At 39.7% G+C, this 43,432-nt stretch carries 31 protein-coding genes, 1 pseudogene and 1 riboswitch; of the genes and pseudogenes, 1 reads left to right on the top strand and 31 read right to left on the bottom strand.

The window, feature by feature from the left end:
* Window positions 1-316 precede the first annotated feature (316 nt).
* Together AC4BHP_RS18170 and AC4BHP_RS18165 are read right to left on the bottom strand one after the other, a co-directional pair.
* On the bottom strand, window positions 317-1,726 hold the full coding sequence (locus AC4BHP_RS18170) for an MDR family MFS transporter (protein ID WP_490553652.1): 1,410 nt from the start codon (window positions 1,724-1,726) through the stop codon (window positions 317-319).
* An 871-nt stretch (window positions 1,727-2,597) separates the two neighbouring features.
* A pseudogene (locus AC4BHP_RS18165) lies at window positions 2,598-3,389 on the bottom strand (tyrosine-type recombinase/integrase).
* Window positions 3,390-4,365: 976 nt separating this feature from the next.
* Between AC4BHP_RS18165 and AC4BHP_RS18160 the strand changes: the two are divergent.
* Entirely contained in the window at window positions 4,366-5,052 is a 687-nt protein-coding gene (locus tag AC4BHP_RS18160; protein WP_066108446.1) for a hypothetical protein, read from the top strand.
* 74 nt (window positions 5,053-5,126) lie between these two features.
* Here AC4BHP_RS18160 and rlmD read toward each other — a convergent pair whose 3' ends face one another.
* From rlmD to AC4BHP_RS18015, 29 genes are all read right to left on the bottom strand, one after another.
* A complete protein-coding gene (gene rlmD / locus AC4BHP_RS18155) occupies window positions 5,127-6,503 on the bottom strand; it encodes a 23S rRNA (uracil(1939)-C(5))-methyltransferase RlmD (protein ID WP_066108449.1) in 1,377 nt (458 codons plus the stop codon).
* 240 nt (window positions 6,504-6,743) lie between these two features.
* Complete coding sequence (locus tag AC4BHP_RS18150; RefSeq protein WP_490553650.1) at window positions 6,744-7,724, bottom strand: diacylglycerol kinase; 981 nt, start codon at window positions 7,722-7,724, stop codon at window positions 6,744-6,746.
* Window positions 7,725-7,820: 96 nt separating this feature from the next.
* The gene (locus tag AC4BHP_RS18145) at window positions 7,821-9,983 is read right to left on the bottom strand and encodes a GDYXXLXY domain-containing protein (protein WP_490553649.1); all 2,163 of its coding nucleotides are present in this window, start codon (window positions 9,981-9,983) and stop codon (window positions 7,821-7,823) included.
* A gap of 229 nt (window positions 9,984-10,212) precedes the next feature.
* Window positions 10,213-11,643: an Asp-tRNA(Asn)/Glu-tRNA(Gln) amidotransferase subunit GatB gene (gatB, locus tag AC4BHP_RS18140; protein ID WP_490553648.1), complete on the bottom strand. Its 1,431-nt coding sequence runs from the start codon at window positions 11,641-11,643 to the stop codon at window positions 10,213-10,215.
* Window positions 11,644-13,113, bottom strand: coding sequence for an Asp-tRNA(Asn)/Glu-tRNA(Gln) amidotransferase subunit GatA (gene gatA / locus AC4BHP_RS18135; protein WP_490553646.1), 1,470 nt, complete (start codon window positions 13,111-13,113; stop codon window positions 11,644-11,646).
* Window positions 13,114-13,129: 16 nt separating this feature from the next.
* The gene (gatC, locus tag AC4BHP_RS18130; RefSeq protein ID WP_490553644.1) at window positions 13,130-13,420 is read right to left on the bottom strand and encodes an Asp-tRNA(Asn)/Glu-tRNA(Gln) amidotransferase subunit GatC; all 291 of its coding nucleotides are present in this window, start codon (window positions 13,418-13,420) and stop codon (window positions 13,130-13,132) included.
* 433 nt (window positions 13,421-13,853) lie between these two features.
* Window positions 13,854-15,131: an isocitrate lyase gene (gene aceA / locus AC4BHP_RS18125; protein ID WP_490553643.1), complete on the bottom strand. Its 1,278-nt coding sequence runs from the start codon at window positions 15,129-15,131 to the stop codon at window positions 13,854-13,856.
* Window positions 15,132-15,173: 42 nt separating this feature from the next.
* Window positions 15,174-16,763 carry a malate synthase A gene (gene aceB / locus AC4BHP_RS18120; protein WP_066108474.1) on the bottom strand — a complete coding sequence of 530 codons (1,590 nt, stop codon included), beginning with the start codon at window positions 16,761-16,763 and terminating at the stop codon, window positions 15,174-15,176.
* A gap of 598 nt (window positions 16,764-17,361) precedes the next feature.
* Window positions 17,362-18,909, bottom strand: a complete 1,548-nt coding sequence (gene pruA / locus AC4BHP_RS18115; protein ID WP_490553641.1) for an L-glutamate gamma-semialdehyde dehydrogenase — start codon at window positions 18,907-18,909, stop codon at window positions 17,362-17,364.
* 155 nt (window positions 18,910-19,064) lie between these two features.
* Window positions 19,065-20,243, bottom strand: a complete 1,179-nt coding sequence (locus AC4BHP_RS18110; RefSeq protein ID WP_066108482.1) for a CamS family sex pheromone protein — start codon at window positions 20,241-20,243, stop codon at window positions 19,065-19,067.
* Window positions 20,244-20,253: 10 nt separating this feature from the next.
* Window positions 20,254-22,269, bottom strand: a complete 2,016-nt coding sequence (gene ligA / locus AC4BHP_RS18105; RefSeq protein ID WP_490553639.1) for an NAD-dependent DNA ligase LigA — start codon at window positions 22,267-22,269, stop codon at window positions 20,254-20,256.
* Window positions 22,270-22,306: 37 nt separating this feature from the next.
* Window positions 22,307-24,580 carry a DNA helicase PcrA gene (gene pcrA / locus AC4BHP_RS18100; protein WP_490553637.1) on the bottom strand — a complete coding sequence of 758 codons (2,274 nt, stop codon included), beginning with the start codon at window positions 24,578-24,580 and terminating at the stop codon, window positions 22,307-22,309.
* 64 nt (window positions 24,581-24,644) lie between these two features.
* On the bottom strand, window positions 24,645-25,337 hold the full coding sequence (pcrB, locus tag AC4BHP_RS18095; protein WP_066108493.1) for a heptaprenylglyceryl phosphate synthase: 693 nt from the start codon (window positions 25,335-25,337) through the stop codon (window positions 24,645-24,647).
* Window positions 25,338-25,576: 239 nt separating this feature from the next.
* Entirely contained in the window at window positions 25,577-25,876 is a 300-nt protein-coding gene (locus AC4BHP_RS18090; RefSeq protein ID WP_066108496.1) for a YerC/YecD family TrpR-related protein, read from the bottom strand.
* Window positions 25,877-25,891: 15 nt separating this feature from the next.
* Window positions 25,892-26,923 carry a DUF3048 domain-containing protein gene (locus AC4BHP_RS18085; RefSeq protein WP_148631360.1) on the bottom strand — a complete coding sequence of 344 codons (1,032 nt, stop codon included), beginning with the start codon at window positions 26,921-26,923 and terminating at the stop codon, window positions 25,892-25,894.
* 70 nt (window positions 26,924-26,993) lie between these two features.
* Window positions 26,994-28,739 carry an adenine deaminase C-terminal domain-containing protein gene (locus AC4BHP_RS18080; RefSeq protein ID WP_066108501.1) on the bottom strand — a complete coding sequence of 582 codons (1,746 nt, stop codon included), beginning with the start codon at window positions 28,737-28,739 and terminating at the stop codon, window positions 26,994-26,996.
* 851 nt (window positions 28,740-29,590) lie between these two features.
* Window positions 29,591-30,862, bottom strand: coding sequence for a phosphoribosylamine--glycine ligase (gene purD / locus AC4BHP_RS18075; protein ID WP_139892772.1), 1,272 nt, complete (start codon window positions 30,860-30,862; stop codon window positions 29,591-29,593).
* A 19-nt stretch (window positions 30,863-30,881) separates the two neighbouring features.
* Window positions 30,882-32,414 carry a bifunctional phosphoribosylaminoimidazolecarboxamide formyltransferase/IMP cyclohydrolase gene (gene purH / locus AC4BHP_RS18070; protein WP_066108505.1) on the bottom strand — a complete coding sequence of 511 codons (1,533 nt, stop codon included), beginning with the start codon at window positions 32,412-32,414 and terminating at the stop codon, window positions 30,882-30,884.
* Window positions 32,411-32,992 (bottom strand): phosphoribosylglycinamide formyltransferase, encoded by a 582-nt coding sequence (gene purN, locus AC4BHP_RS18065; RefSeq protein ID WP_066108508.1) that lies wholly within the window; start codon window positions 32,990-32,992, stop codon window positions 32,411-32,413. Before purN ends, purH begins: the two co-directional genes overlap by 4 nt.
* 68 nt (window positions 32,993-33,060) lie before the next feature.
* Window positions 33,061-34,086, bottom strand: coding sequence for a phosphoribosylformylglycinamidine cyclo-ligase (gene purM / locus AC4BHP_RS18060; protein WP_148631358.1), 1,026 nt, complete (start codon window positions 34,084-34,086; stop codon window positions 33,061-33,063).
* A gap of 42 nt (window positions 34,087-34,128) precedes the next feature.
* Window positions 34,129-35,547 (bottom strand): amidophosphoribosyltransferase, encoded by a 1,419-nt coding sequence (gene purF, locus AC4BHP_RS18055; RefSeq protein WP_490553633.1) that lies wholly within the window; start codon window positions 35,545-35,547, stop codon window positions 34,129-34,131.
* Window positions 35,523-37,757: a phosphoribosylformylglycinamidine synthase subunit PurL gene (purL, locus tag AC4BHP_RS18050; protein WP_140462127.1), complete on the bottom strand. Its 2,235-nt coding sequence runs from the start codon at window positions 37,755-37,757 to the stop codon at window positions 35,523-35,525. Before purL ends, purF begins: the two co-directional genes overlap by 25 nt.
* On the bottom strand, window positions 37,741-38,424 hold the full coding sequence (gene purQ / locus AC4BHP_RS18045; protein ID WP_066108516.1) for a phosphoribosylformylglycinamidine synthase subunit PurQ: 684 nt from the start codon (window positions 38,422-38,424) through the stop codon (window positions 37,741-37,743). The genes purL and purQ overlap by 17 nt, the downstream gene beginning before the upstream one ends.
* A complete protein-coding gene (gene purS / locus AC4BHP_RS18040) occupies window positions 38,421-38,675 on the bottom strand; it encodes a phosphoribosylformylglycinamidine synthase subunit PurS (RefSeq protein WP_066108519.1) in 255 nt (84 codons plus the stop codon). The genes purQ and purS overlap by 4 nt, the downstream gene beginning before the upstream one ends.
* Window positions 38,668-39,393: a phosphoribosylaminoimidazolesuccinocarboxamide synthase gene (gene purC, locus AC4BHP_RS18035; RefSeq protein WP_306821563.1), complete on the bottom strand. Its 726-nt coding sequence runs from the start codon at window positions 39,391-39,393 to the stop codon at window positions 38,668-38,670. Before purC ends, purS begins: the two co-directional genes overlap by 8 nt.
* 100 nt (window positions 39,394-39,493) lie before the next feature.
* Window positions 39,494-40,786 (bottom strand): adenylosuccinate lyase, encoded by a 1,293-nt coding sequence (purB, locus tag AC4BHP_RS18030; RefSeq protein ID WP_066108525.1) that lies wholly within the window; start codon window positions 40,784-40,786, stop codon window positions 39,494-39,496.
* Window positions 40,786-41,961, bottom strand: coding sequence for a 5-(carboxyamino)imidazole ribonucleotide synthase (gene purK, locus AC4BHP_RS18025; RefSeq protein ID WP_490553630.1), 1,176 nt, complete (start codon window positions 41,959-41,961; stop codon window positions 40,786-40,788). The genes purB and purK overlap by 1 nt, the downstream gene beginning before the upstream one ends.
* Window positions 41,948-42,439 (bottom strand): 5-(carboxyamino)imidazole ribonucleotide mutase, encoded by a 492-nt coding sequence (gene purE, locus AC4BHP_RS18020; RefSeq protein WP_490553628.1) that lies wholly within the window; start codon window positions 42,437-42,439, stop codon window positions 41,948-41,950. Before purE ends, purK begins: the two co-directional genes overlap by 14 nt.
* Before the next feature lie 124 nt (window positions 42,440-42,563).
* A riboswitch (purine riboswitch) is annotated at window positions 42,564-42,667 on the bottom strand.
* A gap of 92 nt (window positions 42,668-42,759) precedes the next feature.
* Complete coding sequence (locus tag AC4BHP_RS18015; RefSeq protein ID WP_490553627.1) at window positions 42,760-42,960, bottom strand: NETI motif-containing protein; 201 nt, start codon at window positions 42,958-42,960, stop codon at window positions 42,760-42,762.
* Window positions 42,961-43,432: the final 472 nt, after the last annotated feature.

Genomic DNA, 43,432 nt, shown 5'->3' with positions numbered 1-43,432 from the left:
TACCCTGGCTACTGATAGATTAAATTCATATGAAAAAAGTTCAACCAGAAAGTTCTGGCTGAACTATATAATACGAACCTGCCCCTTTTGTACAATAAGAAATTCAACACAAAAAGGCATTAATCCTTTTAAGATCAACGCCCCATATAGTTTAAGTGTATTTTTTCACAAAGATAATTATTTATGAGTTATATCTAACTGTATATGAAACAATGTATAAATCAAAGATTTGTTCGTTCTAAAATGTAATAAGAAATCAAAAACGTTCATAAAGTGATTGGATACCTTTACGAACGTTTTTTCTGTTGTTTATTATTTAATTTGTTGGTCGGCTATTTTTAATAAATAGTGATCCGATTAAGCCAATCAAACCAGTCACTAATACAGCGTAAAATGCATAGTTAATACCATTTGCTAAAAATTCCGCAGGATTAGCTGCACCAAATTCTGCAATATAGTTATTCTGACCAGCAGTAAATAATGTAATGGCAAGAGCTGTACCAGCAGCACCTGCAACTTGAGTTAATGTATTCATTGCAGCTGAACCATCTGCATATAAATGTTTTGGTAGCTGATTCATCGCATTTGTTTGTGCTGGCATAATTGTCATTGAAATACCTAAGAAAAGAATACATAGTGCAGCAATCACTTGCCATACTGGTGTCGTTGCTGAAAGAATTACAATAAACATAATTGCACCAATTGTAATCAGTGTAAATCCAATACGTGTGAAAACACGAGCACCAACTTTATCGAAATTTGATCCAACGATAGGTGCCATAATAATATTTAAAACGTTAGCAGGTAACATTAATAACCCAGCAGCAATAGCTGTATAAGCTAATACACTCTTTAAGTAAAGTGGAATTAAGATCGCAACCGATAAAATTACGAATAATGTCGTGAACATTAATACTGAACCTAATGCGAACATTGGATATTTAAATACACGTAAATTAATCATTGGCTCTTCCATTTTAAATTGGCGAACTGTAAATAAAATCAATGCCAACACACCTGCTACTAATGGTGCCCATACTTTCACGTCCGATAATGGTAATTCTGCTAGTGTTGCTAATGCATACACGATACCTCCAAAGGCGATTGTAGATAATAATAACGATAGTATATCAATTTTCGGCTTAGAAATATCTGAAACGTTCTCCATCCTTGGTGCCACTATTACTAATAAAATGATATTTAACGTCATCATAATCCAGAAGATATAATTCCAGCTAGCAGCACTAATAATTAAACCACTTAGTGTTGGTCCTAATGCTGGTCCTGCTGTAATTACTAAACCAACGATTCCCATCACTGCTCCTCGTTTTTGAATTGGGAAAATTATTAGCACAACGCTAAACATTAATGGCAGGAAAATCCCTGTCCCCATTGCTTGAATTAAACGACCGATTAATAAAATTGAAAAACTTTGGGCAATCGCTGCAAGCAAAGCACCCATTGTAGAAATAATTAATGCCCCTACAATTAGTTGACGTGTTGTAAACCAACGTACTAAATACGCCGATAACGGTACCAAAATTGCTAAAACTAATAAATAACCTGTAGTAAGCCACTGTGCTGTACCTGCACTAATCGAGAAATCTTCCATAATATTTGTCAATGCCATATTTAATGCTGTTTCACCAAATAAACCGATGAAAGAACCAATCATTAAAACAGCAGCCATCAATTTCGGATTTTTCACTTGTAAATGTGATTCCATAAAAAAAAAACTCCCTATTCTATATAGTTTTGACGTAATGACTTTGTAAAAATACATAAAAATCAGGTAGATATAATACCAATAATTACGGTACTTTCGATAAAACCGTTTAGTCTAGTTACAACTATAGCAAAATTTTTTTGAAAAATTCAATTCTAATGTTTCTGATACAACCAACGAAAGTCACATTTTAGACACATTTTTTCAAAATAAACCCAGTGAAAGGTGGATTGAAAGATATGATTTTATATTTCAACTAATATGTAAACGTTCTCTTTTATTAATCTATCTAAATTCCCTACCTATAAGTCCAGTTAAAATGCGATTATATCAAGGTTTATTGGGGCTATAAAAATCAGCGTTACGTAATTCTTTTAAATTTCAACAGTTGAGTTGACAAATCTACGGAATTAAGGGAAAAAATATATTTAGAATAATTAGACTTTATATAGAAAAGAGCTTCGATTAAATCTAAAATGAAAAATTATTGAAGGAAACACCGAAGTACAATGAAATTGACAGCTATAATGTTAACGAATTACATAAAATTTCTATACGGGTGGACAGATGAGACTAAATATGTGTGGGAACATAATTAGATGAATATGACTTAAAGGTAAGCACAAAATATAAAAATAAGCACACCTTCTCGGTACGCATTACAAAAAGGGATTAATCCTTTAAGATCAGCCCCGTTTGATTTAGTACAATTTTCACAAATAAAGCTTGAAATTTAGTTAATATAACCACTTCCATACACTATCTCCTTCCTCTTTTCTTACTCCTCTATATGAAAAAACATTCGGAATATATCGATATTCAACTAATAAGGCTTATAGAACTAACCTGCCCCGTTTCTACAATAAAGAATTCAACAAAAAAGAGCATTAATCCTTCCTGGAGCAATGCCCTTGATCGTATCAGAAAAACTTTTTATATAACCCCTTCGCAATGCCCCACTTAAATAAGCGTAAATTTTAGTCGTTTCGCTCTTTTCGTGTCCCATCAAATTTTGAATGACTTCTAAAGGTGCCCCATTATTCAATAAAGTAGTGGCATAACTATGTCTCAACTGATGGGGGTGAATACTTTTATTGATGCCAAATCTTTTCGATATCTGTTTTATGATATATCTCATTTGAGCTATGCTCATACGATGAGGAGCACGTACGGTTACAAATAAAGCTTCTTGATCATCTGTTCTCTCATCCAGGTACCTCTTCAATCAGATATCACACCTAGTATTAAAGTAAACTTCTCTTTCTTTATTTCCCTTACCTAAGACAATTACGGACTGGTTAGAAAAATTAATAGATTGTCGATTCAAATTAACGGCTTCCCCAATTCGACAACCGGTTGAATACATAAACTCGAACAATGCATTTTCTAATGTTGTATCACAAGCTTCTCTTAAATGCTCAATTTCTACTTCAGTTAAAAACTTTGGTATGCGGACATCTAATTTCGGTTCCTTAATTTTCGCGGCTGGATTACCATTCAGGACATTTTCATCTTGAGCCCATCTAAACAACGACTTTATAAAACGTATCCTATGACTCAGGCTAGCAGCCTTTAATTGATCAGCAACATTTCCAAGATAAAGCTTTAATGAATCGGTGGTTATTTCATCAAGGGATCGATCACCGAGATTCCGGATTAACAAGTTTAATTGGACATTAGGCTTTTAAAGTATGAAATGAATATCCTTGGATCTGTTTATCAGCTTTATATAAATCCCACGCTTCAGATAGTATCATCCTATTACTCTCCTAATCTATTTTTATCAGTATAGACAAATAGAAAGGAAGTAATACTCCAATTTTATTAAATGATTTCTTATGAAACTTTTTTTATAAAAGATAAGATTTATAAGGTTTTATTTAAAAACCACGAGGACATTTCTATTACTTAACTCCACAGGTACTACAAATTTTTGTAGAAAAAATTACTTGTAAATCTAGTGAGGAAATTAGGATTATGTATCACTTCGTAATTCCTTTGTAAGAAACGAAAAAAGGCAGTGCCCCCTATTTAGAGGGCTTACTGCCTTATTTTAAAATAAGTTGCGAGACACACTCTACGTGTGTGGAATGTATGTGGCAACACAATGGGATGTTGGTGGGTTTATGTTCAACAGCTTCTCTCTGCAGACATTAATAGTTAAAAATTAAATTACAGAGATCTGCACTTATAGTTGAGTAAGGAAAGGTACAATAACAATCGTTACAGAAGAATTTAAATATAATTAACGAAATATATTAAATATAAAAATATTTTTATCTATTTATTCACATAAGCTTGAAATTATATTATTCTAATATAGTAAAGGTGATTAGGTTTTTTCTTTTGTTGTTCTCAATACTTCCTACTATCACTTTAATAAAGTTACTAGCTCTTCTTTTGTTCAAACATATCCATTTAATCAGAATGGCCATTAGCAGGAACCTTACAAGTAATATATAGAAATCCCTACAGTTTGAATCTACTACTTAAGTAGATAGGAAATATTTCCCTTTTTATTCTAGCTTTCATTTCTTTTTTTCATTGTTATTTATTTTCTTCCCTTTAAGAATAAATATTTCACAACAAAATAACACCGCTCACTATAATTTAAAAACATCTATGAAAGGAAGAACATCGTGCCTAAAGTTAAATTATTTATTATTGGAGCAGCTTCTACAGCAATTCTTGTAGGATTATTTTTAGTGTTTTTCGGAGACTCTGAAGCAAAAGAAACGATTATAGCCCCACTAGGGAAAGACATCTATAAAATTACTGAATTAGAGGTTGGAGCTATACAAGATATCGTTAAAGAGACTTACATAGCAGGTAACCCAGTGACAACTACTATTAAACCTGTTGATAAACAAGGGAACTTTTTCTATAACGAGGTTATGGGAATGCAAAAGGTAGTTGAATTGAAATATAAGGCCATAGTTAGATGGGGGTATAAAGGTGAGTTTGATGAAAAAACAGTAGAATACAATGAGAAAGAGAAGATACTAACAATTAAAGAGCCTCAACTAACTGCATTTTACGCAAAAGAATTAGTTGAATCTGATGAAAATTTAGGCTGGGTACAATCCATACTCTCTCCGACTTCCTATGATGAAGCAAAAATATATGATGAACAAGCTAACACAGTTATCGAGCAGACAATTAGAGATAATATTCAAACAGGTAGAGAAAAAGTGCAAGGTCATTTAAAAGACGAAATAAACAAATTAATTGAAAATGAAACAATCAAAGTTCCTATCAGAGATATCAAGTTCGAAGAATCGGAAGAAGAGCTAGATTTAGTTAACAAAGAACTAGAAGATCTTTAAATCATTAACAAGAATCTGGATAAAAAACTGAATGAAAATAAGGATAATAAGGCAGTGCCCTGTGGGGCACTGCCTTATTTCAATACTAATTTTGCTACACACTCCACGTGCATCGTCTGTGGGAACATATCCACAGGCTGCACTTCCACCGTTTGATATCCATGCTCCTCCAAATACATTAAGTCACGCGCTAATGTTGCTGGGTTGCAGGAAACATAGACGACTTTTTTCGGCTTCATTTCTGCGATGGTGTTTAAGAGATTTTCGTCACAGCCTTTACGTGGTGGATCGACAACTAATACGTCTGCTGTGATTCCTTCTTCGTACCAGGCCGGGATGACGGTTTCAGCACTGCCTACCGAAAAGTCGACATTGGTGATGCCGTTTAGTTCTGCGTTCTTTTTGGCGTCTTCGATTGCTTCTGGGACGATTTCGACTCCATATACCTTTTTGGCTTTTTGTGCTAAAAATAAGGAAATTGTACCGATTCCGCAATAAGCATCAATAACCGTTTCGTTACCTGATAGATTCGCATACTCCAGCGTCTTATCATAGAGAACCTTCGTCTGAGTAGGATTCACTTGATAGAAGGAACGCGGAGAGATGGCAAATTTAACATCACCGATATAATCATAGATCACTTCTGCTCCCCATAATACTGTTGTTTTCGACCCAAGAATAACATTTGTCTTCAAGGAATTCACATTCTGAATAATGGATTTAACCCCAGGAACTGCATCAATAATCTCTTTGATGATTTCTCTCGCATGCGGGAGCTCAGGTGTTCTTGTTACAAGGACAACCATAATTTCACCAGTCACTTGTCCATGACGTACCATAATATGACGAAGCAATCCTTTATGATTCCGTTCATCATAGGCACGGACACGGTACTTTTCGCAAATATTCTTCACTGTGCGGATCGTATCGTCGTTTTCTGAAACCTGAATCAGACATTCATCCATATTAATAATTTCATGTGAACGTTTAGCATAAAAGCCGGCAACTAAGCCGCCTTCCATTTCTCCAACAGGTACCTGGGCTTTATTACGATAGTTCCATGGCTGTTCCATACCAAGTACTGGATGGACCGGTACATCAGGCAGTTTTCCGATTCTCGCCATAATTTCCCGAACCATTTTTTCCTTTGCTTTCAGCTGGCCTTCATAGGATAAATGCTGAAGCTGGCAGCCTCCGCACTGACGATAAATTGGACAGGGAGGCTCTACTCGATCAGGACTTTCTTCCAATAGCTCCATCAAGCGGCCAAAGGCATAGCCTTTATTAATTTTGGTCACTTTAATGCGGGCTTTTTCTCCCGGTAAACCAAACGGAACAAAAATAGGATACCCTTCCACTTTTGCAACTCCGGAGCCTTCATGAGTCAGATCTTCAAATACAACATCTATATAATCATTTTTTTGAATTGGCGCTTTTTTCTTTTCAGTCATTCTTTGCTAACCTCGATTTTTTATTGAGTACTCATGATTGTATCATAAAACAGGACAGACAGATAATCCATGGATTTTACCATAAAGTGAAACTTTGCTCAAACGGGTTTTCATTCATCTCCCATTGAGGAGTAATTGACTACTCGGGTTCTGCTGGCGCTTATCTTCCAATTTAACTTCTGCTTACGTTTAATATAGAGGTGTCTATGCCAGTTTGAACGGGATAAAAAAACCAACCTCTTAAAGAAGTTGGTCTAAATCTGGCTTCTCAAATACGGCATCGTCTGAAACAAGTATATGCCGATCTGTTATTTTCTGCTTTTCGTGTACGCTTTCCGGCACGAATACATCCAAATGACGATAGAGGTTAACAAATTCAGCAGGTGCCAAACCGCCAAACTCTCCATCTAAATTTAACTGCAGCTTTTCGGATGAATGTACTTTAATGCGGTTCGCCTTCACATATATCACAGACGGATCATGAATATGCTCTCCGCGTAAAGCTAACGCTGCGATCCGTACAAAATCTGGCAGGTTAATTTTCTTGAGAATTAAAAGTGTAAACATACCATCATTGAGGGAAGCATCTGGTGCTAAGCGTTCAAAACCAGCAACTGAGTTCGTGTTAGCAACAAGGAAAAGCATTGCATCACCTTCAAACAGTTTACCGTCATATTCTATTGACACCGGAGTCGCCTTAAGAGACGGCAGCAACATTTCCAATCCTTTCATATAATATGCCAGCTGTCCCAGTCTGGTTTTCAGCTTGCTTGGGACTTCATATGAAAGCTCGGTTAAGCGGCCACCAGCTGCTATATTGATGAAATAACGATTATCCATTTTTCCAATATCAATTGGAATCGTAAGCCCTTCTGCGATAGTTTCAGCAGCTTCAAGTATCGATTTCGTTGATATACGTAAGGCGCGAGCAAAATCATTTGTGGTCCCTACTGGGATAATTCCCAATTTAGGTCGGTATTCCTGTTCGGCCAACCCATTTACCACTTCGTATATCGTTCCATCTCCACCCGCTGCAATAACCACGTCATAGCGCCTTTCCACAGCAATTTGTGCCGCTCTTGTCGCATCGCCCGCTCCAATAGTTGCATGACAGGAAGCTTCATATCCAGCCTTCTCTAAAATTTCCAAAACCTCAGGTAACTGTCTTTTAAATGCTTCTTTCCCGGAGGTAGGATTGTATATTATCCTTGCCTTTTTCATAATTAATCATCATCCTATATTACAAATTCGGAGTTAATATATCTGTTAAAAAAATACCTCTACTATTATACATCCGTGATAAAACAATTGCTAATTTTACTTATCTTCGGGCAGATTTGATGACACACTGATCAAAATGGCATCCCCATTACTGCCGACTTTTATATTTGCATATTTAGCATTCTGTTCTACTTCTATCCCCGTGCCTTCTTCAATGAAAAAATTCTCAATGCCATAGGTAATCGTATTTCCATTTGCTTTTCCTGTAACAATCACTTGATGGTCATCTGTTCTTTCTTTTTTCGCTTCTTCTATAGTATCATATATCCCTTTCATTTGATAAATCCCTTTTGAATCCTTTTCCACAAGCACATATACACGATCATAATGCTCATCGGAATCTATCTGGCTAATATTATAGGATAATTGAACATAATCCCCCTGTAAAATAGAACGCGGGTCAACCGGCTCTACTTTTAGGATAATATCTGTCCCATTCCGTAAGATCGTTTCCTTCTGAAAAATTATCACGAACAGGATAATTAGCTGAACGAATACGATTGGTGCCCATTTACGCACACTCCTCAGGACAAATTCGAATCGCCCCGTGCTATTGTTTCTTTCTGTTTTCTTATCCAGATAAATTGCTATAGAGAAGAATATTGCTCCTACAATCGCAAAGGTAATCGACTTATGGAGCAGTGTCCAAAATAAATCATAGTATTTATAACCGAGGTATCCGATCAGATAAAGAATAGCAGCATACTCTAACCAGTGATTTCTTTTATGTACAACACGGTATGTAAAATAAACCAGGAAGAAAAGATAACTGAAATTGTAAAGGTAGTAAAGCACACTGTTTTCCGAGAAAAATGTAAGAATGAGCCAAAGTGTCAGAATCGCAACCAGGTTCCATCCTTTTGTATATGGATTTTTTAGCCAAAAGTAAAGTCCAAAGGCTAATGCAATCAGTAGTATGACGACCAACTCACCTGATATTCCTGAGAATAATTCATAGAGCAGAAGTACCACTGCATAAATCGTCCCACCTAAACCCAATGGGTATATGATTCTCTCTCTTTCACGCCAGGTTGTATAGCCAATCAGGAGTAAATAGATGATTAGAACAACGCTTGAGTGATACCACAGAATCGAAGATGAAATAAGCCAGCCCGTCAACATCACTGTGTATCGAAGAATGGAATGCTCCCTGCCAATATGACTGCCAATTGGAACGAGAATGACCATACTCACCATTAACCATGCGATATCCTCACCTAATCCAATCAAATAAAGCATACCGATTAAAGAGGAGGATAAAAGTAAAACTGCCAGGAAAACAAAGACTAGCTTAATAAGTGTTGGGAGAAAGTTATTTTCATCATTTGTTTTGGAAGCAGTGAATTTAGCCAGCCATTTAGAGCCCAAAATAATGAGGGTGATTGCAATAAGTAACCCAACAAAATATGCTAAGAATCCATTTATCCATGATGAAACCATGATAAACTGCGCTATGAGATTAATTGAAATTCCTAAAGAAACAATGACAATAACTACTTTATTCTGTCTGTTATTCATATAGTCATAGAAAATCCAGCCCGAAATGAGGGCAACTGCCAGATAGACAAAGATCCCGATATAAGAAAAAGCATGCTCCTCATTAAATAAATAGATAGATGTCCACCGGATAGTCAGTTCAATAGATAATAACTGAATCCAGGCGCTGGATAAATAAGAAATAAGCCTTGGTCCTCTTTTTGAGAAGCCATACAGACAAGCAATGTTTAACATAATGACTCCCAGAAGAATTATTGTGTGCTCTGTATCACTTCTATCAATCCAGCTATTTAAAGGAAAGAAATACGTGTATACCGTTATATTCAAAAGTATGTAGGATTGAACAAAAAATATCGGATATTGGGTAAACACAGCTAACAGGACAGAGGGAATCAGCCACACTAAAAATAATGTATAGCTATCAGCGTGTGAATTATATACCTGCCCCAAAAGTGCTACCGCTACTCCAAATGCGATTGATCCTCCCCAAAATATCCAGGCTCCCACGTCCTGCTGATGCTGCTTCCATTTTGAAAAGCCATAGCTTACTCCGTAAAATAAAAGCATTAAAATTACGATTAATGCTATTTTCACATAGCGGTCCATTCCTCCCCAGTTGGCCGCAAAAAAATAAATGATCGCGCTCAACCCAAAGAGCAGCCCAATCAGGTAACTTGTTTTCGTCATCTTTTCATGCTTCAATCCTTTCACCCCTTTTCACTATCACGTATATTCTTTCTACTCATCAAAAAAACCTCCCCTTACCAAAGTTGTCAATACCTATATAACTGACTAATCTGAAAATATTTATATATCTACCATAACAAACTTTCCGACAGAGAGGAACCTAAAAAAAGCAGACAAAGACTGTTGGCTTTCCAGCGATACTTAAAAAGCCTCCCATACATATAGGGAGGCTGTCAGTTACCATTTATCTTTTTTGAAGCTCTTCCATGATCAATTTATTGACCATTTGCGGATTGGCTTGCCCTTTTGTTGCTTTCATCATTTGCCCAACAAGGAATCCAACCGCTTTTTGCTTACCATTTTTAAAGTCCTCAATTGATTGAGGATTCTTATCCAATATTTCTGTGACGATTGTACGTAAGGCTCCCTCATCAGAAATCTGTACAAGACCTTTTTCCTTTACAATCGTTTCAGGATTTCCACCATGCTCCACTAATTCTTTAAATACAGTTTTAGCAATTTTCGAAGAGATTGTACCGTCCGTAATCAATTTGATTAAGCCAGCTAATCCTTCTGGAGTAAGAGCCGTGTCATGCAGTTCTTTTTGAGACGTTTTTAAGTAAGCTGAAAGCTCACCCATAATCCAGTTGGAAGCCTGCTTAGGTTCTGCCCCAGCAGCTGTGGTTGCTTCAAAGAAATCGGCTGTTTCTCTTGTTACAGTTAGCACACCCGCATCATAGGCCGGCAGTCCGAATTCTTCTGTATAACGCTTGATTCGTGCATCCGGCAATTCAGGAATTTCTGCACGCACTCGTTTTTTCCACTCATCATCGATATATAATTCGACTAAATCCGGTTCAGGGAAATAACGATAATCATCAGAACCTTCTTTAACACGCATTAAAAGAGTTGCCCCAGTTGCTTCATCAAATCTGCGAGTTTCCTGCTGAATTTCCCCGCCTTCATTCAATACTTCGGCTTGTCTTTGTTGTTCAAACTCAAGTCCTTTACGAACAAAGTTGAAGGAGTTTAAGTTCTTCAATTCCGTCTTCGTACCGAACTCTTCCTGACCATATGGGCGTAAGGAAATATTTGCATCACAGCGTAAGCTTCCTTCTTCCATCTTACAATCGGACACACCTGTGTACTGAATAATCGTTTTTAGTTTATCAAGGTATGCATATGCTTCCTCCGGTGTACGGATATCCGGCTCAGAAACAATCTCGATAAGCGGTGTTCCCTGCCTGTTATAATCACACAAGGAATAGCCATCAGCAGTATGTGTCAATTTCCCTGCATCTTCTTCTAAATGAAGACGTGTGATTCCGATTCTTTTCTTCTCACCATTTACCTCAATTTCAATCCAGCCATTCTCTCCAATCGGTTTATCAAACTGCGAAATTTGATAAGCTTTCGGATTATCCGGATAGAAATAGTTTTTACGGTCAAATTTTGTATCAGTCGCCACTTCACAGTTCAGTGCCATTGCTGCTTTCATCGCAAATTCGACTGCTTTTTTGTTTAATACAGGCAATACACCTGGGTATCCAAGATCAATGACAGATGTATTCGTATTAGGTTCCGCTCCAAATTGGTTCGGAGAGGATGAGAATATTTTGGACTCTGTTTTTAATTCAACATGGACCTCAAGTCCAATGACTGTTTCGTATTTCAATTACTCCACCCCCTGTAGAGACGGTTTTTGTTTATGAAAATCTGTCGCCTGTTCAAAAGCATGAGCAACTTTATAAACCGTGCTTTCGTCAAAATGCTTCCCAATAATTTGTAAACCAAGCGGTAGACCTTTACTGAATCCATTAGGAACAGAAATTCCCGGCACTCCGGCAAGATTAACAGGAATGGTTAAAATATCATTCATGTACATTGTCATCGGATCACTTGTGTTTTCACCCAATTTAAATGCAGGAGTTGGTGTAGTAGGTCCTACAATGACATCATACTGATCAAATACGTTTTCGAAATCCTGTTTAATTAATGTACGGACTTTTTGTGCTTTTTTGTAGTATGCATCATAGTAACCGGAGCTTAATGCAAAGGTACCAAGCATAATCCGTCTTTTCACTTCATCCCCAAAGCCCTCAGCTCTCGATTGCTTATACATTTCGAGTAAGTTCTGTGGGTTTTCCGTTCTGTGTCCATAACGAACACCGTCAAAACGAGAAAGGTTTGCAGATGCTTCAGAAGAAGACAATAAATAATACGCTGATAGAGCATATTTAGAATGCGGCAGAGATACCTCTTCATATGTAGCGCCCAATTTCTCCAGAACCGCCAATGAATTGAGGACTGACTGACGCACTTCCTCAGTCACGCCTTCGCCAAGATATTCTTTCGGTACAGCAATCCTAAGCCCCTTTACATCACCAGTTAATGCCTTTGTAAAATCTGGCACCTCAATATGCGCTGAAGTTCCGTCCATTGGATCCAGTCCAGCTATGGCATTCAATAAATATGCATTATCCTCTACATTACGCGTGATTGGCCCAATTTGGTCCAATGAAGAAGCAAATGCCACTAAACCATAACGGGATACACGTCCGTATGTCGGCTTCATCCCTACAACCCCACAGAAAGAAGCTGGTTGACGGATGGAACCGCCTGTATCTGATCCCAAGCTAAATGGGACTTCACCAGCCGCAACCGCAGCCGCTGATCCACCTGAAGAACCTCCAGGTACTCGTTCTAAATCCCATGGATTAACTGTTTTTTTGTAACCTGAATTTTCTGTGGAAGAACCCATTGCGAATTCATCCATGTTCAACTTACCAATTGTGATGGTTTGCTCTTGTTTTAACTTTTCCACAACTGTTGCATCATAAATTGGGTTAAAGTTGTCTAAGATTTTGCTGGCACAGGTCGTGCGCAGATTCTTAGTCACAATATTATCTTTAATCCCAATTGGCATTCCAAATAAAGGACCGCCGATTTCTCCAGAAACTAGCTGTTCATCCAGTTTTCCAGCTTCTTTATAGGCATTTTCCTCATTTAATGTTAGAAATGCATTAACATTGTCTTCAACTTTTTTAATTTTAGAAAAGGATTCTGAAACTAAATCTGTTACTGATAATTCCTTTTTACGAAGCGACTCATGCAAGTCCGCTATTTTACGATCAAATAAAGACATGATTTCCCCTCCCTGACTACTCCATTATTCCCGGTACACGTATTTGTCCATCTTGATGGTCAGGAGCATTTTTCAGTACTTCTTCCCTAGGCAATCCTTTAGACGCCTTGTCTTCTCTCAAGACATTCTTCATATGTAAAACATGTGTAGTAGGTTCGATATTTTCAGTATCTAACTCATTCAATTTTTCAGCAAACGTAATAATTGAATCCAACTGTTTTTGTAACTTTTCAGTTTCTTCTTCTGTAATAGCTAATCTTGCCAAATTAGCAACATGCTTTACTTCTTCTTTTGAAATGCGAGTCATTTCATACACCTCCATTTTGCTACGTGCTCCAAATACAATTATTATGATAATACCAAACTTTCGCGCGTTAAAGCAATCGGAATTAACCGCAGAAATCAGCATATAGTCAATTAAATAAAGAAAGATGGAATTATTCCCCTGAACACCGAATTATTGCCCGGGAAAAGTTTGTCGTGATTTGAAAAATCCATTAATCTCAAATGTTGATAAAATACGACATACAACCCTTTTTATGAATCAATCTACCTTCTTTGACCAGCAACTTATACATTTTCTTTCAAAGGTCCGAAATATAACTTAACCTTTTTTCACCTATGGTCTGTTTTTTTCAGCAGAATATCCCGAAAATAATACGAAGTTTCATTCTCCAGATAAACTAAAAAAGGAATCTGAATAAGTTTCAGATTCCTTTTTTCCATTGTTTATTTGTATATTAGGCTTTCTGGAATTGCTCTTCTTCCGTAGAGCCTTTTAGGGCTGTTGTAGAAGAAGTTCCGCCAGTAATAACCTGTGCCACTTCATCAAAATAGCCAGTTCCTACTTCACGTTGGTGTCTTGTTGCTGTGTAGCCATATTGTTCGCTTGCAAATTCATTCTGTTGCAGCTCAGAATAGGCAGCCATTCCGCGCTCTTTGTATCCTCTTGCTAATTCAAACATGCTATGATTCAAGGCATGGAATCCGGCAAGTGTAACGAATTGGAATTTGTAGCCCATTTTCGCGATTTCCTTTTGGAAGTTTGCAATGGTATCATCATCCAATTTTTTCTTCCAGTTGAAGGATGGTGAACAGTTATAGGCTAACATTTTATTTGGATATTTCTCATGGATGGCATCGGCAAATTTCTTCGCATCCTCAAGATTAGGCTCAGATGTTTCACACCAGATTAAATCTGCATATGGTGCATAAGAAAGTCCCCGTGCGATTGCTTGATCAATGCCTGCTTTCGTACGATAGAATCCTTCAGGAGTTCTTTCACCCGTGATAAATTCCTTATCAGTAGGATCAATATCACTTGTGATTAAGTCAGCTGCATCCGCATCCGTACGGGCAATCAGAATAGTTGGAACGCCCATTACATCTGCAGCAAGACGAGCTGCAATTAGGTTTTTCACTGCTGTTTGTGTTGGAAGAAGTACTTTACCGCCCAAATGGCCGCATTTCTTTTCAGAAGATAGCTGATCTTCAAAGTGAACACCTGCTGCACCTGCTTCAATCATGCCTTTCATCAGTTCAAAACAATTCAACTGACCGCCAAAGCCTGCTTCAGCATCAGCAACAATCGGTTGGAACCAATCGATATCTTCTTTACCTTCTGAGTAGTGGATTTGATCCGCACGTTGAAGCGCCTGGTTTATACGTTTTACGACAGCCGGTACGCTATTGGCTGGGTATAAAGATTGGTCAGGATACATATTTCCGGAAAGGTTCGCATCTGCAGCAACTTGCCATCCGCTTAAGTAAATCGCTTTTAATCCTGCTTTTACCTGTTGGACAGCCTGATTACCTGTTAATGCACCTAGCGCATTAATATAATCCTCTGTTTTAAGGTAATTCCAAAGCTTTTCGGAACCTCTTCTTGCTAAAGTGTGTTCAATTTGCATGGAACCACGCAGTTTTAATACATCTTCTGCTGTATAAGAACGTTCAATTCCTTCCCATCTTTCATCTTTCCACTCAGCCTCTATTTGTTTAATCAGTTCTTCTCTCATCTTTTGTACTTCCTCCTTTTATATGAAACCTAATGATTTGTTTTATAGAATTTCGTAGGCAGGTAAAGTCAAGAAGTCATAATACTCATCACTGATAATCAATTTATCAAAAAGCTCTGCTGCTTCGGTGAAACGCCCATTCTCAAAACGTTCTTCACCAAGATCCTGTTTAATCTTTTGCAGCTCTTCTTCTTTTAATGTTTTGTACATCTCCATATCAATCTTGCGTCCATCATCCAATACACCTTTAGGATGACGTAACCATTGCCACACTTGAGCTCGGGAGATTTCAGCAGTAGCTGCATCCTCCATCAGATTATTAATCGGTGCTGCACCTCTTCCATTAAGCCAGGATTCTATATATTGAATTCCAACATTAATATTAGTCCGAACACCTTGCTCTGTGATGGAGCCCTCTGGCACCTCGAGGAGATCAGTTGCTGTAACCTGAACATCGTCACGCTTTTTATCGATTTGATTCGGCTTCGGCATATAGTGGTCAAATACTTCCTTTGCCACTGGTACAAGAGCAGGATGGGCGACCCATGTTCCATCATGGCCATTTTTCGCTTCGCGTTCCTTATCAGCCTTTACCTTGGCAAAGGCCTCTTCATTTGCTTTTTCATCATTTTTAACCGGGATTTGTGCAGCCATGCCGCCAATAGCTGGTGCATTCCGTTTATGGCAGGTTTTAATGGCCAACTGGGAATAGGCAGACATGAATGGCACAGCCATTGTGACAACAGATCGATCCGGTAGAATGATAGAATCATGGTTTCTGAATTTCTTCAGATAGCTGAAAATATAATCCCATCTTCCACAGTTTAAACCGGCTGAATGATCCTTCAATTCATACAGAATTTCATCCATTTCAAATGCTGCAAGGATGGTTTCAATGAGGACAGTTGCTTTAATGGAACCTTGTGGAATACCTAGGTGATTTTGTGCATAAACGAAGACGTCATTCCATAAGCGTGCTTCCAGATGACTCTCTATTTTAGGCAAGTAAAAGTAGGGACCGCTTCCATTTTCGAGTAAGGTCTTTGCATTATGGAAGAAGTAAAGTCCAAAGTCAAAAAGTCCACCGGAGATCGGCTGTCCTTCCAACGTGACATTTTTTTCTTCCAAATGAAAACCTCTTGGTCGAATGATGGGAACAGCAGTTTCTTCATTTAATTTATATTTTTTACCGTTTGGATTTTCAAAAGTAATTGTACGGTTTACAGCATCGCGGAGATTAATATGGCCTTCAATATTGTTTTTCCATGTTGGGGAGTTGGCGTCTTCAAAATCAGCCATAAAGCATTTAGCGCCTGAATTTAAAGCATTAATCACCATTTTCCGATCTACAGGTCCTGTAATTTCAACTCTTCTATCCTGCAGGTCCTGTGGTAAAGGTGCAATTGTCCAATCACCTTCACGAACACTTTTTGTCTCCGGCAAAAAGTCTGGAAGTTTACCATTATCAATTTCTTCTTGGCGCTTGGTACGCTGCTCAAGCAATTCCTTTCGCCTTGATCCAAAGTGCCTTTCCAGATTCTCAATGAATTCAAGAGCTTCCGGAGTCAATATCTCATCAAAACCATTCTCCATTTTTCCAAGAATATTGATTCCATTCGTTTGTACTGCCATGTAAGACATTCACTTCCTTTACCTGTATGTTTTGTTATAAAACAGAAAAATTATTATATTTTGTATTATATAACAGTTTGTGGTTTTTGCAAACTATTTTGCAGTAAAATTTTGCATATTTTATAAAATAGGGTAAAACATCTCACAAACTAAGGAGAAATGTAATATTTAGAGATTACAGGTATAGTATGAATTTCATAGACAATAACCATTTTGATATTCTTAACTTTATCTTGAACACAAGACGACTGATTGATAATCTCGCTCAATCAAAGTAACAATCGCTAAAAAACTATGATTATCACTCATTAGGATCTATTTCCGCTCAATAAAAACCTATTCGCTCATAAATTTCTGTTTCCGCTCAATTCCTACCAAAATCCGCCCAATAAAGTGCTCTTTCGCTCATTTCTCCATTAAAAGTCTTAGTTTTCTTACCCAAGAAACTCAAAAGCTTATTATTTTTGATAGTTTGCTTAAAAAATTTGATTTCCCCCTCAATCAAATTTTTTATGTTAATAGACTCTTATTCCCCCTGTTAATAAAAAAGCTCCCCACCGAAAACAATCGGAGAGGAGCTTTAATATAGCCATATATATTAATAGGTTTCAGATGTAGTTTTAGCTTGCATATGCAATGTTAAGTAGTCAGGACCGCCTGCTTTTGAATCTGTACCGGACATATTGAAGCCGCCAAATGGTTGGTAGCCGACTATCGCACCTGTACAGCCTCTATTAAAGTATAGGTTTCCAACATGGAAATCTTCACGGGCTTTTTCTTGGTGTGCACGATTTCTAGTAATTACAGCGCCTGTCAATCCGTAATCTGTATTATTAGCTATTTCAATTGCTTCATCAAAGTTACGGGCTTTGCTGAATGCTACAACAGGACCGAAGATTTCTTCTTTCATAATTCGAGCATCAGATGCCAAATCGGCTATAATGGTCGGTTGAACAAAGAATCCTTTGGAATCATCCGATTCTCCGCCTGTCATGAGGCGACCCTCATTTTTGCCAATCTCAATGTACTCGGTTATTTTCTTGAATGCAGAAGCATCCACGACTGGTCCCATAAATGTAGCAGAATCGGTCGGATCTCCTACAGTCAATTCTTTTGTCAATTCAATCGCTCTGTCCAGTACTCTATCATACACATCTTCTACAATAACAGCTCTTGAACAAGCAGAGCATTTTTGTCCGGCAAATCCAAACGCTGACGCAACGATTGACTTGGCAGCCAATTCAAGATCAGCATCTGAATCTACGACAATTGTATCTTTACCGCCCATTTCAGCGATAACACGCTTCAGCCAAATTTGGCCTTCCTGTACCTTAGAAGCCCTCTCGTAAATCCTGGTTCCAACTTCACGGGAACCTGTGAAGCTGACAAAACGAGTTTGCGGATGATCAACAAGATAGTCTCCCACTTCACTTCCATTTCCAGGTACAAAGTTAATAACGCCTGCAGGAAGACCGGCCTCTTCCATAACCTCTACGAACTTAGCAGCCACGACCGGTGTTGTGGAAGCTGGTTTTAGCAATACTGTATTACCCGTAACAACAGCTGCTACGCATGTACCGGCCATAATCGCAAATGGGAAGTTCCATGGGGAAATAATAATTCCCACTCCCAGTGGTATGTAGTCATATCTATTATATTCATTAGGACGGCTTTGTACCGGCTGCCCATTCTTTAATTTCAACATTTGTCTAGCATAGTACTCAAGGAAATCAATTGCTTCAGCTGTATCCGCATCCGCTTCAACCCATGGTTTTCCCGCTTCTCTTACCATAATGGCAGAAAATTCATGCTTTCTGCGGCGAATAATGGCAGCTGCTTTAAATAAAACATCTGCACGCACTTCAGGTTTCGTTTTACTCCAAGTCTTGTAAGCTTTTAGTGCCTCCTGCATTGCCTTTTCTGCTAAATCTTTATTTGCCTTGGAAACGCGGCCTACTACTACTTTTTTATCTGATGGGCTAATGGAAACAATTTTATCATCTGTAGATACTCTTTCTCCACCGATAATCAAATCATAGTCCTTGCCAAGATAGCTATCTACTAATCCCAAAGCATCCTCAAACGCTTTTTTGTTTTCGCTTACAGAAAAATCAGTAAGTGGTTCGTGCTTATATGCTTGTACCATTTGATTCCCTCCCTATATTTCTGTAGTAACCCCTTTTTATTCTACTCTATTGGAAGCTTGTAAGTCATCTAATATAGTTTATATTCAAAATCTTCACAAGAAACTAACTACATATCTATATCCACAAAAAAAGCTACCACAATGGGTAGCTCTGTTTATTCATTATATATATACACATCTGGTTCTTTGGAATTTGCCTTTTTCACAATGAGTGATTCCTGTCCATTGGAAGATGCTATTTTTGTCTCCACCGATAAATATTCAGGGAAACTCGATTTCACCAATCCAGCCACATATTGTGTAAATCCAATAACCTCTGTTTTTCCGTAAAACTGCATATCTATGGAGATGGTCAGCTTTTGCAATTCTTTATTCACATAAAAGGCTTTTCCAATTACTCCATTAAAATTAGGGAAGTATTCTTCAACATCCTGCTTAAAATTAGCAAAGGTCGTTGCATCATCACGGAAATCCTTTGTTGCTTTATTGGATGGGAACAAATAATACTCTTCTTGTACGTTTGTCCATTTGGAAATCTTATTACTTTTCTCTCCTACTTTTGTATAAGAAATAAAATTCCCAGGCACAACCGCATCCTTGCTTCCTTGTTCAAATAAAGCAACCATAATCGGAACGGTTTCTCCGCCTTCCATTGTTCTAATTCGTTTCACAACTTCAGCTGCAATTTTTTGACCTTCTTCAAGCAGTTTATCTTCTTCAATTTTTATTTCGTACGTTTCCCCATACTTTTCCTTTTGATAATAAAATACTGAATTCAAGGCAAGCCCTATCGAAATGCCGCCCAACTCAACTTTATTATCATCTGTTTTGATCAGATAATCATGCTCTAAAATATGGGCAAGATATTCTGGATTTTTCTCATATCTTTCCTCAATATCACCCTTCCCATCATCTAAAGGGTTTAAGCCGACGTTGTCCTCAGCAGTCAGTTTGTTCTCTTTCAACTGCCCTTTTGTATATTTACGATTCAGCCAGCTTTTAATCGTTTTCGTGTCCAATAACTGACCTTCTCTAAAAATATATTCCTCCGTTGAGAATGGGTCATGAGACAATCTCATCAGCCCTGTTTCAAACTCTTCCAAATCAAGTCGCGTATTAATGTTTGAAACCACAAGACCTCTGGAACTGCTTATCTGATAAGGCAGCATCGTTTGATAATAATTGTCGGAGATTTGATATTCGGGAATAATGGAAGACTCTTTCTTGGAATCTTTCTCGGTATTATCCTCTACTACCTCATCCTTATCAAATTGTGGTGCGCAGCCTACAAGCATAAGTGCCAGTACCATGGTTATTGCTATCAAACGCTTCATCCCTACACCTCTATCCCTGCTTGCCCAGTTCTTCCAGTAAATTGCTTTCATCCCATATTTCAATTCCTAAATCCTGGGCTTTTTTTAATTTTGATCCGGCATCTTCTCCGGCTATTACTAAATCTGTCTTTTTACTTACGCTACCCGTTACAGTTCCACCTAAAGCTTCAATCAACTCTTTTGCTTCAGTTCGTCCGTACTTTTCCATCTTTCCTGTAAGTACAATGGTTTTTCCAGAAAAATAACTATCTGTAGCTTCAGCGATATTTTTCTTTTTACCTTTATAGAGCATATTAACCCCAGCATTTTTTAATTCATCGATCAATTGCTGGCATTCTTCCTGATTAAAATAAGTCACAACCGCATCAGCCATTTTGTCCCCAATTTCATTAATAGCTGTCAATTCAGCTACATTTGCCGACATTAGACGATCCATGTCTTCAAATTCTTCCGCGAGGATTCTTGCAGCCTTAGCACCAACATGGCGGATTCCCAGTCCAAATAAAAGGCGCTCCAATGAGTTGCTCTTAGATGCTTCAATAGCGTTCAAAAGATTGTTCGCTGATTTATCCCCCATACGCTCCAAATTAATCAGCTGGTCATATGTCAATTTATAAATATCCGCTACATCCTTAATTAACGATTCATCGAATAATTGAATGATGACTTTTTCACCCAGACCATCAATATTCATGGCATTTCGTGAAACAAAGTGAATCATCCCCTCTTTAATCTGAGCTGGACACTTTGGATTGATGCAGCGCAAAGCTACCTCTCCTTCCAAACGAACAAGCTCACTATCGCAGTCAGGGCAATGCGTTGGCATATGGAATTCCTTTTCTTCCCCTGTCCGCTTATCAAACAGAACATTGACAACCTCCGGAATAATATCACCGGCTTTTTTGACGACAACATGGTCTCCAAGCCGAATATCTTTTTCACGGATTAGGTCCTCATTATGAAGGGAAGCCCGTTTAACTGTTGTACCTGCTACTCTTACCGGGTCCAATAAGGCGGTTGGCGTAATAACGCCTGTACGACCGACAGTCAATTCAATATCGCGAAGAATAGTGATGACTTCCTCTGCAGGGAATTTATATGCAATCGCCCATCTTGGACTTTTTGCAGTATATCCTAATTCCTCTTGTTGAGAAAGTGAATCGACTTTGATGACGATTCCATCAATATCATAATCAAGCTCAGGCCTTTTGGCTGACCATTCCCCAATATACTCTAATACATCTTCAATCGTAGCACATCTTCTGCGATGCGGATTGGTTTTCAATCCTAATTTTTGAAGAAAGTCAAGTCCTTCACCATGGGATTCAACACCTGTTTCTCCTGTTTCACCAATCCCATAAAGGAAAATATCCAAATTCCGCGAAGCAGCTATGCGTGGATCAAGCTGACGCAAGGATCCTGCTGCTGCATTTCGTGGATTGGCAAATGGCTCTTCCCCATTTTCTTCCTTCTTTGCATTTAAGGAAACAAACGATTTCTTTGGCATATATGCCTCACCGCGTACCTCAAATGTAACTGGTTCATTCAATCGGAGTGGGATGGAACGAATGGTTTTAAGATTAGCAGTAATATCCTCACCAATTGTTCCATTTCCTCTTGTAGCCCCTTTAACAAATAGCCCTTCTTCATAACGCAGGGAAACTGCCAGTCCATCTATTTTCAATTCACATATATAAGAATATCGGTCTGTACCAAGCCCTGAATTTACTCGGCGGTCAAAATCGCGCAAATCACTTTCGTTAAAGGCGTTACCAAGACTTAGCATCGGTGTAATATGTTCTACTTTTGCAAACGTATCAAGCACTTGTCCACCAACTCTTTGAGTAGGTGAATCTGGGGTTTGCAGCTCCGGATATTGACTCTCCAATTCCACCAACTCTTTATACGTCTGATCATATACAGAATCAGGAACTGATGGCTGGTCGAGAACATAGTATTCATATCCATATTGGTTTAATAGTGATTGAAGCTCAGCCACTCGTTTTTGCGCTTCTTTTATATCCATATTTCCAGCCCTCTCTACTCAATGTTTCTCTTGCGGACTATTGTTTTGTGATTGGTGCAAATTTGGCAAGGAGTCGTTTGATACCCATAGATGGGAATGCAATATCCAGCTCCAGACCGTCTCCGCTTCCTTTTACGCTGACAACTGTACCTACGCCCCATTTACCATGGGCCGCTTTATCGCCAACCTGCCAGTCGAGTTTTTCTCCGCCGGACTCATTCATCATCGATCTTCCGACAGTTTTAGGTCTTGCTGCACCATTGATTCCTGAATTGTTAAGACCGGCACCATTTATACCCGTTCTAGTTCTTGTACCTGAACCTGACTGCATAAAGGAAGGTCTTGACTGCCTTTGCTCTTCAGGCGGATTTAACAGTTCAATTAAATCCTGTGGAATTTCTTTAATAAAGCGAGATACAGGGTTCAGATTAGTACGTCCATATAATGTACGCATCTGTGCATTCGTAATAAATAATTCACGTTCAGCCCGTGTGATCCCAACATAAGCAAGCCGTCGTTCTTCTTCCATTTCCGCTTCTTCCATTAAGGCACGGCTATGCGGGAAGACACCTTCTTCAAGTCCAATCAGGAATACAGCAGGGAATTCCAGCCCTTTTGCCGAGTGAAGTGTCATTAATACAACGCCATCTGTCACGGCTTCATCCTCATCCATACGGTCAATGTCCGCAACAAGAGCAAGGTCTGTTAAGAAGGCAACCAGGCTCTTATCATCACTGCCCTTTTCAAAGTTTTTCGTAACAGATAAGAACTCATCAATATTCTCTAGGCGTGTTTCTGCTTCAATCGTCTTCTCAATTTCCAACGACTTTCGATACCCTGATTTTTCAATGACTTCTTCTATTAATTCTGTAACAGACAGGAATTCCTGCATTTGCGTATAGTTTTTAATTAGGTCCCTGAATTCAGCAGCCCCATTATAAGCTTTACCGCTAAGTCCAATAAATTCAAGCTCCATCATAGCCTGATACATAGAAATATCATGATCGGCAGCATAATTAGCAATTTTATCAACTGAGCTTGCTCCAACTCCACGCTTTGGAACATTGATGACCCTGCGCAAGCTAATATCATCGTCCGGATTGGCAATGAGTCGCAGATAAGCAAGAATATCTTTAATCTCTTTACGATCATAGAACTTAATACCGCCAACAATCGTATATGGAATATTGGATTTAAGCAGAACTTCCTCCATTACCCTTGACTGAGCATTCGTACGGTACAAAATGGCAATATCAGATAGCTTCTTCCCTTGCTGTTCTGTCAGCTCTTTAATCTTTCCAGCAACGAACTGTGCTTCACCCTGTTCACTGTCCGCACGGTAATATGCCAACTTATTCCCTTCCAGGTTTTCTGTCCACAAATTCTTTTCCTTACGATTCAGGTTGTTGTTAATTACTCCATTGGCAGCCGCTAAAATCCGTTTTGAAGAGCGATAATTCTGCTCAAGCAAAATAACATTGGCATCAGGATAATCCTTTTCAAAGGAGAGAATGTTGGCAATATCAGCACCACGCCAGCGATAGATGGACTGATCGGAATCACCAACTACACATAGGTTTTTAAAACGCTGTGCCAATTTCTTTACAAGCATATATTGTGCACGGTTCGTATCCTGATACTCATCCACGTGAATATATTGAAACTTTCTTTGATAGAATTCCAGTACTTCCGGAACCTTATCAAAAAGTTCAAATGTCTTCATAATCAAATCATCAAAGTCCAATGCCTGATTTTTACGGAGTCGCTTCTGATACTCTGTATAAAGATCAGCTACTGTTTGCTCATAGTAATTGCCTGCACTGTTCGCAAATTCCTCATAGTTGATCAATTCATTTTTGGCAGAGGAAATGGACCCAAGAATCGTCTTAGGATCGAATTTCTTCGTATCAATATTCTTCTCTTTCATTATTTGCTTAATAACCGTTTGCTGATCACCTGGGTCAAGAATTGAGAAATTGCGATTCATACCAATTCGGTCAATATCACGGCGCAGGATTCGCACGCACATTGAGTGGAAAGTAGAAATCCAAATATCCTCTGCAGCGCCGCCTAGGATTCCCTGAATTCTTTCCTTCATTTCTCTTGCTGCCTTATTGGTAAACGTAATGGCAAGAATATTCCACGGTGCTACTTCTTTTTCTACAATTAGAAAGGCAATGCGGTGGGTAAGTACCTTTGTCTTCCCACTGCCCGCTCCGGCCATAATTAGCAAAGGTCCATCCGTAGCTTGTACAGCCTCTTTTTGTTTATTATTTAATCCCGTTAACAGTCGATCTGTTAAGAATTGCATTATGACACCACCCTAACGAACATTTGTTCTTATTATACTTCATCCAATGGCTTTAACGACAATTTTATTTATTCTTTTTGGCAGAATCTACTGTCAAGAGAGCCGTTTTTAAATCCTCATAGACGAGGTTTCCGACTACAATTACATCTGACAAGCTGGACATTTCCTCAGCTTTTTCGATGCTTGTAATCCCTCCGCCGTAGAATAGCGTTGTATTCATCAATGTATTTTTAACGGTCTTGACAAGTGCTGGATCCCCATACTTTCCGCTGTATTCCAAATAAAAAATAGGCAAATTTAATACTTTTTCTGCCACAAGAGCATAGGCTGCCGCATCTTCTTCCGTCAAATCGGTATTGGCATCCGTTAAATCTGCTGCCTTACAATCAGCATTCATGATGCAATATCCTTCCACATGCATTTCGTCCCAATTAATCATGTGGCCAAATTCTTTAATTGCTTCTTTATGCAAACCAAGAATCCAATCCGGATTCCTGCTATTTAAAACAGATGGTATAAAATACAAATCAAATCCCGGGGTTATGGATTCTATATTTGATACTTCAAGCACACAAGGCAATGTATAACGCCTAACGCGGGCCATTAAGTCCAGAACATTTTCTAGTGTAACACCATCTGTTCCTCCGACAATAATAGCATCCGTACCCGATTCACAAACCTTTTCGAGTGCTTCATCTGAAATTTCCTTATTAGGATCGAGTTTAAACACATGTTTCCACTCGCGAAAATCGTACATGCAAAACAGCCCCCATTCTAATTTCCATTTAACCATTATAGCATTCCTTTTAGAGTTCCCAAAGAGTTAGAAAATTCATATGCACAACTGTTATCTAACTGGTTATAAATATGTGTTCTACTCTGGTGCGCGCCTACTTAATTGAAAATTAGAGGATACGTTCATAGACAAAGGTGTACATATAAAAAAGCAAGCAACCGATGTGCATATTCCACGCGGTCTGCTTGCTTTTATTTATTTCAGGCATTATCTTCCTTTAATCTTCCAAGTGCCATTGAGTACGCATCATTCCCGTAATTCAAACAACGTTTAACCCTTGAAATAGTTGCAGTGCTTGCTCCGGTTTCAGTTTCAATCATATGATACGTTTTACCTTCTTCAAGCATTCGGGCAACCTCGAGGCGTTGGGCAAGAGATTGTATTTCATTCACCGTACATAAATCATCAAAGAAACGATAACATTCATCGAGATCTTTCAAGGATAATATCGCGTTGAATAATTGATCCAACTCTTTCCCTTTTAGTTTGTTAATTTGCATATATCCAGGTTCCTCCTAATCATTTGAGAGTTTGACACTATTATTTAAGCCCGGTTGATCCGGAATAATATTAATCCATGTTTTTCCCTGCACCAATTTTACTTCCGTTTCACCGGATACAGGTACAATTCGACCATCTTTACTTACCCATTGAATCTCCAGGCGTTTACCTTTTTGCAGTAAGTATGCATCTCCGCCCGCAGTTAAATCAATACTCCTGCGGCCTTTATCATCAATCACCTTATGAATAGCTTCCACAATAAGGATATTATCCAGTAGAACGGGATCTTTCGTATCTTGATCTTCCGTGCGTACTCCCGCTGTATGGCGTGTATACTTTTCACTCGCCGAATCATACTTATAGGTCACATCATAATCTAGAGATCCATAAGATAGAGCAGCAACTTTATAGTCATCACCGGAAATTAATCCTGTTTCATCGTCGGAAAAAAAGCTATACGGCGGGGTATTCTCTTCCATTGAATAACCTTCTTTTTGTGCACCCTCTAAGATATTTTCATAGGTGATATAGGAATTATGCGGCGCTTTTCGATCAGAAGATCGTTTGAAGAGTGTCCCGTCATGGTTAAGTCCGTTCAAGTGGTCTATATAATCAGATTGAATCAGCTTTTTCGCATCAGGACTCCAGCCATGAAAAATATACAGGCTTTCATATCCTTTGGCAAGCTCTATATAATAATCTCTCGCACTTCTAATTGGCCCAATGTTTTCGGGAAATTCGCTTTGGTAGATAGCCAAAAACCTAGTTATATTACTTTCAGCTAAAACCTCATATACGACATCTGCTTTAGATAGGCCAGACTGTGGTCTTGCTTTGGGATGATTATTGACCATAACCGATACAGCCCTGTGGTTGACCTCTTCGTCCGTTCCCACACCCGTTAACGGATACGTATTCACCGGCTTAGCAGCTACCTCTTCTTTATCAGTTTGAGGTTTATCAATAATGGTTTCTTCCTTATTCCCTGAACACCCTGCCAGAAGGACAAAAACTAAAGCCACCATGAACCCAGCTTTCCTCAACATGCCCTACACCCCTTAAAGTGAAATTAACCCACCATGATCTACCTTTTATTTTTCTCTATTCTTTATTATTTTAACGCATTATAGTCGGAAAGAGTACAGATTTATTCATAACGTCATATAATCCTGCCTGTGTTACCCTTATATAAGGTAAATGAGTAGAGGAAAAGAACAGTAAAGAATAAATCGGATCCTCGAATGGGTATCCCTTTTCAGTCAATATTTCTCGCAATCTAGTTTCTTCTTCTATTAAAATCGGAAGTTCTTGATTAGACATCATTCCTTGCAGCTCCAGAGGCATTTCGAACAATATTTCACCTTTCTCTGCAATCACAATTCCCCCACCGATTTCTTTCATTCGGTTAAAAGCCAGTCTCATATCTTTCTTACTTTTTCCAATCAACAATATATCCCCAGAGTTAGAAAAGGATGAAGCAAATCCATACAAACGGTTGGCAAACCCCTTTAATATCGTATTGATTCTGAATTTACCATCTCTTGTTAGGTACGTAAAAAAGCTCTCATCATGGTCTTCATCCAAAACTTCTCTTGAAATATCAATATGAATCGAATATGGCTTAGTGATGACGCTATTTTCCATATTGATGCCAAATGGCATTGAGTATTGGAAGTCGTAATCTGTAAGCTCCCAATCAAGCTCCAGAGGGCTAAGGCCAAAGTCTTTCCAGGCGATCGATGTTCGATTCGTTTCAACCTGTCTTCCATCCCTTTTCACCCACTGCCCTTTTGATAAAACAGAGTGAGGAGTAGGCTGATCCTTGGCAGACAGGAAGTTAATATTGGCTACTCGTCCTGTCGCAATATTTCCGTGTAAATAATCGATATTATAATAGCGGGCTATATTTAAGGAAGCCATATTATACGCATCAATAATAGGCACACCTTTTTCAATTGCTATCGAGATTAATTGATCCGTAAATCCATCTTTATAAAATCCAGGTGTTGAACCATCTGTATTAAAAAATAATCGATCATAGGAGTTCAATTCGTATTCTTTTAAATCATCCAAAATACGGGGTAAATCCGGACGAATGGACGAATGCCTCAAGGACACATCATATCCCTGCATCAGTCTGCGAATGACTTCTTCTCCTGTCATAGCCTCATGATCACAATCCGCACCAAGCAGCATTAATTTAGATAATGTTTTTTCAGAAGCGCCCGGGAAATGTCCTTCAATTTTCTTTCTCATTCTTTTTGCTTCCTGTATCCAGTGAAGCATCATGTCATCTCCATCAAGAAGACGCGGCCATCCTGTTAGCTCTCCAGCCTGCAGGACTCCATCGTGCTCAAGCCAGCTCTTTACATTAGAATGCGAGAATACCATCTCTTCATTTCTCAGCTCAGTTTGAGAATCCAATCTGGCCCACCAATACATGCTGATTGGAAGATGACGTAATTCCTTCAGCAGTGCAAACGCTTGTCTATTGTCCAAAAGAGTAAACAAAAGCATGTTATCATTGATTAAGGTGGTTGTTCCATATTGAGCAGCATGCATGCCAAGAGTAGCCGGATTATATAATTGATATGGATGGGCATGCGGTTCAATATAACCTGGTACCAGGTATTGATCCGTACAGTCTACAATCTCATACCCGTCCTGTATAACAGGCATGTTATCCCCGACATATACAATACGATCTTCATAGATCCATATATTCGCCTTCATCCACTTTTTAAACACCTGATTCAAATACACGGCATTCGTTAAAACAAGAGTTGGCGCTACTTTACCATCTATCACATGAACATGCTCGCGCAGTTGTTTATTTTTCCATCTATATCGTTGTCCAAGCATAAAAATACCCCCTTCGCAAAACATCATTTCTTATATTTAAAAAAACGGAAGCATCGCCCTTCCATTTTTAAAATTAAAATGTAAGCCTTTTCAATATACTAACATATTTTTATTATTTAGAGCATTAAAGAATGAAATTAATTTGTAATTCTTTACATTTCAGCATTATTAAATAACTATAAGTATTTTTGGATATATGACTTTTACGTATAATCACATTAAAAAGTTCCCTTTAATAAAGGAAAAAGATTAGACAACCCCCAAATAGACTCTTCCCTTGCCCCTTTAAACTAAACCTGTAAAGCCGCATTATTTATTTTATCGCTCTCAAGATGCAGGGATACAAAAATGTATATGGATAGGAAGTATCCTATACTTCTTCAAAAAACATCATTTCTCTTTAAAAAATGATATCTTTTTAGTAATTTTTGTCGCAAAAAACAAGTTAATGATTTTTCTAGTCTAATATTTAAGAATATTATTGTTTTTTAAAGGTATATGAGCGAATTTATTAAACTATTGAGCGATTTTAAAAATAAATGAGCGAAAACAAAGATTATTGAGCGATTTTAGAGGATTTATGAGCGAATTTCATAGAATAGAGCGAATTATACTGTGATTGAGCGATATTAATAGATTTTACGCGAATTCCCTTCTGATTTGTTGAAGTTTGTTTGAAGCGATTTAAAATTTATCTTATTACTAAACATAAAGTGATTGGATCACTTTTTGCCAACGTTAACCATGCTCCTCTGCATACCTTTTTGGCATATGAAAAAGGCCGACCTCTTCAGGTCGACCAGTAGCCAATTTAATGTTCCTTGCATTACTAACTAGCTAATAAACAGCCTCTAACCGTTATATTTTTCAATAGCACGCTCTCCAATATCATGGCGATAATAGAGACCATTACATTGAATTCCCTCTAGCTCCCGATAAGCCTTTTTCTGGGCAATCTCCAGTGTTTTACCGAGTGCAGTTAGTAAGAGGACTCTTCCTCCATTTGTCAAAAACTCACCCAGTTCATTTTTATTTGTCCCTGCGTGATAAATATGTGTATCGATATCAACATACTTTAAGCCTTTTATAATACTGCCATTTTCATACTCACCTGGGTAGCCATTAGCTGCCATGACGACTCCAAGGGCGCTTTCTTCAGACCATTCCAAATCCATATCGACAGAATTCAGAACGTTTTCAACCACATCCATAAAATCTGACTTTAACCTTGGTAGGATGACCTGTGTTTCCGGGTCACCAAATCGGGCATTAAACTCAATCACCTTTGGACCCTCAGCAGTAGCGATTAATCCGGCATAAAGGACCCCGGTGAATGATTTACCCTCTTTCACCATTGCCTTTGCTGTCGGTATCAGAATTTTCGCTAACGCCTGGCTAACCATGTCTTGACTGATGTGCGGAACAGGAGAGTAAGCTCCCATTCCACCTGTGTTCGGACCTTTATCACCATCAAAAGCACGTTTATGATCCTGAGCAATTTCCATCGGATAGACCTTTTCCCCATTTACAAAAGCCATAAAGGAGAACTCCTCCCCAATCAAAAATTCCTCAATCACAACTTTTTTAGAAGACTCTCCAAACCTTTGATTGAGCAGCATTTCTTTCAAGGCACTGAGCGCATCCCCTTCCGTCATTGCGACGACTACACCCTTGCCTGCTGCAAGACCATCCGCCTTAATAACAATTGGTGCACCCTTTTTCTTTACATATTGGACTGCCTTTTCATAATCCGTAAATGTTTCATATTCTGCTGTAGGAATATCATATTTTTTCAGTAAATCCTTCGTAAAAGACTTACTTCCTTCTATTATGGCGGCAGCTTTGGTGGGTCCGAATACGATTAGGTCATGGTCCAGAAATTCATCTACAATTCCGTTCACTAAAGGAGTTTCCGGACCTATAAATGTTAGTTCTATTTCATTTTCTTTCGCAAAATCAACTAATCTGGTATGATCTATCTCCTGGATATCCACAATCTCAGCAACATCTGCCATTCCGGGATTGCCTGGTGCTACAAATACTTTTGTAACGCGCTTGCTCTCAGCAAATTTTCTGGCCAATGCATGTTCGCGACCTCCACGCCCTATAACAAGTACTTTCATCATCTCGTGTCTCTCCCTCTTAATGTTTGAAATGCCGTACTCCGGTAGTAACCATCGCAATACCATACTCATCTGCTTTTTTTATAGAGTCCTCATCTCGCTTTGATCCGCCTGGCTGAATGATAGCGGTAATCCCGGCTCTGGCCGCGGCTTCCACTGTGTCATCCATTGGAAAGAATGCATCTGATGCGATAATGGCGCCTCTCGCTTTTTCACCAGCCTGTTCTAAGGCAATCTTCGCAGCGCCGATACGATTCATTTGACCAGCACCTACTCCCAGTGTCATTTGCTCATCTGTTACGATGATTGCATTTGATTTAACATGCTTTACGAGTTTCCATCCAAATTGAAGAGCTTTCCATTCAGCTTCAGTAGGTTCTCTTTTTGTAACAACCTGAAGCTCTGCATCCTGTATAGTTGCCTCATCTGACTCTTGGACAAGTAAACCGCCTGTAATGGAAGATAGTTTTTTCTCCCTTTTCTCTCTTCCCTCAAATTGAATAGTAAGTAAGCGAATATTTTTCTTAGATGTTAAGACCTCTAATGCCTCGTCAGTAAATGATGGGGCAATCACAATTTCCAAGAAAATTTCATGAAGCAGTTTCGCCGTTTCAGCATCTACTTCCCGATTTAACGCAACAATACCGCCAAAGATAGATGTAGGATCCGCTTCATATGCCTTTTGGAATGCTTCATAAATAGTGTCTCCAGTTCCTGCGCCGCAAGGATTCATATGCTTCACAGCAACAGCAGCCGGCTGTTCAAATTCCTTCACGATTTGCAGGGCAGCATCTGCATCATTGATATTGTTATAGGATAATTCCTTACCATGCAGCTGCCTGGCTGCTGCAATTGAAAAAGTAGAGCCAAGTGGTTTTGCATAAAACGCAGCTTTTTGATGAGGGTTTTCACCGTAGCGAAGTGGTTGCTTTAACGTGTATGTAACAGTATAGTTTTCAGGCTGATCCTCTTCTGCCAAATTTGTCATGTATTCAGCAATCAGGGCATCATAAGCCGCTGTATGGCGAAAAACCTTTGCCGCCAGCTTTCTTCTATCCAATAAGGAAAGTTCTCCATTACGGAAACCATTAAGTACTTTTCCATAGTCAGCAGGATCCACCACAACTGCTACAGACTCATGGTTTTTAGCAGAGGCCCTCAGCATTGCAGGACCGCCAATATCAATATTCTCGATTGCCTCTTCAACTGTCACGCCTGGTTTAGCAATCGTTTCTTGGAATGGATAAAGGTTCACACAAACCAGCTGAATAGGAGCAATCCCTTGTTCTTCAAGCTGAGCCATATGGGATTCATCGTTTTGTTTTCCAAGGAGACCCCCATGAATATAGGGATGTAAAGTTTTTACGCGCCCATCCATTATTTCCGGAAAACCTGTCACGTCACTGACGCTGATAACTGGAATACCATGATCCGACAATGTTTTTTTGGTTCCACCTGTGGAAATAATCTCAAAGCCCAGCTCCGTAACTCCTTTGGCGAATTCTACAATCCCCTCTTTGTTTGATACACTGATCAATGCCCGCTTTTTCATACTTTCTCCTCCTGTTCGTTGCTTAACTGCTCTATAATGCGTGGATATAGGTTATGCTCTACCTGCTGAATTTTCCTGTGGATCTCCTCCACGCTCTCCCCTTTATGTATCGAGACGGCTCTCTGTGCAATAATCGGTCCCGTATCCATGCCTTCATCTACATAATGAACCGTAACCCCCGTCACTTCGACGCCTGCTTCTATCGCCTGCAAAACGGCATTTTTTCCTGGAAAGGCTGGCAATAAAGAAGGATGAATATTAATAATGTGATTAGGATAGGCCCTTAACAGCACTGAGCCAATTAATCGCATATAGCCTGCCAAAATAATCATCTCGACTTCTTTCGCCTGCAACTCCTGTAAAATTTGCTGTTCATAATCCTCTTTCAAAGGAAAATCCTTTGGAGAAAAGGATAATACCGGAATATTTAACTTTTCCGCCCTATCTATACAGTAAGCACCTGGATGATCACAAATCAGCAATTCTATCGAGGCATACAATTTTCCTTTTTCCACCGCTTCTGCTATCGCTTGAAAGTTACTGCCATTACCTGATGCAAATATAGCAATTTTTTTCATAGCTTCTCCCTTAGTCTTATATGATTTCAACTTAATAAGCTACTAAATTGTCTTTGCCTTTTTGTAAATCAACGGAAATGCACGCCTTCTTTTTGAATCACCCGACCGATTCTTTTTGCGTCTTCCCCCAATTGATTCAGGGTACCAATTAGCTCACTCGCTTTTTCAGCCTGTACAGCTAGAACCATGCCAATCCCCATATTAAAAATCGAATACATGTCATCCTCTTCAAGTGATCCTTTATCCTTTATAAGGTTGAAAATCGGATTAATTTCCCATGTTCCTTTTTTAATTTCCGCCCCAAATCCATCCGGAAGCATGCGCGGTATATTTTCGATAAATCCTCCTCCGGTAATGTGGGCGATTCCATGAACTGAGCCGGACTTCAAAACTTCAAGGATGGGTTTTACATAAATCTTAGTTGGACGCAGTAATTCTTCTCCAAGCATACAATCCAACTCTTTGATAAATTGATCCAATTTCATTGACGATTCATCAAGTAATACCTTTCTCACTAGCGAAAACCCATTGCTATGAATCCCACTTGAAGGCAGCCCAATTAATACATCGCCATCTCGTACAAGGCTTCCATCAATCAGCTTCCTTTTTTCTGCCGCACCAACCGTAAAACCAGCCAGATCATATTCATCTACAGAATACATTCCAGGCATTTCAGCCGTTTCACCGCCAATTAAGGCACAGCCTGCCTGCTCACATCCATCCGCTATTCCTTTTACGATTGCCTCAATTTTTATCGGTTCTGCTTTTCCGCAAGCAATATAGTCAAGAAAATATAATGGTTCTGCACCTTGGGCAATAATATCATTTACACACATGGCAACGCAGTCAACACCAATTGTATCGTGCTTATCCATCATCATAGCGAGCAACAATTTAGTCCCGACTCCATCTGTTCCCGAAACGAGTACAGGCTCCTTAAGGGACAATGCCGACAAATCAAACATACCTCCGAACCCGCCCAAAGCACCGAGTACCTCTGGTCTTTGTGTACGGCTTACATGCTTTTTCATACGTGAGACGGATTCATAGCCTGCTTCAATATCCACTCCTGCACGTTTATATGCGTTCGCCAAAGTGACCATCCTTTCATACTTCCTGTCAATAATCTATTGCCGTTACTTTATTTTTTCATATGCCTGATCATCGGTGGCATAAATTTCAGTTGGATAGTTCCCCGTAAAGCATGCCATGCATTGACCTCGATACTCGCCACCAAAAGGCCTGCCAATTGCCTCAACCGTCCCCTCCACACTTAAAAAGGTCAGAGAATCTGCTCCGATCATCTCCCTGATTTCCTCAACCGAGTTAAACCCGGCAATCAGCTCTTCTTTGGACGATGTATCAATTCCATAAAAACAGGGATTTTTGATTGGAGGAGAGCTAATGCACACATGTACCTCTTTTGCGCCGGCTTCTTTAAGCATCGTCACAATCCTCCTGCTGGTCGTTCCCCTTACAATCGAATCATCCACCATGATGACCCTTTTGCCCTCGACCACACCGCGCACTGGGGCCAGCTTCATTTTCACCCCTTGCTCACGTAGAGATTGGGATGGCTGTATAAAGGTCCGTCCCACATATCGATTTTTAATTAACCCCATCTCATATGGAATCCCGCTTACTTCGGCATAACCGATAGCTGCCGATATACTTGAATCCGGTACACCTGTGACAACATCCGCTTCAATTTGCGCTTCAATAGCCAGTTGTTTCCCCAGGTTCTTCCTGGCCGTATGAACGTTAATACCATCTATATTGCTATCGGGTCTTGAAAAATAAATATACTCCATACTGCACATGGCTTTGCCCTGTGATTCAGCAAAATACTCTGATTGGATGCCGTCATCATTAATCGTCACCAGCTCTCCGGGCCGAACATCCCGAATATAATCAGCACCTATTAAATCGAAGGCACATGTCTCAGATGCAGCTACATATCCTTCACCGATTCGTCCGATGGAGACAGGACGCAATCCATGTGGGTCCACAGCAATCATCATTTCTGTTTCTGTCATGACCAGAAATGCATAGGCCCCTTGGACGAACGATAAAGCCTGCTTTATTCGCTTCTTAAAACAAGCTGAACCAGAGCGCCTAATTAAGTGGGCCAGGACCTCTGTATCCGAGGTTGTATGAAAAATGCTCCCATCTATTTCAAGCTGATTTTTTAATTGGGTTGCGTTTACCAAATTTCCATTATGAGCGAGAGCAAAACTACCGACAGTCTGAGAATTAAACAAAAATGGCTGAACATTTGCCACTCCGCCTCCTCCTGCTGTCGCATAGCGAACATGGCCGATTGCGCTCCGTCCCTTCATATCCTCAATGATCTTTTGATTGAAAACTTCATTCACAAGTCCTTCTGCTTTATGCGATTTCAATACTTGGCCATCTGTAACGACCATTCCCGCTCCTTCCTGTCCACGGTGCTGCAGACTGTGTAAACCATAATAGGTTAGTTGAGATGCTTCAGTATGTCCCCAGATTCCAAACAATCCACATTCTTCATTTAGTCCACGGATTTCAGCAAGCATGGTATGGCTCCCTTCCAGGCTATCAGTAGTTGTTTTGCTTCAATATCAATAACTGTCTCTTCCTGGCCGGCATGAATAACGTATTTTTCTGTATCTGTTACAATACCTATTTGAACCGCTTCCGGAATAATTTCTTTGAAAGGTCCGACTTGTTCAGGCGATACAGTCACAAGGAAACGGGATTGTGATTCTGCAAACAACCGGGTGGCCAAATCCCCCTCTAAATTCACTTCAAAACCAAGGTTTTCTGCGCCAAACAATCCTTCTGCAAGTGCTATGGATAATCCTCCTTCTGCCAGGTCATGAGCTGACTTTATTACACCCGCCTGAATCGCTTTCAACAGCTTTTCCTGCCGGTCTTTTTCAACCTGAAGATTCAGATGGGGCGCTTTACCAAAAATCCGTCCATCATTCATGAATTTTTGCAGCTCACTACCGCCGAATTCAGCATATGTTTCTCCTATTAAGTAGATTAAATCTCCCTTTTCTTTGAAGGATTGAGTGGTGATATGCTTGAGATTATGAACAAGTCCAACCATGCCAACGACCGGTGTCGGGTAGATCGCTTCTCCATTTGTTTCGTTATACAAGGAAACATTCCCACCAATCACCGGTGTCCCTAGTACACGACATGCTCCACTTAATCCATCTGCCGCTTTTTCGAGCTGCCAGAAAATTTCAGGCTTCTCCGGATTCCCGAAGTTCAAACAGTCTGTAATCGCCAACGGTTCACCGCCTGAACAAATAATATTACGTGCTGCTTCAGCCACCGCAATTTGACCGCCTGTTTCCGGGTCTAAATAGAGATAGCGGGAATTGCAGTCTGTTGTCATCGCCAACGCTTTTTCCGTGCCGCGAATACGAACGACGGCTGCATCAGAACCTGGCCCTACAACCGTATTCGTGCGTACCATATAATCATACTGGTCATAAACCCATTCCTTACTCGCTATAGTCGGTTGTGCCAATAACGATAGCAGAGTTTCTGTATAGTTGTTGATGACAGGTACTTCATCTTCCATCGCTTGAAACTCTTGAAAATAATTAGGCTCTTTGGACGGTTTATAGTAAACTGGCGCCTCCTCAGCTAGTGCATCTGCTGGTACATTTGCCACCACTTCGCCTCTATATGTTAAGCGAATCATTTTATCTTCCGTTACAGTGCCCACATCGACCGCTTCAAGGCCATACTTTCCAAACAGCTCTTCGATTTCTTGCTCCCGTCCTTTTTTGGTTACAATCAGCATTCTCTCCTGTGATTCAGATAACATCATTTCATAAGGTGTCATTCCTGTTTCTCGCTGAGGAATCCTATCTAAATTCATTTCAATTCCGGATCCCGCTTTGGAGGCCATTTCAGCAGAGGAACTGATTAATCCAGCTGCGCCCATATCCTGTATTCCTACAAGTGCATCCGATTTTACAAGCTCCAGGCATGCTTCAAGTAAAAGCTTTTCCATGAATGGGTCCCCTACTTGTACGGCTGGCCGTTTGGAATCAGAATCATCTGTTAATTCCTCCGAGGCGAAGGTTGCTCCATGAATGCCATCACGACCTGTTTTTGCCCCGACATACATAACTGTATTTCCAACTCCATGCGCCTGACCCTTCTTAATATCCTCATGATTGATTAAGCCGACACACATCGCATTTACAAGAGGATTCCCCTCATAGGAAGGATCAAACTGAATCTCACCACCAACAGTTGGTATTCCGATACAGTTTCCATATCCGGCAATCCCAGCTACAATTTCCTCAAACAAATACTTCATCCGTGGAGTTGTTAATTCTCCAAAACGCAAGGAGTTCAGCATGGCAATCGGTCTAGCCCCCATGGAAAAGACATCGCGGATGATTCCACCCACGCCTGTGGCTGCACCTTGATATGGTTCGATTGCGGAGGGATGGTTATGGCTTTCAATTTTAAAAACAACCGCTTGCCCGTCACCAATATCCACAATACCCGCACCTTCTCCGGGCCCTTGCAGTACACGTTTACCTGTTGTTGGGAACTTCCTTAATACAGGCTTTGAGTTTTTATAGCTGCAATGCTCAGACCACATAACTGAAAACAAACCAGTTTCTGTATAGTTTGGCAAGTGCCCAAGAATTTTTTCTATCTTGGCAAACTCATCATCCGTCAATCCCATTGTGGCATAAATTCGTTCTTCTTTAATCATGGTTGGACTTGGCTCAAGCATTAACGACATTTGTTTCCCTCCAGTATTGAACAATCGATTTGAATAACTTGATTCCATCGGCACTGCCAAGTAAGGAGGAAACAGCCCTTTCCGGATGGGGCATCATCCCAAGAACATTGCCTTGCTTATTCATAATTCCCGCGATATCCTGATGACTGCCATTTGGATTTCTATCATACGTAAACAGAATTCGATTTTGTGTCTTTAACTGTTCCAGCGTCTCCTCATCACAATAGTAATTTCCCTCGCCATGAGCAATCGGGATAGTGATTTGTTCATTTTTGGTATAGGAGCTCGTAAAAGGAGTTTCGTTGTTCACAACATTCAACTTTTGCGGTCTGCAAATAAACTTCAAATCAGCATTACGCCGCATAGCTCCCGGCAGCAATCCCGCCTCCAGTAATACCTGGAATCCATTACACACACCGAGGATCGGAATACCATCCAATGCCGCTCTTTTCACAGCCTCCATAATGGGTGAAAATTGGGCAATTGCACCGCACCGTAAATAGTCACCATACGAAAACCCTCCAGGCAGCAGGATAGCATCAAAGCCTTCGAGACTCGTTTCCGTATGCCAAACATATTCCGCATCTTCTCCAACCTCATCACGAACGGCATGATACATATCAATATCACAATTGGATCCCGGAAAGACGATTACGGCGAATTTCACTGTCCGATAACCTCCTCTATGCTGTATCGATAATCTTCAATGACCGTATTGACTAACAATTTTTCGCACATATTGCGGACCGCCTCATCAACATCAGCAGTAGATTCAGAGAGTTCCAACTCCATATACTTGCCAATTCGCACATCCCGAACCTCCGGGAAATTCATGGCATTCAATGACTTTTGTACAGCAGTTCCCTGCGGATCCAATACACTTTCACGAAGAGTGACATAAACCTTTACTTTATACATGTTGAACGTCCTCCAGCTTAGCAAGAATTTTTTTATAGGCATCTGTTAAACTGCCGAGATTCCGGCGGAATATATCCTTATCCAACTTTTCATTTGTATGCGAATCCCAAAGACGGCAAGTATCCGGTGAAATTTCATCCGCAAGCAGGACATGGTCCTTCTCATCTTTGCCAAACTCAAGCTTAAAATCTATTAATCTGATGTCCATAGAAGCAAATAAGCTTCGCAACATTTCATTGATTTGCATAGACTGTTTTTTTAATATTTCGACTTCTCCAGCTGTAGCAAGGTCCAGGACGTTAATATGATCTTCTGTTAATAGCGGATCACCAAGCTTATCGTCTTTATAATAAAATTCCACAATCGGCCTTTTAAGAGGTGTTCCTTCCTCTACACCCAATCTTTTAGAAAAACTGCCGGCAGCAACATTGCGGACTACTACTTCTAAAGGAATAATGGTGACTCGTTTAACGAGCTGTTCTGTTTCTGATATTTTTTTAATAAAATGCGATTCAATACCCTTAAGGTGAAGCCATTCGAATAGCAGGCTCGTGATTTGGTTATTCAGATGTCCCTTCCCCTCAATCATTGCTTTCTTTTCCCCATTAAATGCAGTTGCTGAGTCCTTGTATCGGATTAGGACGATTTCCGGATTATCAGTTGCATAAATTTGCTTTGCCTTGCCTTCGTAAAGAAGTTCATTCTTCGCCAATTGGATATCCTCCTATATGGTAATAATCCTGATAAGCCAAACACGGATGGAATTAATGTAAAAGGGGCACCCCTCAACCTTTATTAAGTAGTGCCCCTCGTTAAAATTACAGCCCCATACGTTCAAAAATGAAATCTACATTTTTCAAATGATAATGGTAATCGAAGCAATCATCCAATTCTTCAGTAGACAGGTAGGCCGTAATTGTTTCATCCGCTTCTAGCAATTCACGGAATTGAATCTGTGTTTCCCATGCCTCCATCGCCTTAGGCTGAACGGTATCATACGCTTTTTCACGAGACAATCCTTTATCAATTAAAGCAAGCAATACACGCTGTGAATAAATCAGACCATAAGTGCGGTCCATATTACGCTTCATATTATCAGGGAACACCGTTAAGTTTTTCACGATATTACCGAAGCGGTTTAACATATAGTTCAATAAAATGGTCGCATCCGGGAGGATAATTCTTTCAGCAGAAGAATGTGAAATGTCCCGTTCATGCCAAAGTGAAACATTTTCATAGGCCGTCATCATGTGGCCGCGAATCACACGGGCCAACCCAGTCATATTCTCCGAACCGATTGGATTGCGTTTATGCGGCATAGCGGAAGAACCCTTCTGCCCCTTCGCAAAAAATTCCTCTACTTCACGTGTCTCACTCTTTTGCAAACCACGAATTTCAGTTGCAAATTTTTCAATAGAAGTCGCAATCAATGCTAATGTAGACATGTATTGTGCATGTCGGTCGCGCTGTAGGGTTTGGGTAGAGATTGGAGAAGGTTTGATCCCAAGATTTTCACACACAAACTTTTCTACAAATGGATCAATGTTCGCATATGTTCCAACAGCACCGGAGATTTTACCATACTCTACTGTATCTGCAGCTTCTTTTAGTCTTTTTAGATTCCGCTTCATTTCTTCATACCATAATGCCATTTTCAAACCAAATGTCGTTGGTTCAGCATGGACGCCATGAGTACGTCCCATCATAACCGTATATTTATGCTCCTTCGCTTTTTCTGCCAAAATTGTAATAAACCGCTCCACATCAGCGATTAAAATATCATTGGCCTGCTTCAGCAAATAAGATAAAGCCGTATCGACTACATCTGTAGAAGTCAGACCATAATGAACCCATTTCCGTTCTTCTCCCAGCGATTCTGAAACGGCACGCGTAAAGGCAACCACATCATGTCTGGTTTCTTCTTCAATTTCTTTGATACGATTCACATCAAAGGAAGCACGCTCTCTCATTACTTTTACATCCTCTTTAGGGATTGCACCAAGCTCTGCCCAGGCTTCACAAGCCAAAATTTCTACTTCGAGCCATGCTTGAAAACGATTCTCCTCTGTCCAAATCTTTCCCATTTCCGGTCTTGTATAACGTTCAATCATTATTTCATATCCACCTTTTCTTTTTTGTCTCCTGTTTGTTCAGTCCATATATTTGATTGATTAAGCATCTCTAATATTTCCATCGGATGCTCTCCTAAGACTGTAATATGCCCCATTTTTCTATCTTTCTTCGCTTCACGCTTCCCATAAATATGTACTTTCCAATCAGGCTCATTCCCTAAAGCCTTTATAACCGGTTCTAAATGCTGACCCAAAACATTGACCATTACCGCACTGGAATGTAATTCAGTATGACCAAGCGGCCAATTACACACCGCTCTTATATGTTGCTCAAATTGAGAGGTTTCACAAGCCTCAATCGAAAAATGTCCGGAATTATGAGGTCTCGGCGCTAATTCATTCACCAAAATATCATCCTGGTCGAGCAGGAACATTTCAACGGCTAATGTACCAACCACCTGTAATGATTCTGCCAATTGTACAGCCGATCCGATTGCATGGATTTGGGTGTTTTCATTGATTCTCGCCGGGACAATCGATTGATGCAAAATATTATTGACGTGAATATTCTCTGCAACAGGAAACACCCGTATGGAACCATCCAATTTTCGAGTTACTATCACTGAAATTTCCTTTTGAAACGGTATAAAACTCTCCAAAACACAAACTCCATGGCTCAGCAATTCAGAGCCTTTGGCTAAATCTCCTTTATCCCGTATAACAAGCTGTCCTTTTCCATCATAACCACCTCGCGCTGTTTTCAAGACAGAAGGATAGCCAAGTTTAGAAATAGCTTGACGAAGATCCTCAAAACTTGCAATGACCTCGAACGGGACAACTTTGACACCTGATTTCTCAATCGCCTGTTTTTCAAGAACCCGATCCTGCGTAATTCTTAATATATCCGTACCCTGCGGAATATATGGATTACCCGTTAGTTGATCTAACGCATCAGCATCAATATTTTCAAATTCAAATGTGAGTACATCACTTATCTTTGCCAAGCGCTGCAGAGCCTCTACATCATTAAATGGGGCCGTGATTTCCATATCCACAATTTGGCCGCAAGGACTGTTGGGCGTTGGATCAAGCACAGCTATCTTAAAACCTAAATTTCTGGCTGCCAATGCCAGCATTCGCCCCAACTGACCGCCACCTATTATCCCAATCGTCTGGCCAGGTAAAATAACTGGTGCCTGCTTACTCAAGTTCATCACAACTTTCAATTGATTGTCTTTGAATTTTTAATCTATATTGTTCAAGTTCTTCAGCCAATTCTTGCTCGAAGGTCCCTAATATCTGTACTGCTAAAAGACCTGCATTTTTTGCACCGGCTTTGCCAATCGCCATCGTTGCTACAGGAACACCACCCGGCATTTGAACAATAGACAGCAAAGAATCCAAACCGTTTAGAGCGTGGGATTGCACAGGCACACCAATTACAGGCAAAGTGGTTTTGGCTGCTACCATCCCAGGTAAATGGGCTGCTCCGCCTGCACCGGCTATAATCACTTTTAGTCCACGACTTCGCGCGCTTTGGGCATATTCAAACATTAAATCAGGCGTTCTATGAGCTGAAATTACTTTTTTCTCATAAGCCACCTTAAAATCATCCAGAATAGTACATACATGCTTCATCGTTTCCCAGTCTGATATGCTTCCCATGATTACTCCAACCTTAAGGTCATTCATCATTTTCGCCTCCAAATAAAAAAGCTGCATGAACACACTTTCAAAAAAGAGAAAGCAGTCCACACAGCTTATATGCTATGCCAAACCGAGCACTTAGGACAAGTACTATGCCCTCACATATAAGGTGAGGTCCGCTTTCTCTCATAGTCCAAAAATTTATTCGGTCTTTGGGTAGAAACTTGCAGGCCATATCCCCGCTATTATATGAGAGAATTATTTATTTTAATGCTTATTGTTCGTACCTATCTTACCAATAGGGCTAATTGTATGTCAACTAAAAACCGAACACTTCTGTTATTTAATGCAATATCGTTCGGTTTTCAATCAAATGATTTGCCTTCAAAAATAATCTGGCGTGCAACCGGAATATATTCTATCTGATCGCCATTCTTCACTTCCTTAAAAATTGGTTTCTCCATACGTCTTACGGGAAAGTATCCTTCCTTTTTCATACGCTCCAAGCATTCATCAATGCTTTCATTCTCCTGCAATTCAAACTTTTGTTTCTTTGGCTTAGCCAATCGACCCTCGTCCTTTCTGTTACTTACTCTACTAGTAGTGTATCCCATTTAGTACTCTTTTCGGAAGTTTTGTTACAGAATTTTATGTGACTGGTGTAAGCGTGGACTGGCAAAAGTTTTCTTCTTTATGGATAGGAATTTCAGTTTAACACTGTGCCGTCTCACACCTATTCTCCAGCAAAAACACATCAAAGTATGTACGGTAAGACGTATATAAGTGATGTCAGAATTTGAGCTGAAATGTGCTTAATATGAATTGTCATGGGTAGATATAACAATTTTAAAAAGCTTGGCTTTCCCTCAGATTTTACTCATCTTTGTCCCATTTTTTCAACTTATGTCTTCTTTCCAGCCTACTAATCATGCTGATAACTCAACCTCAATCCCCAAAAAAGCACAAAAAAACCAGCTCATCAACTGAACTGGTTTCTTAAATTGCCCGGCAACGTCCTACTCTCACAGGGACTCGCGT

The sequence above is a fragment of the Pradoshia sp. Z4_20 genome, from assembly GCF_058216035.1.
The sequence above is the reverse complement of the archived record's forward strand: the minus strand, read 5'-3'. Positions and strand labels throughout refer to the sequence as shown.

Coding starts and splice junctions, on each gene's coding strand:
- purE (WP_490553628.1), bottom strand. CDS start 42,439: ATGAATGACCTTAAGGTTGGAGTAATCATGGGAAGCATATCAGACTGG.
- AC4BHP_RS18110 (WP_066108482.1), bottom strand. CDS start 20,243: ATGAAGCGTTTGATAGCAATAACCATGGTACTGGCACTTATGCTTGTA.
- ligA (WP_490553639.1), bottom strand. CDS start 22,269: ATGGATATAAAAGAAGCGCAAAAACGAGTGGCTGAGCTTCAATCACTA.
- purN (WP_066108508.1), bottom strand. CDS start 32,992: ATGAAAAAAATTGCTATATTTGCATCAGGTAATGGCAGTAACTTTCAA.
- AC4BHP_RS18085 (WP_148631360.1), bottom strand. CDS start 26,923: ATGTTGAGGAAAGCTGGGTTCATGGTGGCTTTAGTTTTTGTCCTTCTG.
- gatA (WP_490553646.1), bottom strand. CDS start 13,113: ATGTCTTTATTTGATCGTAAAATAGCGGACTTGCATGAGTCGCTTCGT.
- AC4BHP_RS18150 (WP_490553650.1), bottom strand. CDS start 7,724: ATGAAAAAGGCAAGGATAATATACAATCCTACCTCCGGGAAAGAAGCA.
- pcrA (WP_490553637.1), bottom strand. CDS start 24,580: ATGCAATTCTTAACAGATCGACTGTTAACGGGATTAAATAATAAACAA.
- AC4BHP_RS18090 (WP_066108496.1), bottom strand. CDS start 25,876: ATGCAAATTAACAAACTAAAAGGGAAAGAGTTGGATCAATTATTCAAC.
- gatC (WP_490553644.1), bottom strand. CDS start 13,420: ATGACTCGCATTTCAAAAGAAGAAGTAAAGCATGTTGCTAATTTGGCA.
- aceB (WP_066108474.1), bottom strand. CDS start 16,763: ATGGCAGTACAAACGAATGGAATCAATATTCTTGGAAAAATGGAGAAT.
- purH (WP_066108505.1), bottom strand. CDS start 32,414: ATGAAAAAGCGGGCATTGATCAGTGTATCAAACAAAGAGGGGATTGTA.
- pruA (WP_490553641.1), bottom strand. CDS start 18,909: ATGGTACAAGCATATAAGCACGAACCACTTACTGATTTTTCTGTAAGC.
- aceA (WP_490553643.1), bottom strand. CDS start 15,131: ATGAGAGAAGAACTGATTAAACAAATAGAGGCTGAGTGGAAAGATGAA.
- pcrB (WP_066108493.1), bottom strand. CDS start 25,337: ATGTACGATTTTCGCGAGTGGAAACATGTGTTTAAACTCGATCCTAAT.
- rlmD (WP_066108449.1), bottom strand. CDS start 6,503: ATGACTGAAAAGAAAAAAGCGCCAATTCAAAAAAATGATTATATAGAT.
- purS (WP_066108519.1), bottom strand. CDS start 38,675: ATGTATAAAGTAAAGGTTTATGTCACTCTTCGTGAAAGTGTATTGGAT.
- AC4BHP_RS18080 (WP_066108501.1), bottom strand. CDS start 28,739: ATGCTTGGACAACGATATAGATGGAAAAATAAACAACTGCGCGAGCAT.
- purL (WP_140462127.1), bottom strand. CDS start 37,757: ATGTCGTTAATGCTTGAGCCAAGTCCAACCATGATTAAAGAAGAACGA.
- purD (WP_139892772.1), bottom strand. CDS start 30,862: ATGAAAGTACTTGTTATAGGGCGTGGAGGTCGCGAACATGCATTGGCC.
- AC4BHP_RS18170 (WP_490553652.1), bottom strand. CDS start 1,726: ATGGAATCACATTTACAAGTGAAAAATCCGAAATTGATGGCTGCTGTT.
- purB (WP_066108525.1), bottom strand. CDS start 40,786: ATGATTGAACGTTATACAAGACCGGAAATGGGAAAGATTTGGACAGAG.
- purK (WP_490553630.1), bottom strand. CDS start 41,961: ATGAACTTGAGTAAGCAGGCACCAGTTATTTTACCTGGCCAGACGATT.
- purF (WP_490553633.1), bottom strand. CDS start 35,547: ATGCTTGCTGAAATCCGTGGACTAAATGAAGAATGTGGATTGTTTGGA.